Origin of the sequence: Streptomyces sp. NPDC048278, from assembly GCF_040652195.1 — a bacterium.
Taxonomy (GTDB): domain Bacteria; phylum Actinomycetota; class Actinomycetes; order Streptomycetales; family Streptomycetaceae; genus Streptomyces.
Genome location: NZ_JBEZLP010000036.1, coordinates 56,979 through 98,458 on the forward strand (window position 1 = coordinate 56,979; position 41,480 = coordinate 98,458).

The following is a 41,480-nucleotide window of genomic DNA, read 5'->3' on the forward strand; positions in this document are numbered from 1 at the left end:
GCACGAGGAACAGCCGGACCACGGCCCGGGACGGGCGGCGGAGGAGCGCCGCCCGGAACAGGCCCGCTCGATGCTCGCGGCGCTCCGGGACGGCACCCGGCGAGCCCGCGCCCAGGACGAGGTGCCCGCACCGGACTGGCCCCTGCCCCCGTCCCACCAGCGCCCGTTGCCCACCCGCACCAGTCCGACAAGGAACACCACCCCATGACACGAACGAACACCGCGCGCGAAGGTCTGTCCTGGCTTCTGGACAACCTGATCGACCGCATCCCGGAGACCCGGCACGCGATCGTGCTCTCGGAGGACGGTCTGCTGGTCGGTTCCTCGGCCGGACTCGCCAGGGCCGACGCCGAGCAGCTCGCGGCCATCGCCTCGGGCGTCCACTCCCTGGCCCAGGGCACCAGCCGCCACTTCGGCGGCGGACGGGTCCAGCAGACGGTGATCGAGATGGACGACCTGTTCCTGTTCGTCACCACGGCCGGGGGCGGCGCCCGGCTCGCGGTGCTCGCCACCTCGGAGGTGGACGTCGGCAACGTCGGCTACGAGATGACGATGCTGGTACGGCAGGTCGGCCAGTACCTCAGCGCCGCTCCCCGTTTTCCCCAGTACACCGGCGGCCCACATACGGGGGAGCATGAATGAGGCACTGGTCCGAGGAAGACCCGTGGGCCGAGGACGACCCCGGCCGCCTCATCCGCCCCTACACCGTGACCGGCGGCCGTACCCGTTCCGCCCGCGCCGACGTCGACCTGATCGCGCTGATCAGCACCGTCCGGCCGCCCACCCGTGCCCAGCGGCTCCAGCCCGAACAGCACCGGCTGCTCGCGCTGTGCCGCAGGCCGACGGCGCTGGTGGAGGCCGCGGCCTGCCTCGACCTGCCCGTCTCGGTCGTACGCATCCTGCTGGGCGACCTGCTCGACACCGCACTCGTCTCCGTTTCCGCACCCCCGGCGGCCGGTACCCCCGACGCCCGCTTCCTTCAGGCAGTGATCGATGGCATACGAAGACTCTGACCTCACCGCGGTCTCGCCCGACGCGGCGACGGCCAAGATCCTCATCGCCGGCGGCTTCGGCGTCGGGAAGACCACGCTCGTCGGCACCATCAGCGAGACGGAGCCCCTGCGCACCGAGGAACTGATCACCGAGGCGAGCGTGGGCGTGGACGACCTGGCCGGCGTGGAGCGCAAGACCACCACGACCGTCGCCATGGACTTCGGCCGCATCACCCTGAGCACGGCCCTCGTCGTCTACCTCTTCGGGGCACCCGGACAGGACCGGTTCTGGTTCATGTGGGACGACCTGTCCCGCGGCGCCCTCGGAGCCGTCGTCCTGGCCGACACCCGGCGACTGGACAGCTGCTTCCCCTCCGTCGACTTCTTCGAGCACCGCGGCATCCCCTTCGCCGTCGGCGTCAACTGCTTCGACGGCATGTGCGACGAGGACCCCGAGGACATCCGCGCGGCGCTCGACCTCCCGCGCGAGGTACCGCTCGTGCTCTGCGACGCCAGGGACCGTGAGTCGGTCAAGCGCGTGCTCCTGGCGCTCCTCGAACACGTGATGCGAGGCCTGGCGGCCGAGGCCTCGGCGGGCTAGCCGCAGCAGCCGCCGCCGCAACAGCCCCCGCCGGAGCCGGAGACGGCGGCCGAGCCGCCGGCGGACGCGGACGCCGTACCCCCGACCGCCACGGTCGACAGGAGCTTTACCGTGTCCTGATGTCCCTCCGGGCATGCTGCCGGTGCCGATGACTCGGCCATGGGGCGGGACAGTTCGAATGTGTCGCCGCAGGTGCGGCAGCGGTACTCGTAGCGGGGCATGAGGGACAGGCTAGCGGCAGCGATGCGGGAGTGATGGGCATCACTGCACCTCAGAATTTCATGAGTGTTCCTTTCTGTCCGATACTTGTGCGGAGATATTGAAAAGATCGCTGATAATTTGAGCTGGCCGCGAGGAGCCGAAAGACCGGGGGAAGAGGGGGGCTCGTAGCGCCGCGCCCACCGCGGCGCTGCCACCCGTCGTGTCTACCCGCGCGCGCAAGACCGAGTGCGAGGGGAGACGCAGTCGTGACGGACGCTACGGAGCGGACGGGCGACCCGGAGGAGGGCCATGACCAGGCCGGATCCCGGGATCGAAAGCCGTTCGAGCCGGACGCGACGCTGCACCTGAAGGTCGACGGCCTACGCGCGGAGCATGCTCTGTGGCAGAAGGGCGACGACGCTCAGCGTGCACAGGAGGTCGCACGGCAGAAGGCGGAGGCTCTGTGGAACGAGCTGCACGCCCTGCGGGCCGCGGACGCCGACGCCGCGAAGGCGGGCGAGAGCAAGGGGGGCATCCCGGAGCCCCGGGAGGGCGCCCGGCGGAACAAGCCGGACCTTCCGGTGCACGACGAGACCCTGCTGCTGAAGGTGGACGCCCTGCGGGCGGACGTCACGATGCAGATCCGGGTGCCCGAACAGCGGCAGCCCGAGCCGGAGCCGACGGCCTCCGGTGGCCGTGCCGAGCGGCGCCGCAGCGCCCGCCCGACGCCGCGTGAACGCGTGCTGGAGGCGGTGGCGGGGTTCCGGGCTCTCGTGGGGCCCCGACTCGCGCCACTGGCGCCGTACGCGCGCAAGCTGCGTCCGCGGTACCCGCGGCCCGGCCGGACCGGCTGGCGGCGCTGGATGCCGTCCTGGCGGCAGTGGCTGGGTGCCTGGCTGGGCGGTATCGGGCTGACCGGGATGTTCCTCGTGGTCGCCTACGCGGCGACGGACATACCGTCGAACCTGAACACGTACGCCACCCAGCAGGACAACGTCTACTTCTGGTCCGACGGGACGCCGATGGCCCGGACCGGCTGGGTGCAGCGGCAGGACATGCCGCTCAAGGACATACCCGTGGACGTGCGCTGGGCGGTGCTCGCGGCGGAGAACGAGAGCTTCTACACCGACCCCGGCATCTCGATGAAAGGCATCGCCCGGGCCCTCTACCGCACGGTCGGCGAGGGGGACACCGAGGGCGGCTCCACCATCACCCAGCAGTACGTGAAGAACGTCTACCTGACGCAGAACCAGACCATCAGCCGCAAGTTCACCGAGGCGATGATCTCCCTCAAGCTCGACAACAAGATGAGCAAGGACCAGATCCTCGAGGGCTACCTCAACACCAGCTGGTTCGGCCGGGGCACCTACGGCATCCAGCGCGCCTCCCAGGCCTACTACGGCAAGGACGTCAGCCGCCTCAACGTCAGTCAGGCCGCCGTGCTCGCCTCGCTGCTCAAGGGCGCCGGACTCTACGACCCGACGCTCAGCAAGGCCAACCACAAGCGGGCGGTGGAGCGCTGGTCCTGGATCCTGGACCGCATGGTCAAGATCGGCAAGCTGTCGCCGGCCGAGCGCGCCAAGTACACGAAGTTCCCCGAGCCGATCGCGACCAACAAGGTGTACGACACCGGTAGCCAGAGCGACTACCTGGTGGAACTGGCCCAGCAGTACGCCAAGAAGTCCGCCCACATCTCGGACAAGGACTTCGACCTCGGCGGATACCAGATCTACACGACCTTCGACCGGAAGAAGGAAAGCACCCTCACCACGGCCGTGACCAAGGCCCGCAAGGAGGCCAAGGCGAGCGACCCCAAGAACGCCGCCGCCGCCCACTACGGCGCCGCCTCGGTCGCGACCGACGGACGGATCGTCGCCGTCTACGGCGGACCCGACCACCGGACCCAGGGCTACAACGAGTCCAACGCCACCACCGTCCCGGCCGGCACCGCCTTCCTGCCCTTCGTCTACGCGGCCGGACTGCAGAACGGCGTCCACAAGGAACGCGGCGCAGCCGCCACCGACGTCCTGCCCGAGACCCTCTACGACGGCGACGACAAGGTCCCGGTCACCACACTCGACGGACCGTACTGGGACCGCGGCGGCCATAAGGTCTACGCCAAGAACGACGACGACAGATCGTACGGGCAGATCAGCCTCGCCAACGCCCTCGCCCAGTCGGTGAACACCCCGTTCATGCAACTCGGCATGGACACCGGACTCGACAAGGTGCGCGCCACCGCGGTGGCCTCCGGGCTGCTCTCCGACAGCATGGGCCCCCAGGTGCCCGCCCTGTCCATCGGCAGCTCCACACCGAGCGCGATCCGGATGGCGAGCGGGTACGCCACGTTCGCGGCCGGCGGCGACCACACCGAGCCGTACTCGGTCTCCAAGATCACCCGCAACGGCCGCCGGGTCCACCTGGACACCCCCCAGCCGGCCCGCGCGGTCCGCGACGACGTGGCCGAGGACGTCGAGCAGGCGCTCACCGAGTCGTTCCGGCTGACCCATCCGACCGCCGCGGCCACCGCCACGGCGGCCGGCAAGGCCGGCAGCACCTACGCGGGCGGCAAGGACACCGCCGCCTGGTACACCGGCACGCTCTCCAAGGTGACGACGTCGGTCGTCGTGTACCGCATCGATCTGAACAAGTCCCTGGAGCCGCTGCCGCTCGAGGGAATCGCCGGATCCGGCACCGACAACGTCCCGTACACGGTCTGGGCACAGGCCATGGGCCTCGACTGACCCCCGAGGCCACGACGCTCCCCACGCCACCCACCCGCAGAATGAGCCGAGCATGAAGCCCCGCACGAAGCCGACAACCGGCGGCCACCGCCGCAAGGCGCCCGCCCGTGACCGCCGTCCAGCCCGCCCGGAGGTCATGACCCTGGCCGCCTTCCTGGTCGTGGCATCCCTCGTCGCGGGCTACCTGGTGCTCACCAGACAGGACGACACCGCGCCCACCGCCGCCGGGACCACGAAGGCCTCCCCGTCGCCGTCGGCCTCGCCGAAGTGGGACGGCAAGACCCACGTCCTGGGCGACGGCTCGACGTCGTACACCGGGCCGCAGAAGGGCCAGTTGAAGCCCGAGAAGCTCAAGCCGGGGGAGAAGCCACCCCAGTTCGTCGTCTTCTCCTGGGACGGCGCCCTGGAGGGCTCCGACCATCTCTTCTCGCACTACCGGGAGATGGCCAAGGAGTACAACGCCCACATGACCTTCTTCCTCACCGGCATCTACCTGCTGCCCAAGAGCAAGAAGACCCTCTACACCGGCCCGATGCACCAGCCCGGCGACGCGGCCATCGACTACGCCACCGACGAACACATCCGCACCACCCTGGAACAGCTCCGCGAGGCCTACAACGACGGCAACGAGATCGGCACCCACTTCAACGGCCACTTCTGCGAGGCCAAGGGCGGCCGTGACTGGAGCGTCGAGCAGTGGAAGAGCGAGATCGACCAGTTCTACAAGTTCGTCGAGAACTGGAAGACCAACACCGGCTTCAAGGACATCCCCGCCCTGCCCTTCGACTTCAAGCAGGAGGTCGTCGGCGGCCGGGCCCCCTGCCTTGAGGGCCAGCCCAACCTGCTGAAGGCCCTGCAGAAGTACGGCTACAACTGGAAGTACGACGCCAGCTCCCCCGGCGACTTCCAGATCTGGCCCTCCAAGAAGGACGGCCTCTGGAACTTCCCGCTGGAGATGCTCCCCTACCCCGGCGGTGACTACCAGGGCCTCTCCATGGACTTCAACTTCCTCTACAACCAGTCCAACGGCGAGACCGACGGCGACCCCGCCAAGTACGCCGAATGGGAGCAGCAGACCGTCGAGTCCTACATGGACGGCTTCAACCGCGTCTACTACGGCAGCCGCGCCCCGCTGTTCATCGGAAACCACTTCGAGGACTGGAACGGCGGCATCTACATGAAGGCCATCGACCAGGTCATCCCGAAGATATGCACCAAGAAGGGCGTCAAGTGCGTCTCCTTCAAGGAGCTCTCCGACTGGATGGACGCCCAGGACCCGGCCACCCTCGCCCGGCTGCGCACCCTGGACCCCGCCCAGGCCCCGTCGGACTGGTCGAGCATCGTGAAGTAGGCCTTGTACCGACTTGTGACAGGCGGTTCAAGTCGACACGGCAGCAAGCGGATTCCAATCCTGCAACCCCCTTCACAGGAGTCACACACGCCGTGCGAAGATGCCGTCGCCCGGTAGAGGTGTACCGGCGTAGAGGGGAACATCATTGAAATCCAGAAAACTGAGCCGTAAGCGCAGCCGTGCGGCCATAGTCACGGCGGCAGCCGCCTCGGTCGTCGCCGGCGTCGCCCTCGTGCCCAACTGGAGCGCGGGCGCGGCCGTCGTCGACGACCCGACCGTGAACGCCGCGACCAAGGCGACCTTCCAGAAGCTGGCCGACGCGGTCTTCACCGACCGCACCCAGGCCCTCGTGCAGGGTGCCTCGCAGAAGAAGCAGACGTCCCGCTTCTCCGGCGGCGTCCGGCTCTCCAGCACCCAGTCACGCGACGAGAACGCGGCGCTGACCCAGCTGCGCGGTCGTCAGAGCAGCATCGCCAAGGCCGGTGAGACGTACAGCGCCGGCAGCACCCAGGTCACGCTCGACGCGACCCGCGTGACCGGCCGCACCGCCAAGGCCGACGTCACCGAGACGACGACGCTGACCTACGCGAAGGCCGCCTCCGGCGCGCCGAAGACCACCGGCTTCCAGGCCCACCACGAACTGACCTTCAAGGCGGACCGGCAGGGCACCTGGCAGCTCACCACCATCAAGGACACCGACGACGGCGGTCTCGCCGTCAACACGCTGTCCAAGCCCTCGGTCAAGGCGCCCGCCACCGGCGACGACGGCAACACCACGCCGGACGCGCCCCGCGCGGCCACCACGCGTAACCCCACGGCCGTGCCGAAGACCCTCACCGGTGGCACGTACGACTACAAGGCGATGGCCACGTACGCCGAGAAGTACTGGAACAACTACAACCCGGACTACCCGGACTACAACGGCCACGGCGACGGCGGCGACTGCACCAACTTCGTCAGCCAGTCGCTCAAGGCCGGCGGCTGGAAGCACGTCCCGGGCTACGTCTACGACTACACCAAGTGGTTCGGCAACGCGGACATCCAGTCGGACTCGTTCGTCGGCGTCAACGAGTGGTCCTGGTTCGCCCAGAACTCCAAGCGGACCACGCCGCTCGCCAACGTCTTCCAGGCGCAGGTCGGTGACGTCATCCAGATGGACTTCGACCGGGACGGCTCGAAGGACCACACGATGATCGTCACGTACGTGGCCAACGGCATCCCGTACGTGACCTACCACTCCAACAACACCTACCGCAGGTCGCTGGCGAGCCTCGTCGCGTCGTACCCGAACGCGTACTACTACGCCTACCGCACCTGATCATCGGCAGCCGTGACGGCCCGCTGCTCCGACTCGGGGTGGCGGGCCCGCCAGTACGGGTTGTCGTGCGGCAGGTTCGTACTGACCCTGCCGTACATCCCGAACACCATCAGCACCAGACCCACCACGAAACTGAACAGCACGTTCTGGATCTTGAAGGCCAGGAAGTCCGAATCCGTGTCCAGCAGGCCCAGGAACAGGAAGCCGTTCAGGATGAACAGCACGCCGAGCACCATGTTCAGCGTGGACGCGAAGTTCCCGCCGATCACCATCCCGACGAACAGCAGCAGCCCGACACAGATCGACAGCACGCTCAGCGCGCCGTTGGTGTTCAGGCCGATCGCGGTGTTCCCGCCCGTGTCGAAGAAGCCGATGTTGTTGGTCAGCCCGAGGATCCCGAAGGCCAGCAGGAACAGGCCCATCAGCCCGGCCCCGATCCGGTAGACCTGGTTCAGGCGGTGGTCGACGGGCAGCGCCTCGTCGAAAATGATCTGCGGCCGCGACATCCCCGAATGCGCCGTGTGTGAGGCCATCTCCGCCTCCCCATCTGGATTGCGGGTCGCCTCCCAATATCCGCCTGCGCCGACAGGACGGCAAACGGCTCGCACGGCAGACGGCTCGCACGGCAGCGGCTCACGGATGGCCCGTGCCCCGGTCCTCCCGGATCTGCGCCACCGTACGCGCCACCGACTGCCGCACCGCCTCCGTCTCCGTCAGGAAGTGCCAGTAGTCGGGATGCCGCCCCTCCAGCGTGCCCACCGCCCGGCCCAGCCGCGCCACCGCGTCGTCCAGCGGCCGGGCGTGCCGCGGATCCGGACTGGACCGCCCCGCCATCGCCAGCCGCTGCGCGTCCCGGATCGCGAACCGCGTCCGGTCGATCTCCGCCTGCGGATCCTTCTGCACCGCGTTCAGCCGGCCCAGCCGGTCACCGGCCGCGGACACCGCCTCGTCCGTACCGTTCAGCAGCGCCCGCACCGTCGACAGCAGCGACGTCGCGTCCGCCCACCGCTGCGCGTCCCGCGCCGCCTGCGCCTCGCGCAGCTTCACCTCGGCCTGCCGCACGTTCTCCACGGCCTGCTGAGGCACCTGTTGCAGATCCTGCCAGCAGGCCGCCGAGAACCGCCGCCGCAGCTCGCTCAGGACCGGATCCACCTGCCCCGCCCTGGTGGTCAGCGCCTGCGCCCGCGTCCGCAGGCTCACCAGCCGGTGATCGATCTCCGCCGCCTGCTCCGGCAGCCGCTCGGCCTCGACCCGGATCGCCTCGGCCTCCCGCTGCACCCGCCCGGCCCGCTCCAGCGTCGCCTGCACGCCGTGCTGCCCCGCGCCCTGGTTCAGCCTGGTCAGCTCCGGCGACAACGCGGCCAGCCGGGCCGCCAGCTCGTCGGCCCGGACGGGGGTCCGCCGCACCGCGTCGAGCGCGTTGCTGGCCGCAAGCAGCGCCTGCCGGGCCCGCTCCACGGCGGGCGCCAGCCGCGCCAGCTGCGTCTCGGCCTTCCCGAGCAGCGGCCCGAGCGACTCCCCGAACCGGTCCAGCTCCCCCTTCACCCGCACCAGCTCGTCCTTGGCCCCGGAGATCTCCCCGCGCGCCCGCGACGCCGTGGCGGCCTCCAGGTCGTCCCGGTCCAGGTCGTAGGCGTCGATGGCCTGGATGTACCGGTTGCTGACCTCGTCGATCCGCCGCCCCAGCGCCTCGAAGTCGGAGACGGCGCGACGGGCCGCGGGCGAGTCGTCGACGGCGGAGATGGTCTCTATCGAGATCCGCAGGTCCCGCTGGGCGGTGTCCAGCTCGTAGAACGCGCTCGCCGCGGCGTCCTTCGCCGCCTGCGCCTCCGCCCGCTGACTCTCCGCCCGCCCCCCGAACCACCGCCGCGTCCCACCACCGGCGAACGCCCCGGGTACCACCAGCACCGCAAGCAACGGCAGACTCACCAGAGCGAGAACATCCCGAAGCGGCGTACGCCGGGCCCGCACGGGAGGCGGGTACGACTGCTCGGATACCGCCGAATTCGCCGATGTCCCCGTCACTTCTCCCTCTCCCGTACCACGCTGCGCCCCGTGTCCTGGCGGTCGCTCCAATTCTCCCACCCGTGAAAGACGAACACACGGGCCGGTCAGTTCGCGGTCGAGGCGATCAGCCGGGGACGACTCGGAGGGCTCGGAGGGCTTGGACGGCTCGGATACGGGTTTGCGGGACAGCGCCCCTGGCAATGTAGGCTGTCGACTCGTCTCGGGTGCGTAGCTCAGGGGTAGAGCGCCTGCCTTACAAGCAGGATGTCGGCGGTTCGAAACCGTCCGCGCCCACGTGAAGAGAGGACCCCGGCCGATCCGGCCGGGGTCCTCTGCTGTGCTCAGCCCTTGTCGTGCGCGTGCTTGAGCCGGCTTCGGGCGTCCATGCGGTCCGGTGCCGTGACCTCCGCCCAGAAGCGGTGGCCGCTGACGAACACCGCGAGTTCGTGCTCGCGGCGGCGCAGTTTCTCCACCTCGGCCTGTTCGTCCTCGGTCCAGCCCGGGGAGGCGGGGCGCTCCACCTTGCGCCAGCCGCCCTCGTCACTGAATCCGTCCAGAGGCACGACCGACCAGGGAAGCCGCTTCAGCAGGACCGAGAGCTCGGCCCGGACCTGATGCAGCTCCTCCTGACCGGCGAGGAGGTCACTCGGAAAGTCATAGGTCGCAGCCACGCGGCAATGGTACGCCTGTTCGATTTTAGGTGGCGAGTTTGTTCGTGGGGTTCATGTGTTCGGATGCCCTGTGGCGTCGAACCGCGAGCCTGTGCTGTCGACGTTCGAACGGCTGGCCACCGGCCGACCTCGGCCGCAGCGGCCCGCCGGCAGCCCGGCTCGCTAAGGAGCAGCCTCGAAGTACTCAGCGGCAGCCACCGGAGAGCCGTCGGCGACGGCACGCGCGTACCGTTCGTCGGCAATCTCGACAAACCGGCGTCGCATGGGGTCGGCGGAGAGCCCGGCCGAGCCGCGCCATCCGGGACCGCCGGTCACCCAGTGCTCGCGTGCGATCTCACCTTGGAAGTGGCCGTCGAACATGTCCCGGAGTGCGGCCTCGCCCAGGTTCCCGAGCCTGAAGTCGGACTCCCAGTTGGTGACGATGAGGTTGGTGAACAGGATCTGCTTCCTTCGGGTGGCTGTCATCGGCGTCTGCGGCGGCTCCCAGCACGCAAGCAGCGAAGGGTCGCCGAGCGCCAGGATGATCAACTCTCGATGGGCATCGCGTCGCGCGGCTTCCTGCGCTATCTGTGTCTGCCGGGCCTGGTACCACAGCGACGCAGCCACTCCGGCCAGCGCAGCCGCGGAGATGAGCACGGACAGCGCACCGTAGGTCTGGCTGACGTTGCTCAGCTGCCCCCAGTTCAGGTCGTCCGGGGCAAGCACGTTCAGGATGAACGGTGTCCCGACGATGAGCCCGAGGGTGGCCAGGGCGCAGACGGCGGCGACGAGTGTGCGGTTCTGCTGAGACGGCGTTCCCCGGAGACTGAGCACGTTTCCCCCACCGTGATTCGCTGGTCGATCCGAACATGGTGGCAACTGGTGGGCAGCCCATCAATGGGGCGGCGGCTGGGGCGGCCTCGCCGGGGCGCCTTCGGTCCGCGTCCTCACGCGCCGCCCCAGAAGCCGGTCACCGCCACCAGGCAACCCCCGGTGACCAGCCCCTGTACCGCCGCCGTGACCCACAGCCGTGTGCTCCACGCCGCCGCCGCGATGATTCCCGCGCACAGGGCGAGACCGCCCAGGCACGCCGGCGGGACCCAGGCCGCCCCCATCGTGCCGAGCGTCAGAACGGCCAGGGCTCCGAAGAGCGCGACCGCCTCGAACACCGCCATGGCCACCGCCGCGACCACGTCCGCGGTCCACTTCGCGTACCGTCCGACTTCGCCGCCCACCGCCGCAGCGTCTCCCGGAGCCGGGGAGTCCGCCGGTTCCGCGGCCGTACCGATACCGGACCGGGATCCGGCCGGGGGGGTGGAGGCTCTCCATCGGCCCGTGGGTGGTGGTGATCGGCCGGGGGCCGGAGGAGTCTTGAGGCATGGGATCACTGCACTCGGGACTTGTCGCACTCACCGGTGCCTGCGTTCTGGTCTTCGTCGTGGCCTGGATCGCGGGTGCCGTCTACTTCGGGGTGAAGAGGCAGGCCGGTGTGGGCGGTTGGGCGCGGGGGCTGCGTCGTACGCTGCCCCGCCGGGTGCTGCTGGTCGCCGGTGCCTGGGCGTTCTCCTGGGGCGTCGGGCGCACCGCCGGGTTCTGGCACCGCCTGCAGTACTGGCAGCCCGAACTCGCGCTTCTCGGTGGCCTGCTCGCCGTCACCGCCACCGCTCTGCTGCTGTGGGCCCGCTGGGTCCTGGGCACGATGTGGGCCAGTGTCCCGACGGTCCAGGACCACCACGAACTGCGCACCGACGGGCCCTACCGGCTCGTGCGCCACCCCATATACACCGGCCTGCTCGGACTGGTCGTCGGCGCCATGCTGGCCTGCGGCTTCGGCGCCTGGACAGCCGCCCTGGCGGTCGCCGTCCCCTGGCTGCTGACCCGGGTACGGACCGAGGACGCGCTCATGGCCGGCCGGTTCGGCGCCTCGTACCAGGCCTACCGCGCCCGCGTCCCGGCCCTCATACCGTGGCCCCGGCCGACCCGGATCCGCCCGCACCACGGGGAGGCGAGCTAGGGGCGGGGGAAGTTGCCGCTACGGCCGGCGTTGCGGGACGCGGCGCTCGTGCTGCCGGTGCTCTTCGGGGCCGTCCGGCGGGAAGCGGAGGGACTCCGGGACGGGACCCCGGTGTTCGGTCGTGGCGCCGCAGGCCGAGAAGGCTGAGAAGCTGGAAGCAGGACAGTGTTCCCGCCGGGCGGGAGAACGGAGTGGGGACGGGATGAGCGGGCAGCGGCAGTCGGCGTTCGTGAAGGTGTGCGGGCTCACCCAGGAGCGGCAGATCGACTGGGCGGTGGAGCTGGGGTACGACGCCGTCGGGATCGTCGTGACGCCGAAGAGCAAGCGGTACTGCCCGCCGGAGCGGGCCGTGGAGCTGGCCGCGTACGCCCGGGGGCGGATCCCCGTCTTCGCCGTGGCCCTGACCCTCGCCGAGACGGCCGCCGTCGCCGAGCACGTCGACGTCGTCCAGATCTACGAGCAGGCCGACATCCCGAACCTCGCCCTCGCCTCCGGCACCCCGCCCGAGAAGCCGGAGGCGCTCCGGTACTTCTTCTACGACGCCAGCGCGGGCAGCGGCGTGTTCGCGGACATCCCCGCCTGGGTCGGTGAGGTGCCGGGGAAGGTGGTGATCGCCGGCGGCCTGGACGAGCACAACGTGGCCGGTGTCATCGAGGAGTTCGGGCCCTACGGCGTGGACGTCTCCAGCAGCGTCGAGACCGCGCCGGGGGTGAAGAGCCGCGAGAAGATGGCCGCCTTCGTCGCCGCCGCCCGCACCCCCGGACGTGCCTCCGGACGTGTCTCCGGACGGAACAGCCGCTAGCGTCCGGCCTCGCGCAGCTCCCTGACGATGCGGGCCGTCACCGGCACCGGTACGCCGTGCCGGTCCGCCGCCCGCAGCAACGCGCCTCCGATCGCGTCGAGTTCGAGGGGGCGGCCGGCCTCCGCGTCGCGCTGCATCGAGGACTTGGCGGCGGGCGGGAAGGCGTCGTACCGGGCCAGGGCCTGGGCCGGGTCGACGGGGGCGCCGCAGGCGCGGCTGACGGCGGCGGTCTCCGCCACCAGGGACGCCAGTTCCTCGCGGTGCCGGGTGCGGGCCTCGCCGAGGGGGAGGGCGTAGCGGGTGGTGAGGAGGGCGAACGGGGCGAGGAACGCCATCTTCGCCCAGAGAGCGGTGGTTTCGTCGTCCAGGACGGCCGTGGCCGGGCCCGCCGCGGTGAGGGCTTCGGCGAGGGCCTCCAGACGGGGGCGGGGGACCTTGGCGCCGGTCAGGTCGATCTCCGCGAAGGGGCTGGTGTGTTCGACGAGGCCGGGGGCGGTGCGGGTCGACTCGACGCGGATCACGGACGGGGCCACGCGGTCGGGGGCGTAGCGGGCGCGCAGCAGCGCGGGGTGTTCCACGCCGTTCAGGAACGGGACGAGGAGGGCGTCGCCGAGGGCCGCGGGCGGGATCCGGGTGAGGGCCGCGTCCAGGGCGGTGGCCTTGACGGTGACCAGGCACGCGTCGACGGGTTCGCGCAGGGCCGTGTCGGCCTCGACGGGGGCCGTGAAGTCGCCGAACCGGGTGCTGCGGACCTGGATTCCGGTGGTACGGAGCGTACGGGCCGTCTCTTCGCCCGCGAGGCAGAGGACGCGGTGACCGGAGCGGGAGAGCAGGGCGGCGAGCAGGCCGCCGACGCCGCCGGGGCCGAGGACGGCGACGGTCAGGCGGGGGACGGGTGCGTTCGGGGTGTCCGGCATGGAGCTGTCCTCTCGTCGGTCGGCCCCGGGAGCGGTGGCCGCCTACGAAAGATCCTCGCAGGAAGAAAGGGGCTGCGGGAGACTGGGGACATGTGCCGGAGTATCAAGACCCTGCGTCCGCCCCAGTTGGCCGAGGAGGCCACGGAGGAGGAGATCCGTGCTGCCGCGTTGCAGTACGTGCGGAAGGTGTCCGGGTTCCGGGCGCCGGCCGCGCACAACCGGGAGGTGTTCGAGCGGGCGGTGGACGCGGTCGCGGAGGCGACCGCCGCGTTGCTCGGCGGACTGGAGGTGCGCGGGCAGGGGGCCGTGAGCGGGGGCTGAGGCCGAGGTGGGGGTCAGTGGAGGCGGTGCGGACTACGCCGGGCGGCGTCTTCGCATCAGGTATCCCGCGCCGGCCCCCGCGCCGAACAGTGCCGCCACCGACACCGCCGTCGCCATCCAGGTCGCGCCCAGCCACTGGGCGCCCAGCCAGCCGAGGGCGACGCTGTAGACCGCCCAGGTCAGGCCCGCCAGGGCGGACCAGGGGAGGAAGTCGCGGACGCTGCGGTGGGTCGCGCCGGCGCCCAGGGAGACGATCGAGCGGCCGGCCGGGGCGAACCGGGCCAGGACGACCAGCGCGCCGCCGCCCCGGGACAGGGCCTCCCCGAGACGTTCCTGCGCGCGGCTCAGCCGGCGGGAGCGGGCGATGGCGCGGTCCAGGCGGGCCCCGCCGCGCCGGGCCAGCCGGAAGGCGAACAGGTCGCCGAGGACCGATGCGGTGGCCGCGCAGAGGGTCAGCGCCAGGATGTCCGGCAGGGCGTGCGGCGGTACCCGCCCGGCCGACGCGCCGGTACCCGCCGCCGCTGCCGTCGCCGCGGTGATGACCAGCACCCCGCTCGGCAGGACCGGCAGGAACACATCAAGCAGCACGGAGAGGGCCACCATGGCGTATATCCACGGCCCGGCCTCCAGCGACCCCATGCTTTCCCACACGACGGTTCCCCCGTGATTGTCCTGATGCGCCCCCCGACGACAGCCATACAGCGTACGCGGGGGGTGTGACAGGAGTGTCACGGGGGGCTCGTATGTTCGGCAAAGGGTTATCGGGGAACGCCCATACATGTGCCATGCGCGTGCCATGCGCGGACCATGCTGTGCCCGGTGTCACACGCCGACCGGCGCGTGCCGTTCGGCCGTCGTCGGCCGCGCCTGCCCCTCGGCTGCCGCTGTCCGCAGCACCGCCCGTGCTATCGCGTCCGCGTCCGAGAGGGTCACCGAGTCCACGCCCGGGCGGGCGCCCGCCGCGGTCACCCAGTGCACGCCCTCGGTGGGCACCCCGAAGGCGAACCGGCGTGCGTGCGGGCGGCCGTGGCGGTCGATGACGCGGTAGGGGCGCGGTGTGACGTCGACGCCGCCGGTCTCGTGGCCGTCCACCGTGTGCGGGCGGCACGCCCCTTCGCGGACCAGGCCGGCCAGCAGTTCGTCGGCGGTGCGGCGCAGGTCCGGCTCGGGGAGGCGGGCCTCCACGACGGTGGTCACGCGGACCTCCGAGCCGGGGACCGCGGGGGAGCGGGCCACCCACGCGCCCGCCTCGTCGTCCACCTCCACCCCCGGGCCGAGCACCTCCACCACTCCCGCAGAGAGCAGCGCGGCCAGCTCCTCGATGCGGCGGCGGGGCGGGCCGATGGACAGGAACGCGTTGAGCGGGGTGTACCAGCCGTCCAGGTGGGCCCGCCGGGAGGCGCCGGCCAGGCCGCCGTGGTCGACGATCAGCCGTATCTCGTTGCGCAGGTCGCGCAGCACGTCCAGGGCGGCCTTGAGCGGGCCGCGCACGTTGCCGAGGGCGGCCTGGGCCGCGTCCGCGCGCAGGTATCCGAGCAGCCAGGCCCGCCACTGCGCGGGATCGGCGAACTTCAGTTCCCCGTAGGGGCGTTGGAGGCGTTCCCAGGACCAGCGGTCCTGCTCCGGCACGCCGTGGGCGTCGAGTACGGCCGTCTCCGCGGGCCGGCCGCCGGCCGTGAGGAAGCGTTCGGTGAGCTCCGGGTCGCCGGTCAGGGCGGAGTAGTAGACCGTCTCCACCTCCTTCGCGACCAGCGGCCAGACCTCCGTGCGGAAGTCGGGCGCCGCGCCGGAGTCCGCCTGCTTGCGGAAGGCCGCGATCACCTCGGGGGTGAGCAGCAGCGGGGTGTGACGGCCGTACGGGCCCTTCGCGTTGTCGCCGCGCGCCTGGTACGGGACGCCGCGCCGGGAGCCCGCGTACAGGCGGGGCTCGCGGCCGGAGGGGGTGTAGCGCAGGGAGCCGTCGGGGGTGCGGGTGAAACGGCCGCCGCGGCCGGTGGTCAGCAGGGCCAGGTGGTCGAAGAAGTTGAGGCCGAGGCCGCGCAGCAGCACCGGTTCGCCGGGCGCGAGCGGGGTGAGGTCGACGTCGGCCGGGTTGGCGGGCGGGATGTGCCGGAGGCCGTGCCGGGCGGCGTGGGCGGACAGGAGGCGTTCGCCGGGGGACGCGGTCGCCGGGAGGTGGCCCTGGGCCAGCACGACCGCCGCCAGGCCGGGCAGGGTGCGGCCGTCGTCGAGGGTGAGCGTCTGGCGGCCGTCGGGGTCGTCGCGGAGGTGTACGGCCCGGCCGCGATGCGTCAGCACCCGGACCGTCCGCGGTGCCCGCGCCGCCGTCCTGGTGAAGACCCACTCCAGGTAGCGGCCGTAGTGGGCGCGGGTCGGGTAGTCGTCGGGGCCCAGGTCACCGGCCGCCCACGTGTGCAGGCTGGGTCCTGGCCGGACGGGGCCCGCGCACTCCACGCTGTCGTCGGTGAACAGGGTGACCTGGCTCGCCACGGTGTTCATCAGCAGCTCCGCCGGCTGCGTCGTACGCCAGACCCGGCCGGGGCCCGGCGGGGCCGGGTCGATCACGTGGACCGTGAGGCGCCGTCCCGGGGGCAGCAGTTCGGGGGCGGAGGCGCAGAGGCGTTCCAGGACGCTGGTGCCGCGCGGGCCGGCGCCGACCAGGGCGACGGAGACCGGCACGGATTCCTGGGGCGAGGAGGACAAGGACGTGACTCCCGGGCTGTGGGGGCGCAGGGCAGGAAGACCGTCCGCGGGACCGCTGCGGGGCATCGGAAGCGGACGGTCCGCCTCATCATGCCGTTGCGGTTAACAGAAGCCAACGTGCGCCCCACACAACCCAGTTGTCACGCAGCTGTCCCGTGGTTGTCCCGTGGTCGTCCCTCATGGGGTGGTCAGGACGGACTCCGTCACGGTCTCCAGGGTTCCGTCCCGCCGGGCCCGCTCCAGCCGCAGCCGGGCCGAACGGCCGTGCAGCGTCAGCGTCATGAGCTGGTTGCCGAACCACGGCCCGCCCCGCTTCCGCCACGTCACCGGCGGCGGCGCGCACCGCCCGTGCCGGGCCAGACGCCGCCCGAGAAGCCGGGCCGGGGCGCTCCAGCCGAACCGGAAGCCGGCCCGGATCGTCGGCGGCACGGAGTTGTGGACGGGGGAACAGGTGAGTTGCAGCACACGGGACGCGGGCGCGGTCCCGGCGGGCCACGCGGGCTCGGCGACGTAGGCGTGGTGGACGTCCCCGGAGAGCACGCAGACGGAGGCGGGCGCCTCGGGCCCGGAGCCGGTCCGGGCGAACAGGCCGGCCAGTTCGGCGAAGGAGGCGGGGAAGGCCGCCCAGTGCTCCAGGTCGGCCGCGCGGCGCAGCCGTTCCCCGAACCGGGCCCAGCGGGTGCCCCGTTCGCCCCGGCACAGGGCCGCGTCCCAGGTCTCCAGGTCGTGTATCAGGTGCGGCAGCAGCCAGGGCAGCGAGGTGCCGACGAGGAGGTGGTCGTACGACTCCCGGTCGTCCAGGGCCTGTTCGCGCAGCCACTCGGCCTCGCCGGGGTCGAGCATGGCGCGGCTCCGCTCGTCCAGGACGCGGGCCGCCCGGGTGTCCACCATCAGCAGCCGTACCCGCCCGAAGTCACGCCGGTAACTCCACCGTACGGCGGCCGGATCCGCGTCGGCCCCGGCGGCGAAGGCGCGCAACTCGTCCGTGCCGTCCGGTGCCTCGCACACGGCGGCGTACAGCGGGTCGGCGGCCAGCTCGGCCGGGGAGAGGTTGCCCAGGTGCTGGTGGACCCAGTACGACATCAGCCCGCTCAGCAGCCGCTCCTGCCACCAGGGGGTGGCGCGCAGGTCGGCCAGCCAGGCCGCGGAGGTGTTCCAGTCGTCGATCACGTCGTGGTCGTCGAAGATCATGCAACTGGGCACGGTGGAGAGCAGCCAGCGCACCTCCGGGTCGAGCCAGGACTCGTAGTAGAGGCGGGTGTACTCCTCGTAGTCCGCGACCTCGGCGCCGGGTGCCTCCGTGAGGTCGCGGCGGGCGGTCAGCCAGCGCCGGGTGGCCGCCGAGGTTTCGTCGGCGTACACCTGGTCGCCCAACAGCAGGAGCACGTCGGGCCGTTCGCCGCCGGCGGCGATGCGCGCGGCGAGGCTGTCGAGGGCGTCGGGGCCGACCGGGTCGTGGCCGTCGGCGGGCGGCGCGGCCCAGCGGCAGGAGCCGAAGACGACGTGCAGGGGGTCGTCCGCGGCCGGGACGCGGATCACCGGCGGCGGGAAGGGGGAGCCGGGCGGCGGCCACACGTGCGTGCCGTCCAGGAGGACGTCGTACGACGGTGAGGTGCCCGGGGCCAGCCCGGTGACCGGGACGAGGGCGTAGTGGTGGCCGGCCACCTGGAAGGTGCGCGCGGTGCCGCCGGCGCCGTCCGAGCAGCGCACCTCGGCGGTACACGGACGGCTCGCCTCGACCCAGACGGTCGCCGACGAGCCGTCGGTGTACCTCAGCAGCGGTCCCAGCCGCAGTCCGGCCACAGTCCCCGCCCCTTTTCCTCGGTCGGCTCGCCTAGGGGGCGCTGTGCGCCCCTTCGGCTCGCCTCGGTCGTCGCCCCGTACGGTACGGAACGACGGAGGCCCGCGGGGAGGTTCCGGTGCTCAGCAGGCGGAGAGGTAGCTGGTGAGCGCGCTCTTCTCGGCGGAGTCCACGGAGAGGTTGTAGTAGTACTTCACCTGGACCCAGGCGCGGACGTAGGTGCAGCGGTACGAGGTGAGGGACGGCATCCAGGTCGCCGGGTCCTGGTCGCCCTTGGACTGGTTCACGTTGTCCGTGACGGCGAGGAGCTGCGGGCGGGTGACGTCGTTGGCGAAGGCCTCGCGCTGGGCGGTGGTCCAGTTGCGGGCGCCGGAGTCCCAGGCCTCGGCGAGCGGGACGAGGTGGTCGATGTCGACGTCGGAGGCGGCGGTCCAGGTGGCGCCGTCGTAGGGGGAGTACCAGGAGCCGCTGGTGGCGGTGCAGGCGGAGTTGGTGACGACGTTCGTACCGTCGCGCTTGAGGATCCACTCGCGGGTGTTGCAGGTGCCGCTGATGGTGTCCCAGGTCGGGAACAGGTCACGCTCGTAGCCGGTGCGGACCTCGGTCGCCACGGTGAGGGAGGCGAGGTAGGTGCGGGCGGTGGACGCGCTGACCGGGGTGGGGAGGGCGGCGGAGGCGCTGGGGGAGTTGAACAGTGCGGCGGAGGCTATGAGTCCGGTGAAGGCCGCGAGTATGCTGAGTCGTCGACGCGCGTAGAGTTTCGGCATGCGAACTCCCTTGTGGGGTGGGGGTGTTGGAGCGCGAGCGAGGGAATGCTCGCGCCTCCGTGTTGCCGACGGGTGAGCGTTGGGTAAGAAGCTAGTGACGTGCTCATGACACGACAAGACATGCGACGTGACTCACAGGTGGGGCTGGTGGCCTTGGGATCGATGGTGGGGTCACGTAGTCTTGACGGCGTTGAAGGGGAGTAGCTCTTCGCCGGACCGTCGACATACTGCTCAGCCCGTCTGAGCCGGCGCCCGGAGGCGGACCTCGACCATCTCGGTCACGGGGCCGCCAGCGAGACCTTCGGCAAGCAGTGCACGCCCGTGCCCAACGGCACGGGTGACCGTGTGCGCTGCCGTGCCGAGGTGATCGTCTGCGAAGTGCGGTGCTCTCGGTGGGGTGGCCCCGACCGATTGAGGACCCTTGATCAGCATCACCGTGACGGCGCTCGTCTTCGGCGTCATCTTCCTCGCCGAACTGCCCGACAAGACCGCGCTCGCCGGTCTCGTCCTGGGCACGCGCTACCGGGCGTCGTACGTCTTCGCCGGTGTCGCCGCGGCCTTCCTCCTGCATGTCGTGCTCGCCGTCGCGGCCGGCAGCGTGCTGACCCTGCTCCCGCAGCAGATCGTGCACGCGCTGACCGGCGTGCTCTTCCTCGGCGGCGCGGCCGTGCTGCTGCTGAAGAAGGACGAGGAGGACGAGGAGATCCGCAAGCCGGCCGACCAGTCCTTCTGGAAGGTCGCCGGCACCGGGTTCATGCTCATCCTGGTCGCCGAGTTCGGGGACCTCACGCAGATCATGACGGCGAACCTCGCGGCGCGTTACGACGACCCGCTCTCCGTCGGCCTCGGCGCCGTGCTCGGCCTGTGGGCGGTGGCCGGACTCGGCATCGTCGGCGGCAAGGCGCTCATGAAGAAGGTGCCGCTGCGGCTGATCACGCAGATCGCCGCCGTGCTGATGCTGGCGCTGGGCGTGTGGAGCCTGTGGGAGGCGATCGCGGGCTGAGCGGGGGCTCGCCGCGGCCCCTACCGGGTTGAAGAGTGGGTGAACGGTCGGCGAAGGCGGTGGCGGGAACGGCCCTCTGTTTTGTACCGTGGAGAAACAAAGTGGCTCCCGCCCGTTTTCCCTGACCGGCGGGCGGGGCCGCCTTGTTTTTCCCGGCCTGCGTTCGGCCTGCGTACGACTTGCTTGCGGCCTGCTCGCGGCCTGCGTTCGGCCTGTGTAATAGGAGCTGCCCGATGACGGCCACCGTCCTCACCGCCCGCGCCCTCCTGCTCGACATGGACGGCACCCTCGTCAACTCCGACGCCGTCGTCGAGCGCATCTGGCGGCGCTGGTCCGAGCGGCACGGGCTGGACGGCGACGAGGTCATGAAGGTGGTGCACGGCCGCCAGGGGCACGCGTCCATGGCGGTGCTGCTGCCGGACCGGCCGATGAAGCAGAACCTCGCGGACAACGCGCGCATGCTGGCGGAGGAGACGGCCGACGTGGAGGGCGTGGTGGAGGTCCCCGGCGCCGCGGCCTTCCTCGCCTCCCTCCAGGGGCTGCCGCACGCCCTGGTGACCTCGGCGGACGTGGCGCTGTCCACGGTACGGATGGCCGCCGCCCGGCTGCCGCTGCCGGCGGTGCGGGTGACCGCGGAGTCGGTGGGCGCCAGCAAGCCGGACCCCGAGGGCTTCCTGAAGGGCGCCGCGGAGCTGGGCGTCGCCCCGGCCGACTGCGTGGTCTTCGAGGACTCCGGCGCGGGGATCGCGGCGGGCCGCGCGGCCGGCATGCGGGTCGTCGGCGTCGGCCCGCGGGCCGGGATGCACGGGCCGGACGTGGTCGTGCGAGACCTGACGCAGGTGCGGGTCGAGCCGCTGGAGGGCGGATCGATCCGGCTGACCGTGAACGAGGGCTGAGGCCGGGCACCGCCCGGGAACGCCTGCCGCAGGAACCCGGTTCCGGCTCGGGCGTGACCTGCCGATGCCCGTCCGGGGAAAGTGGTGGCCCGGCTGAGACGCGGCTACTGTCTATAGCGCGGGAAATCGGTGGGTTTGAATAGTTCCGGCCGCTGAGGTCCGGCCTCGCTCGTCGGCTGGGCTCGGCTGGCGTACTGTCCGTGACCGCGGGAGTCACCATGGCCGCACTCGGTTACATCGTCCATGTCGCTCCGCCCAAGCCGGCGGTGTCGGACGACCTCCCGCCGGGCGAGGACCGACGGATGTGGTCCCCGACGACGTCGACGCTGATCTACGGCGAGCGGGACGCCGTCCTGGTGGATCCGCTGCTGACCGTGGACGAGTCGCGCCGCCTGGCCGACTGGGTCGTCGCCCAGGGCAAGAACGTGACCACGATCTTCGTCACCCACGCGCACGGCGACCACTTCTTCGGGGCACCCGCGGTGCTCGACCGCTTCCCGCGGGCCCGGCTGGTCGCCGCGGCGGACGTGTCGGCCCACGCGGCGGGGCAGTGGGGCTCCGCCTGGTTCGACGGGGTCTGGCAGCCGCGCTTCCCGGACCAGATCTCCGACCGGCACCTGGTCCCCGAGCCACTGCCCGACGGCCGGATCGCACTGGAGGGCGAGGAGCTGCACGCGATCGAGCTCGGCCACACGGACACCGACGGCACCAGCCTCCTGCACGTGCCCTCCATCGGCCTGGTGGTGGCCGGTGACGCGGTCTACGGCGACGTCCATCTGTACCTCGGCGAAGCGAAGGGAGGCGGTGCGCGGCAGTGGCTGCGCGCGCTCGACGTCCTCGCGGACCTGCGTCCGGCCTCCGTGGTCTCGGGCCACAAGCGCGACGGCGACGAGGACAGCCCGGACGACATCGGCCGGACCCGCCGCTACATCGAGGACTTCACCGCCGCTGCGGGGACGGCGAACAGCTACACCGAGCTCTACGAGGCGATGGTCCGCCTGTATCCCGACCGCGTGAACCGCGGCGTGCTGTGGAACTCGGCGAAGACCGCACTGTCCTGAGGCCCGTTTCCACAGGTCACGGCTGAACAGCGCCCCGTAGGGGGCGCGGGGAACCGCGCGGCCGGCCCCCACGGGCCTCCAGCCACACCCGTACCGGAACCACCCCCCCGTCGGCCCGCCCCCCTACGGCTCCGTCGTCTCCGACTCCAGCGCCGCCCGCGTAGCCGCCCCGTACACCCCCGACTCGTCCGACAGGATCCCCCGCGCCAGCTGGTACGTGCGGACCGCGCTCTCGGTCTTGCTGTCGTAGTGGCCGTCGGCCTTCCCGGTGAAGAGGTTCAGCTGGGCCAGTCGCTGCTGCAACTCGGTCACCTCCGCCCCCGTGTCGCCGGGGCGGAGGACCGGGGCCGAGGTGGGCTGCGCCGAGGCCGCCGCGCCCGTCGTCGACGCCGACCCGGTCGGTGTCGCCGAGCGGGAGGGCGTCGGGGAGGGCGTCGCGCTGGACGGCGCGGGGGAGGACGGGGAACGCGACGCGCTCGGGCTCGCGGAGCCGGACGGCGTGGCCGGGGGCGAGGTCCCCGGCGAGGTGGCCGGCGCCGCGGCCGAGGCCGACGCCGTGCTCGGGGTCACGTCCGGGACGCTCTCCCGTACGTCCGCCGGTCCCGCGGTGTCCCGCTCCGGCGTCACGTGGGCGAACAGCCCGCCCGCGAACCCCGCCACCGCGAAGATCCCGACCACCGCCCCGGCGACCGCCGCCAGCAGGGCCCACCGGGGCAGTCGGCGCGAGGGCCGCGCGGGAGCCGCCTCGACCAGGTCGGCGGCCACCGCGCGCAACGGCACCGTCGCCTCGGCCGCGACCGGCACGGCCGACGGCTCCGTCACCACCGGCAGCGGGGCAGTCTCCCCGGCGTCGGCGTCGGCGTCGGCAGCGCGGTCGCCGTCACCGTCGCCGTCAGCAGCACGGTCGCCCGCGTCAGCGTCCGCGTCCGCCTCGATGGCCACGTACGGCCGTATCCGCAGCGGGTCGAAGTCCTCCGCCGCCGCCTGTTCGGCCGTACGCGCGTCGCGCAATGCGTCGGCGGTGCGCCGGTTGCAGTCGCAGGAGGGGGAACCGTCCGGTCCCTTGGGCGTCCCGCACTCCGGGCACTGGTGCCCCCCGCTCCCCGTCGCGTCCGTCACGGAGTCCGTCCCTCCCCTCACGATCCTCCCCCTCACGAGCTCCACAGCTTATGCAGAGCACCCACACGTACGTTCGCCCGAACCCCTTGTCTCATGGGCACCCAAAAGGACTCGACGGGCCATACCGGGTGACACCGTCCACGATGGAAGATGGCCGAAAGCCCCGGGAGGTCTCCATGGCCCTGGAAACGACGCGCACCCCGGCGAAGGACGCGGAGCGGGTACCCGGCAACGTGCTGGTCCCGATCGGCGCGCTGCTGCTCGGGCTGCTGCTGGCCGCGCTGGACCAGACGATCGTGTCGACGGCGCTGCCGACGATCGTCAGCGACCTCGGGGGGCTCGAGCACCTGTCGTGGGTGGTCACCGCCTACCTGCTGGCCTCCACCGCCGCCACCCCGCTGTGGGGCAAGCTCGGCGACCAGTACGGGCGCAAGCGGCTCTTCCAGCTCGCGATCGTGATCTTCCTCGTCGGGTCCGCGCTGTGCGGGATGGCCCGGAACATGGGGGAGCTGATCGGCTTCCGTGCCCTCCAGGGGCTGGGCGGCGGCGGGCTGATGGTGCTGTCGATGGCGATCGTGGGCGACCTCGTGCCGCCACGCGAACGGGGGCGCTACCAGGGGCTGTTCGGTGCCGTCTTCGGTGCGACCAGTGTGCTCGGGCCGCTGCTCGGCGGGGTGCTCACCGAGCAGCTGAGCTGGCGCTGGGTGTTCTACGTCAACCTGCCCGTCGGCGTCGTCGCGCTCGCGGTGATCGCCGCCGCGCTGCACATCCCGCGCCGGACCGCCCACCACGTCATCGACTACCTCGGCACCTTCCTGATCGCCGCCGTCGCCACCTGCCTGGTGCTGGTGGCCTCGCTGGGCGGGACGACGTGGGCGTGGGGGTCGGCGCGGATCATCGGGCTCGTGGTCGTCGGGGCGGTCCTCGCCGTCGTCTTCGTCGCCGTCGAGCGGCGGGCCGCCGAACCCGTGCTCCCGCTGCAGCTCTTCGGTGTCCGCACCTTCACCCTCGCGGCCGTGATCAGCTTCATCGTCGGGTTCGCGATGTTCGGCGCGATGACCTATCTGCCGACGTTCCTCCAGGTCGTGCAGGGCATCTCGCCGACCCTGTCGGGCGTGCACATGCTGCCGATGGTGATCGGCCTGCTGCTGTCGTCCACGCTCTCCGGGCAGATCGTCAGCCGCACCGGGCGCTGGAAGGTGTTCCCGGTCGCCGGCACCGGCGTGACCACCATCGGGCTGCTGCTCCTGCACCGGCTCGACGAGCACAGCCCGACCGCCGAGATGAGCGCCTACTTCTTCGTCTTCGGCCTGGGCCTCGGGCTGGTCATGCAGGTGCTGGTGCTCATAGTCCAGAACTCCGTCTCGTACGAGGACCTCGGCGTCGCCACCTCCGGCGCGACGTTCTTCCGCTCCATCGGGGCCTCCTTCGGCGTGGCGATTTTCGGTTCCGTCTTCGCGGGCCGGCTCGCCGACAAGCTCGCCGACGCCTTCCGGGGCGTCCACCTCCCGCCCGGCGTCTCCCCGTCCGCCCTCAAGGCCGACCCGCGCGGGATCGCCGCCCTGCCGCCCGCGCTGCGCCCGGCGGCCCTGCACGCGTACGCGTCCTCGATCACCGACGTCTTCCTGTACGCCGCCCCGGTGGCGCTCCTCGGCTTCGTCCTCGCCTGGTTCCTCAAGGAGGACCGGCTGCGCGGCTCGGTCACCGCGCCGGACGCCTCCGAGACCATCCCGCCCAACCCGGTCCAGCGGTCGTCGTACGACGAGTGCTCCCGGGCGCTCTCCCTGCTCGGCACCCGGGAGGGGCGCCGGCAGGTCTACCGGAAGATCAACACGCGGGCCGGGTACGACGGCCTGCTCCCCGCCTCCGGCTGGCTGCTGCTGCGGATCCGCAAGTACGGCTCGGTGGAGCCGGGACGGCTCGCCGAGCGCGGCCCCGTCCCGATGAACGTCGTCCTGGCCGGCGCCCGCCAGCTGGAGGAGCAGCACCTCGCCGACCGCCTGGGCCTCGACCTGACCCTCACCGAACAGGGCCGCGAGGTCGCCGACCGCCTCGCCAGGGCCCGCGAGGACTCCCTCGCCGACCTCCTCGGCGACTGGTGGACCCCGGACCGGCCCACCGACCTCGACCGCCTCGTGAAGGAACTGACCGACGAACTGTGCGGCACGGAACGCGAACAGCCGCAGAACCCGACGGCAGGGACGGTCGGTTGAGAAGTTCCCGGGAACCAGGGCAAGCAGGGCACCCGCGACCTCGTGGTTGCTACGCCGGGGACTCCGGCTCCGGCTCCGGTGCCGTCGTGTCCGTCGGCTCCCGGCGCTTGCGCCATTGCCGTACGACCTCCTCGACGTCGTACGGCTTCCTGCCCAGCGGGGGGCCGGGCGGGGGTTTGAACATCATGTCGCGGATCTTGACGTTGACGTCGGTGATGATCTTGCGGACGATCCGTTCCGAGGGGGCCGCGTAGGCCGCCGTCAGGGCGTCCTCGGCCTCCTTGCGGAGGGCGAGTGTCGGTGGCAGGACCGACAGGCCCTCGCGGGCCATCTTCCGCTTGATCCACCACAGTTCGTCGTACGGCGCCTCCAGGGCGGCCGGCAACGGCTCGCCCGCGCCCGGCAGTCCGTCGAACTCGCCGCGCCGCTGGGCGTCTTGGATCTGCCTGTCGACCCAGGACTCGAACGGCACCCCGGGTGGCTTTCGCTCGGTCATGACTTCATTGTGCCGGACGTGGCGCGGCCGGGCGTTTTATCATGCGCCGGAGATCCACGACGGATCACGAAGGATTCAGGAACGCGCAGGGGGAACGCACGTGCTCGAACTCACCATGGCCGCCGTGTCCGGAGAAGCGGGCGAGACGGCCGGCATGCTCATGGCCGACGCGCCCAGCGAGCCGGGTGCCGCGCTGCGGGTGGGCCGCGACGCCGCCGCCTGCCGGCTCGCGACGCCCGACGACTGGCTGTTCGTCTCCCGGGTACACCTGGAGTTCCTGTGCGGGCCCGAGGGCGGCTGGCACGTCAGCTGGCTGCGCGGCTCCCAGGCCGAACCGTCCTCCGAGGTGCTGCTGACCGTCGGCGAGTACGCCCAGGCCATCGCCTACGGCGGCACGGTCGCACTGCCCCGGGGCGGCTCCGGCGAGATCGTCATCCGGGACCGCACCGCCCCGCGCAGCGTCAACGTGGGCTTCTACCTGGAGGGTTGAGCAACAGCAGGGTCAGTCGAGGACGCGCGCCAGCGCGAAGCCGTCGTAGCCCTTGCTGCCGACCGTCTGGATCGCCGTGCCGGTCAGCCTCGGGTGCGCCGCGATCAGCTCGATCGCGGCGCGGGTGCCGACCACGTCCGGCTCGGCGCTCTCGGCGTCGACCACCCGGCCGCCCCGCACCACGTTGTCGACGATGATCAGGCTGCCGGTGCGGGTGAGCCGCAGCGCCCACTCCACGTAGTGCGGGTTGTTGGCCTTGTCGGCATCGATGAAGACCAGGTCGAAGGGGGCCGGGTTCTCGTCGGCGAGCTTGGGCAGCGACTCCAGGGCGGGCCCGACCCGCACCTCGACGACCTTCTCCAGGCCCGCGCGGGCGATGTTGCGGACCGCGACCTCGGCGTGCCGGGCGCTGTACTCCAGCGAGATCAGCCTGCCGTCGGCGGGCAGGGCGCGGGCCAGCCAGATGGTGCTGTAGCCGCCGAGGGTGCCGATCTCCAGGATGTTCCGGGCGTCCTGGATCTGGGCGAGGAGCTGGAGCAGTTTGCCCTGGTTGGCGGTGACGTTGACGTGCGGGAGCTCGTTCGCCTCACTCTCCCGCAGGGTCGCCTGGAGCGACTCGTCGTCCGGTGACAGGTGGCTGGTGAAGTAGAAGTCGACGTCGTCCCAGAGCTGAGAGCCGCTCATGCGTACGCTGCCTTTCGCATATTCGGGTAGCTGCCCACTGGCAGCTACCTGGATAGCACTAGTCAACGGTCCTGGACCGAAGGCCCGGACCTTGCACAACGGGCGCCACTGGCTGTGGTGCTGCATTTGCGTCCTGTCCCACGCCCGGCTTCGGTAGGTGGGTCTGGGGCGGTTGACTGCGCCCCGCGTCGCCACAACTCCCACGCTCGCACGCGGATGATGCGGGAGCCGTTCCGGTCTGCGTGATCAACGAACCCGCAGGACCGGCACGCGAACCAGGCTTGCGAAACCCGGTTCGCCTTGTCGATGTGCCCGCACGCGGCGCAGGTGCGGGAGGTGTACGCCGGATCGACGTGCACCACCGGCACCCCGGCCTTGCGAGCTTTGTACGCGATGAACTGCCCCAGCTGGGCGAAGGCCCAGCTGGAGTGGGTGGCCCGTTGGGGCTTTGCAAGCCGTACCCGTTCGTGGATGCCCGTAAGGTCTTCCAGGGCAATCCCGCGATCGGTGCGTTCCGCCTCAGCCACCACATGCTTCGCGATCTTGTGGTTGATGTCTTTCGCCCACCGCGCCTCCTTGCGCCGTCGCTTCTTCAGACGGCGCTTGGCGGACGGGGTGTTCTTCTTCTGTAGCTTCCCGCGCAGCCCGCGCTCCCGGCTGCGGATGCGGTTGAGGCGGCGTCCGGCCATGATCTCGCCGTCGGATGTGGTGGCGATGTTGACGATGCCCAGGTCGATGCCGAGGAAATCCACCGGATCCGTGTTCAGCGGTGCTTCGGGGACCTCGCAGGTAGCGTTCAGGAACCACATGCCGTCTCGCGACAGCAGGTCGGACTCGCCCTTGCGGTACAGGGCCAGCGTGGCCGTCTGCTCCGGTGAGGCGGTGAACACCACGTCCTGTATCCGCCCGGCGGTCGTCCAGATCGAAATCCGGCGCCGCTCGATCTGCCAGGACAGCATCCGGTCGTCATAGGGCTGTGCACCCTGCGGACGGAAGGCTACCGGCTTCTCCACCGCTTGGCGGTGGCGCCTGGACCCAGGCCTGCCCAGGTTTCCGGCCCTCAAGTTCGCTTTCAGCGCGGCATACGCGTCGCAGGTCTTCTTGATGACGTGTTGGGCGGCCTGGGCCCCCAGCCCCCACCGTGCCTTGATCTGACGGTAGGTGTGCCCGCGCAGCGAAAAATTGGACTTCACATCTTTCTCGAACGCCACACTGCTGACCCAGTTGGCCGCCTCGTTGCAGGCCAGCAAAGTCGCCTGCAGCGCCGCCGCTTGCACCGACGTAGGTACCAACCTGACCTGCACCACCAGCTTCACGAGCATCAGACTTGCACACGCAGACGATTACCCGTCATGTGTTCGTTGTGCTGCACCCGACCGAGTGAACCTGTCGTTGTGCTGCCGAAGCAGCTGCCCGCCGGCTGACTCAGCCGATCGGCGCAGGGGGTGTCGGCGGTCCGGGCGGGGGCTGCAGCGGAGGTGTCGGCGGTGTGGGGGGCTGGGTCGGAGGGGGTGGCGGGGCCGGGCGGCGGGAGCGTCGTACGGCTGTCAGCGAGGCGGTGGTGACGACCAGGAGCAGTGCGGCGCCGATCGTCAGCAGCCACGCCGGGATCCCGGCCACCTTGCGCAGCCGGTCCTCGTAGACGACCTGCTGGAACGGGGTGTCCGAGGCCGCCCGCCGCAGCACGTGGTCGGCGGAGATCCGGGACGGGTACGGGAACTCCTGGCCGATCGCCGTCAGGTACGGGGTGCCGGCGGCCAGCTCGCCCAGTTCGCCCGCCGGGCGGCTGAGCCGGCCGGCGTAGACGACCCGCGGGCGTTCGCCGCCGATCGCGGAGCGCGGCTCCATGCGGTGCGCGGCCAGCACGTACAGGCCGAGCGACTGCGGGGTGGCCGCGAGCCCGGAAAGCCGCATCGGGTAGACCGGGCGGTCGCTGGCGAAGGCGAGGTGGAGCGGGTCGAGGGCGCCGTGCAGCGCGGTGCCCGCGGTCTCGGGGGCGAGTCTGACCGCGACGTACTCCCAGTGGTCCGCGACGTAGGGCTGGAGCGCGGTGTTCAGGCGGGGCGGGAAGGGGAAGCCGTTGCTGCGCAGCCAGCCGTCCAGGGCGCCGGAGTCGGTGGCGGTCAGCTGGGCCACGTCGAACGGGCCGAGCCGCTGGCGGCCGACCACGCCGACGCGGGGGGCGCCGGTGGCAGCGCCGGGCGGGGCGGGGGAGGTGGCGTTGCCGGTGGTGAGGGGCCAGTCGCCGTCCTCGGGCCAGAAGTGGTGGCGGGTGCGGTGCGCCGGGGCGGTGAGCTTGTGCAGCTGGTCGAAGAGGGCCGGGTCGGCGAGGGCGACGGTGGCGCGGTGCGGGACGGGCATGATCCAGGCGACGCGGTCGGCGTCGCCGTCGACCGTCAGGCGCATCACGATCTGTTCGCGGGTGCCGTCCCAGCGCAGTACGGACTCCTCGCGGCCGACGGTGACCTGCTGGGCGGCGTCGGGGACGAGGGCGCCGCAGGCGCAGGCGAAGGCGGGGGCGGCGAGCCAGCCGAGCTGGATGCCGGTGAGGATGAGGAGGACCGCGAGGAGTCGCGTGCGTCGGCGGGGTAGCCGCTGGCCGATCATGAACCGATGCCCTCCGCGCTGCCGTCGATCAGGACTACAGACGGTATAGCGGAGGGCGTGGGTCCTGGGCCGTTCCGGACAGCCACCGTCTGTCTACCGACGGTACGGGGCGACGGGGCCGATCGTTCGAACGTGCAGGTGAGTGGGGGATTTGCGCAGTTCCCCGCGCCCCTGGGGGGAGAGGCCGGGGAAGTTCCTTCGGGTGCGGGCCGGTGGGGGGTGGTCGCGCAGTTCCCCGCGCCCCTGAGGGGGCGCCCCTGACGGGCGCTCCTATCAGGGAGCTTCTATGGAAGGGGCCGAGCCCGGGAGGGGCTTGCCTGCTGTTTCTGTCATGCGCCAGGCGGCGAAGCCGCCCACGACTGCGGCGGCCATCATGTAGTAGGCGGGCATCATCATGTTGCCGGTGGCCCCGATGAGGGCGGTGACGACGAGGGGGGTCGTGCCGCCGAACAGGGAGACCGAGATGTTGAAGCCGATGGAGAGGGAGCCGTAGCGGACGCGGGTGGGGAAGAGAGCCGGGAGGGCTGCCGGCATCGCTGCCGTGAAGCAGACCAGCAGGAGGCCCAGGGCGCCCATGCCGAGGGCGACCGCGAGCAGGCTGCCCTGGCGGATCAGGAGGAGCGCCGGGACGGAGAGGAACAGGAAGCCCGCACAGCCCGCCGCGATCACCGGGCGGCGCCCGACGCGGTCGGTGAGGGCCCCGGCGAACGGCTGGACGATCATCATCAGCGTCATCACGCCGAGGACGACCAGCAGGCCGTGCGTCTCGTCGTACTTCAGCTCACTGGTGAGGTAGCTGGGCATGTACGACAGCAGCATGTAGTCGGTGACGTTGAAGACCAGCACCAGGGCCATGCACAGGAGCAGGGCCGGCCACTGGCTGGTGATCATCTCGCGGAGGGGGACCTTCGGCCGGGCCGACTCCGCCTTCTCGACCTCCGCCGCGAACGCCGGGGTCTCCTCCAGGCGCATCCGCAGGTAGAGGCCGATGATGCCCATCGGGCCCGCGATCAGGAACGGGACGCGCCAGCCCCAGGAGGTGAGGTCGTCGGAGGAGAGCAGTGCCGTCATCAGGGTGACCAGGCCCGCGCCGCCGATGTACCCCGCCAGCGTGCCGAACTCCAGCCAGCTGCCGAAGAAGCCCCGCTTCTTGTCCGGCGCGTACTCGGCGATGAAGGTGGACGCGCCCGCGTACTCGCCGCCGGTGGAGAAGCCCTGGACCAGGCGGGCGGCGAGGAGCAGGAGCGGGGCGCCGACGCCGATGCTCGCGTAGGAGGGGATCAGGCCGATCGCGAAGGTGCCCGCCGCCATCATGATCACGGTGAGGGCGAGGACCTTCTGGCGGCCCACGCGGTCGCCGAGCGGGCCGAAGACCATGCCGCCGAGCGGGCGGACCAGGAAGGCCGCGGCGAAGGCGCCGAACGTGGACAGCAGCTGGGCGGTCGGGTTGCCGGACGGGAAGAAGACCTTGCCCAGCGTCACCGCGATGTAGCTGTAGACGCCGAAGTCGAACCACTCCATGGCGTTGCCGAGCGCCGCCGCCTTCACGGCACGCTTCACCAGCGCGGGGTCGGTGACGGTCGGGGCGGGTGCGGCTGCCGTACGGGGGCCGGGGCGCTGGACGGACGGGGTGACTGCTGCGGCGGTGGCCAAAACGGGGCTCGCCTACCTTTCGTCGGGGACAGGGGCGCGGCCCGTACGGCAGCGGACGGGACGAAAAGCGACGATAGGAGCACTTGGGGCTGTTACGTCGCGTACGCGCTTACATGCACAGTGCAGCTAAATGCGCTGTACGCAGGGACGTCTGCCCGCTCCCGCAGGGATATGCGCGTTGCGCACTGTGATCCTTGTCGCGCCCAGTGATGTCTACCGCACCCCTCGGACACGGTCGTCTTCCGGACAAAACGTGGACGGACGTCAGGTGAAGTGGGGGTTGCCTGCGTCTCTGTCCAGAGGTGATGGGAGCCTCGTAGGGTTCTCGGAGCGATCGAGCGGACCAGCGGGTGTGCGTAACGGGGCGGGAGGCCGGCGAGGCGTGGCGAACGTGGAACACAGCGGGCGGGCAGGGGAGGCTTTCGGCGGGGCGGCGGCGGGGGTGCGGTTCAGAATGGCCCGGCTCGGCCTGTGGGCGGTGGCCGCGGTCCTCGTCGTACGGCAGCTGGCCGTCGTCCTCTCCACCCCGAGCGGGGAACGGCTGACGGACCTGGAGACCTGGGTCGGCCCCGACGGCGTGCTGCACGTCAAGGGCTCCCTGTACGACTCGACGCAGTTCACCGGCACCCCCTTCGGCGGGCTGGTGCTCAAGCCGCTCACCAGAGCCGCCGAGCAGGCCCTCGGCTGGGGCTGGACCTTCGGCACGCTGCTGCTGGTGGTCGCCCTCGGCCTGGTCGCCGCCCGTGCGCTGCCCCAGCCGGTGAGCCGCCGCACCTCGCTGCTGGCCGCGCCGGTCGCGATCAGCCTGCTGCTGCTCTCGCTGCCGGTCCGCAACACCCTCTGGCTCGGCCAGACCAGCATCATCCCGGTCCTGCTCGTCCTGCTCGGCTGCTTCGCCGCCCGCGGGCAGCGCGACAGCGGGGTGTGCGTCGGCCTCGCCGCCGCCCTCCAGCCGGCCCTGCTGCTCTTCGTCCCGCTGCTGTGGTTCACCGGCCGCCGCCGGGCCGCCGTCGCCTCCGGCGCGACCTTCGCCGTCTGCACGGTGCTGGCCTGGGCGGCGCTGCCGCACGACTCGTACACCTACTGGATCCACCACATCGCCGGCACCGGTCTCGGCGGCGAGGCGGACGCGCTCGCCAACCAGTCGCTGCACGGTGCTCTGCTGCGGCTCGGGCTGAGCGGCCCGCTGGAGATCGTCCTGTTCCTGGCGCTCGGCGCCGCGGTGGCCGTCGTAGCGCTGCGCCGCGCGGTGCGCTACGCCCGGGACGGGCAGCTACTGCTCGCGGTCGCGATCACCGGCTGCGCGGTGATCGCGGTGTCGCCGACGGCCTGGCAGCACCAGCTGCTGTGGGTACTGCTCGCGGTGGTCGGCCGGGCCGGGCGGCGCGCCGCCGACCGGACCGTGTGGCCGGTCGTCGTCGTCCTCGTGATGACGCTGCCCGCCAAGGCGATGCTGCCGAACCAGTCGCTCTTCGTACCCGTGCGCGACAACACGATCCTGCTCGCCGCCCTGGCCGCGGCCACGCTCGTGCCCTTCCTCTCCCGGACCGCCCCGGAGTTCGCCCGCCCGGTCCCGACGGACTACGCCGAGCCGGTCCCGGCCCGCTTCCGGCAGGTCCCGCTGGCGCCCTCGCTGCGCCGGGTGCTGACCCGCCCCAACCTCTTCCTCGAACTGGTCGCGATGCGGCTGGTCTACTTCGCCTACCAGCAGATACGGCTCGCCGCCGCCGGGGACGGCAACGGCACCTCGGGGCGGGCCCGCGCCGAGCACCACGGGCGCCAGATCTACGACATCGAGCGGTTCCTGCACCTCGACATCGAGCACTGGGCCAACCACACCGTGTACGGCATCGGCTGGCTGCGCAGCTTCCTCGACTTCTACTACGAGTCCTTCCACTTCGTGGTCCCGCTGACCGTCCTCGCCGTCCTCTACGTCCGGCGCCCGGTCGACTACCGCTGGGCCCGCACCGCCCTCGGCTTCGCCACCGGGTTCGCCCTGATCGGCTTCTGGCTCTACCCGCTGGCCCCGCCCCGCCTGATGCCGGGCCTCGGCATCATCGACACCGTGCACGGGCCGCAGGACTTCGCCAAGCCGGACTACGGCACCCTCACCCAGCTGACCAACCAGTACGCGGCGATGCCCTCGCTGCACTTCGGCTGGGCGCTGTGGTGCGGGATCGTCATCGCCGTCGTCGCCCCGAGGTGGTGGCTCAAGGCCCTCGGCCTGATCCACCCCCTCTTCACGGTCTCCGCCATCATCGGCACCGGCAACCACTGGGTCCTGGACGCGGTGGGCGGTGCGGCGGTGGTCGGCGCGGGCTTCGGGGTGGGGTACCTGTTGCAGGGGCCGCGGGCGGCAGCGCCCCGCGGGGGCTCGGGGGCCGACAAGGAGGACCGGGAGTCGGTGATGGCGTCGGCTTCCGGGTGACGCCTGTCGACGGGGCCGCGGTGTGTCGTCGTTCGGCCGCGGCGCCGTCGTGGCTGGTCGCGCCCACGCGGCGGTAGCCGCACATTCAATACGGCCCCGCGCCCCTCCAGAGGCGCTTCTCAGAGCCGCTGGATGATCGTCCCAGTCGCAAGCCCGCCGCCCGCGCACATCGTGACCAGGGCGAACTCCTTGTCCGTGCGCTCCAGTTCGTGCAGGGCGGTGGTGATGAGGCGGGCGCCGGTGGCGCCCACCGGGTGGCCGAGGGCGATCGCGCCGCCGTTGACGTTGACCTTGTCGAGGTTCTGCTCGAAGACCTGGGCCCAGCTCAGCACCACCGACGCGAACGCCTCGTTGATCTCGACCAGGTCGATGTCCTTGAGGGTCATGCCGGCCTTGCCGAGCACCGCGCGGGTCGCGTCGATCGGGCCGTCGAGGTGGAAGTGCGGGTCGGCGCCGACCAGGGCCTGGGCGACGATCCGGGCCCGGGGGCGGAGTTTCAGGGCGCGTGCCATCCGCTTCGACGCCCACATGATGGCGGCGGCGCCGTCCGAGATCTGGGAGGAGTTGCCCGCCGTGTGGACGGCGGTGGGCATGACCGGCTTGAGGCCCGCCAGCGCCTCCGCCGACGTGTCCCGCAGCCCCTCGTCCCGGTCGACGAGGCGCCACATGCCCTGCCCGGCGTGCTGCTCCTCCTCCGTCGTCGGCACCTGGACGGCGAAGGTCTCGCGCTTGAAGCGTTCCTCGGCCCAGGCGTGCCCCGCCCGCTCCTGCGAGAGCAGCCCGAGCGCGTCGACGTCCTCCCTGGTCAGGCCCCGGTTGCGGGCGATGCGTTCGGCGGCCTCGAACTGGTTGGGCAGGTCGACGTTCCACTCGTCGGGGAACGGCTTGCCCGGCCCGTGCTTGGAGCCGGAGCCCAGCGGTACGCGGGACATCGCCTCGACCCCGCAGCTGATCCCGACGTCGATGACCCCGGCGGCGATCATGTTGGCGGTCATGTGCGAGGCCTGCTGCGAGGAGCCGCACTGGCAGTCGACGGTGGTGGCCGCGGTCTCGTAGGGCAGCCCCATGGTCAGCCAGGCCGTACGCGCGGGGTTCATGGACTGCTCGCCGGCGTGGGTCACCGTGCCGCCGACGATCTGCTCGACCGCGTCGGCGGGGATGCCGGTGCGGCCGAGGAGTTCACGGTAGGTCTCGCCCAGGAGGTAGGCGGGATGCAGGTTGGCGAGCGCGCCGCCGCGCCTGCCGATGGGGGTGCGTACGGCTTCGACGATCACGGGTTCCGCGGCCATGGGGGCTCGGTCCTCTCCTCGGTCACCCGCGCGGCGCAGGGGCGTCCCGGCCCGGCCCGCCACGCAGAACTAGAACGCGTACTAGTTCTGGGTGCAGTCTGCTGACAGGCCGTCCACAACCGCAAGAGGGGTGCATGCAATTGGGGTGACCGTGCCCCTTGCGAGTTGTAGAACCCGTTATTACCTTCACGGCAACCGGCATTTCTGATGGTCCGTCAGAACGGCTGTCGGAACGGCCGTCGGAACGCCGACACGTCCAGATCCGTACACGGTGGGAGTGAGTCGCCATGCCCTGTCCCGCGCTGCCCGACGGGTTCGACCTCACCGACCCCGATCTGCTCCATCACCGGGTGCCGCTCCCGGAGTTCGCCGCACTGCGCCAGGCCGAACCGGTCCGCTGGTTCGAACAGCCGCACGGCCTCGCCGGGTTCGCGGACGACGGCTACTGGGCCGTCACCCGGCACGCGGACGTCAAGTACGTCTCCACGCACCCCGAGCTCTTCTCCTCCTGGCTCAACACGGCGATCATCCGCTTCGGCGAGCACATGCAGCGCGACGCCATCGACGCCCAGCGGCTGATCCTGCTGAACATGGACCCGCCCGAGCACACCCGGGTCCGCCAGATCATCCAGCGCGGCTTCACCCCGCGCTCGATCCGCGCCCTGGAGGAGCGGCTGCGCTCCCGCGCCGGGGCGATCGTCGAGGCGGCCCGCGCCCACTCGGGACCCTTCGACTTCGTCACCGAGGTCGCCTGCGAGCTCCCCCTCCAGGCGATCGCGGAACTGATCGGCATCCCGCAGGACGACCGGGCCAAGATCTTCGACTGGTCCAACAAGATGATCTCGTACGACGACCCGGAGTACGCGATCACCGAGGCGGTGGGCGCCGAGTCCGCCACCGAGCTGATCGCCTACGCGATGAACATGGCGGCCGACCGCAAGCAGTGCCCGGCCAAGGACATCGTCTCCACGCTGGTCGCCGCCGAGGACGAGGGCAACCTCAACTCCGACGAGTTCGGCTTCTTCGTGCTGATGCTCGCGGTGGCCGGCAACGAGACCACCCGCAACGCCATCACCCACGGCATGCACGCGTTCCTGACCCACCCCGAGGCCTGGGACCTCTACAAGCGCGAGCGCCCGGCGACCACGGCCGAGGAGATCGTCCGCTGGGCGACCCCGGTCAACTCCTTCCAGCGGACCGCCACCCAGGACACCGAACTGGGCGGCAAGCTGATCCGCAAGGGCGACCGGGTCGGCGTCTTCTACGCCTCCGCCAACCACGACCCCGAGGTCTTCACCGACCCCGACGACTTCGACATCACCCGCGACCCCAACCCCCACCTCGGCTTCGGCGGCGGTGGCCCGCACTACTGCCTCGGCAAGTCCCTGGCCGTCCTGGAGATCGACCTGATCTTCAACGCGATCGCCGACGCCATGCCGGACCTGCGCCTGACCGGCGAGCCGGACCGGCTCCGCTCGGCGTGGATCAACGGCGTGAAACACCTCCGGGTCACCACGGCCTAGACCGCCTTCGTCGCCCCCTTCACCACCCCCCTCCGGACCCGGGCCGACGGCTCCCGGCGCCGCCGGCCCGTCCCGAGGGAGGCAGGAGCACCCCCTCCCTACGCCCCGTTCCTGCCTCCCCCGAGACACCGGTCACCGCCCCCTTCGGCGGTGTCCGGACATACGTCGGCACCCTCGCCCCAGGAGGGGGGGCGAGGGTGCCGGGGTTCAGGGGCGCGCGGCGCCGGGGATCAGCGGCGGGTGCGCGGCTCGGCCGCGATCGACCGCGGGTGCGCGCGGGTCGGCTGGGCTCAGTACCAGCCGTTGGCCTGCCAGAAGCTCCAGGCGGCGGTCGGGCTGCCGTAGCGGGAGTTCATGTAGTCCAGACCCCACTTGATCTGGGTGGCGGGGTTGGTCTTCCAGTCGGAGCCGGCAGACGCCATCTTCGCGCCGGGCAGGGCCTGGACCAGGCCGTAGGCGCCGGAGGAGGAGTTGGTGGCGGAGGGGTTCCAGCCGCTCTCGTGCGAGACGATCTTGCTGAAGGCGTTGAACTGCGCGGCGTCCGGAATCATCTTGTGCGCGATCGCCTGGGCGGAGGAGGCCGACGTGGTGGCGGCCTGGGCGGGCGCCGCGGTCAGGGCCATGCCGGCGGCGGCAGCGGCCACGGCGGCGGTGGTGAGGGCCTTCTTCGGGGAAGCGATGCGGCGGATGAAGGACACGGACACGGAGAACCTCGTTCGTCGGGGACAGGGAGTCGCCGTGTGCTCCGGAACCACCCCCTGGGGGCTGTCCGTGTGCGTCGGCGCCGCGGCCCGCTGGGGGCTCGTGGTGCCTGGCGACGTCGTCCAGACAAGCAGGCCGGAAAGCCGTCCGCAATCACCCCTTTTACTAGTGGTGGTCGCATAGGAGGGTTTGGTCCGTTGTGTGGCGTGGCTCTCAAACCGCAGGTCAGCCGAGGTGGCAAAACGGGCATAACGGAAAAGTCTGACTACTGTTCCGGATCGTAGGTGACGTGCGTCATGTGGGGTGCTTCACCGGTCGCGTCACCGGGCGCGTACGACGGCTCACGTCCCGGGAGCGTCGAATGTGACCGCGGTCTCGAAGGCGGCCCGCCGGGTGGCCCGGCGCAGCGCCCGCAGCAGCGCCGGACCGAGGAGGAGGGTGAGGACGACCGTGCACAGGGCCCGGCCCAGGTTCCAGCCCATGGCGGTGGCCAGGCTGTAGGCGAGGAAGCGGGCCAGGTTGGCGGCGGGCCCGGCGTGCGGGTCGAAGGCGAGGTTCGAGGCGTTGCCGGCCAGCAGCGGCCACCCGGCCAGGTCGACGACCAGGCCGTAGCCGAACGCGGCCAGGAAGCCGTACCCCGCCAGCAGGGCCAGCTCACCCCGGCCGCGCAGCCGCCCGGCGCCCGGCAGCAGCCCGGCCCCCATCGTGAACCAGCCCATCGCCAGCATCTGGAACGGCAGCCACGGCCCGACCCCGCCGGTGAGCAGCGCCGACGCGAACATGGTGAGCGAGCCCAGGGTGAACCCGAAGCCCGGCCCGAGCACCCGCCCGCTCAGCACCATCAGGAAGAACATCGGCTCGATCCCGGCGGTCCCGGCACCGACCGGCCGCAGCGCGGCCCCGGTCGCGGCCAGCACGCCCAGCATGGCCACCGCCTTCGGACCCAGCCCCGACTCCGAGATCGTCGCCGCGAGCACGGCGACCAGCAGCACCAGCAGGCCCGCGAAGAGCCACGGCGCGTCCTCGGCGTGCGAGGCGATCCGCGAGGACGGCGGGGCGAGGAACGGCCAGCCGACGGCCACCACCCCGACCGCGCTGACCAGGAGGAGCGCGGCGAGGGAGCGGGGGCCGAGCCGCACCGGGCCGGTCATGCCAGGGCCTCGCGGACCTGGGACACGGTGAGCCACCGCTGCGGGGCGAGGATCTTCGTCACCTGCGGCGCGAAGGACGGCGAGGAGACGACGATGTCGTCGGTCGGCCCGTCCGCGATGACCTCGCCCTCCGCGAGCAGCACCACCCGGTGCGCGAGCTCCGCGGCCAGCTCCACGTCGTGCGTGGCCAGCACCACCGCGTGCCCGTCGGCGGCGAGCCCGCGCACCACGTCCACCAGCCGGGCCTTCGCCGCGTAGTCCAGGCCCCGGGTCGGCTCGTCGAGCAGGAGCAGCGGCGGCCGGGCGGTGAGCACGACGGCGAGCGCCAGAACGAGCCGCTGCCCCTCGGAGAGATCACGCGGGTGCGTGTCGTCGGCGACCCCGGGCAACAGGTCCGACACCAGCCGTCGGCAGGTCCCCGCCGCGGCCCCCGCGTCCCGGTCGGCTGCCGCGCACTCGGCACCGACCGTGTCGGCGTACAGCAGGTCACGGGGTTCCTGCGGGACCAGCCCGACCAGGCGTACGAGGTCGCGCGGGCGGGTACGGTGCGGCACCGCGCCGCCGACCCGCACCGCGCCGGAGCCCGGCTCCACGAGCCCGACCAGGGCGCCCAGCAGCGTGGACTTCCCGGCCCCGTTGCGCCCCATGAGCGCGACGGTCTCCCCGGCGGCCACGGTCAGATCGACGCCCCGCAGCGCGTCGACCCGGCCCCGACGGACACCGAGGGAGCGGACCTCGGCGAGGGGGGCTCCGACGACTGCCCCGGAGCCGGTCGCAGGCTCGCACGGAGGGTCGGCCGCGGAACCGCCGGCGAGGCGTCCGGCGAGGCGTTCCCGCAGGCCGTCCGCCGCCACCCGCCGCCGGGCGTCCCGCACGGTCATCGGCAGCGGCGACCACCCGGCCAGCCGCCCCAGCTCCACCACCGGCGGGCACACCGGCGACACGGCCATCACCTCGGCGGGCGTCCCGCACACCGGCGCGGCCCCGTCCCCCGGCAGCAGCACGACCCGGTCGGCGTACTGCACGACCCGCTCCAGCCGGTGTTCGGCCAGCAGCACCGTCGTCCCCAGGTCGTGCACCAGCCGCTGGAGCACGGCCAGCACCTCCTCGGCGGCGGCCGGGTCGAGGGCGGAGGTCGGCTCGTCGAGCACCAGGACCGCGGGATGCGGGGTGAGCACCGACCCGATCGCGACCCGCTGCCGTTGCCCGCCCGAGAGCGTGGCGATGGCCCGGTCCCGCAGCCCGTCGAGCCCCAGCAGATCGAGGGTCTCCTCCACCCGCCGCCGCATCACGGCCGGGGCGATCCCCAACGACTCCATCCCGTAGGCGAGTTCGTCCTCCACGGTGTCGGTCACGAAGTGGGCGAGCGGATCCTGCCCCACCGTGCCCACCACGTCGGCGAGTTCCCGCGGCCGATGGGTACGGGTGTCCCGGCCGGCGACCGTCACCCGCCCGCGCAGGGTGCCGCCGGTGAAGTGCGGCACCAGCCCGCTCACGGAGTTCAGCACCGTCGACTTCCCGGTCCCGGACGGGCCCACCAGCAGGACCAGTTCACCCTCCGGCACCTCGAAGTCGACGCCCTGGACGGCGGACCGGGCCGCGCCCTCGTACGTCACGGAGACGTTCTCGAAGCGGATCACGACGGCTCCTTCGGCACGACGAGCGCGGGCAGCAGACCGAGCAGCACGGCGGCCCCGGGCCACAGCGGAAGCGTGGGGGCGACCAGCGGTACGACCCCTGGTTGCAGGGCCGCCGGGTCGCGGACGGACGCCAGGGTGAGCAGCGCGGCGACGGCGGCCCCCGCCCCGGACACCAGCCAGGCGCGCGCGTCCCACGGGTCCGGCCGGTACCGGGTGCGCGGGGAACGCCGGCCACCGAGCCGCAGCCCCGCCAGCGCGGCGGCCACCCCGGCCAGCAGAAGAGGCAGCCCGTAGCCGCCCCCCTCGGCGCTGAGCAGCCCGTACAGCCCCGCGCAGACGCCGAGCAGACCGCCGAGGGTGAGCCCGGCCGTCGTACGGCGCACCCGGTCCGGGACGTCGGCGCTGCGGCCGTACCCGCGCGCGTCCATCGCGGCGGCGAGAGCGACCGAACGCTCCAGCGCGCTCTCCAGGACCGGGAGCCCCACCTGCATCAGACCGCGGACACCGGAATCGGGCCGGCCGCGCAACCGCCGGGCGGCCCGCAGCCGCTGCACGTCGGCGACCAGGTGCGGAGCGAAGGTGAGCGCGACGACGACGGCCACGCCGAGCTCGTACAGGGCGCCGGGGAGGGACTTGAGCAGCCGGGCCGGGCTCGCGAGCGTGTTCGCGGCACCGACGCAGATGAGGAGGGCGGCGATCCTGAGGCCGTCGTAGAGCGCGAAGACGAGTGCCTCGGCGGTGACCCGGCCACCGAGGCGGATGCCCTGGGCCCAGTGCGGCAACGGGACTTCGGGGAGGGTGACGAGGGTGTGCGCACCGGGGACGGGGGACCCGAGGACGACGGTGAACGCGAGGCGCACGAGGAGCACGGCGAGGCCGAGCCTGACGAACGCGGCGTACGAGCGCGACCAGGGCGCGGTCCGGCTGCGGCACACGGCCACGACGTACCCGGTGACCGCGACGAGCAGCCCCAGCAGAAGCGGATTGGTCGTCCTCGACGCCGCCACCCCCAACGACAGCGACCAGAGCCACCAGGCACCGGGGTGCACGGGGGAGCGGCGCTGGTGCCGCAGGACGGGGAGTCTCACCCGCCCACGCTCACGAGGCACCGCCGCGCCCACCCGCGCCGCCCCAGCGACACGCCTGCCCGCAGCTACGTCTTTGTTTTTCAGGGGCGCGGGGAACTGCGCGAGCAGCCCCTGCCGGTCCGGGGTGGTGTGACTGTCCGCGGCTGGGTTTTTGTTTTTCAGGGGCGCGGGGAACTGCGCGAGCAGCCCCTGCCGGTCCGGGGTGGTGTGACTGTCCGCGGCTGGGTTTTTGTTTTTCAGGGGCGCGG

39 protein-coding genes and 1 tRNA gene (1 of these 40 only partly in view) are annotated in these 41,480 nt (G+C 71.8%); 18 read left to right on the forward strand and 22 right to left on the reverse strand.

What is annotated here, in order from left to right:
* The 4 genes in view from AB0D74_RS40830 to AB0D74_RS40845 are tightly spaced (each overlapping or abutting the next) and all read left to right on the forward strand, a layout consistent with a single transcriptional unit that may run on beyond the window.
* Positions 1-208: the final stretch of a nitrate- and nitrite sensing domain-containing protein gene (locus tag AB0D74_RS40830; protein WP_362598794.1), read on the forward strand. 2,306 nt of this gene lie to the left of the window's left edge; only the last 208 of its 2,514 coding nucleotides appear in the window; its start codon lies beyond the left edge, outside the window; the stop codon is at positions 206-208.
* Positions 205-642, forward strand: coding sequence for a roadblock/LC7 domain-containing protein (locus tag AB0D74_RS40835; protein WP_362598797.1), 438 nt, complete (start codon positions 205-207; stop codon positions 640-642). The genes AB0D74_RS40830 and AB0D74_RS40835 overlap by 4 nt, the downstream gene beginning before the upstream one ends.
* Positions 639-1,013 (forward strand): DUF742 domain-containing protein, encoded by a 375-nt coding sequence (locus AB0D74_RS40840; protein WP_362598800.1) that lies wholly within the window; start codon positions 639-641, stop codon positions 1,011-1,013. Before AB0D74_RS40835 ends, AB0D74_RS40840 begins: the two co-directional genes overlap by 4 nt.
* Positions 994-1,593 carry an ATP/GTP-binding protein gene (locus AB0D74_RS40845; protein WP_362598803.1) on the forward strand — a complete coding sequence of 200 codons (600 nt, stop codon included), beginning with the start codon at positions 994-996 and terminating at the stop codon, positions 1,591-1,593. The genes AB0D74_RS40840 and AB0D74_RS40845 overlap by 20 nt, the downstream gene beginning before the upstream one ends.
* Here the strand turns inward: AB0D74_RS40845 and AB0D74_RS40850 are convergent.
* Complete coding sequence (locus AB0D74_RS40850) at positions 1,590-1,814, reverse strand: zinc ribbon domain-containing protein (RefSeq protein WP_362598806.1); 225 nt, start codon at positions 1,812-1,814, stop codon at positions 1,590-1,592. The genes AB0D74_RS40845 and AB0D74_RS40850 overlap by 4 nt on opposite strands.
* Before the next feature lie 615 nt (positions 1,815-2,429).
* On the opposite strand from AB0D74_RS40850, the gene AB0D74_RS40855 reads away from it, so the two are divergent.
* From AB0D74_RS40855 to AB0D74_RS40865, 3 genes are all read left to right on the forward strand, one after another.
* On the forward strand, positions 2,430-4,538 hold the full coding sequence (locus tag AB0D74_RS40855; RefSeq protein ID WP_362598923.1) for a transglycosylase domain-containing protein: 2,109 nt from the start codon (positions 2,430-2,432) through the stop codon (positions 4,536-4,538).
* A gap of 52 nt (positions 4,539-4,590) precedes the next feature.
* Entirely contained in the window at positions 4,591-5,889 is a 1,299-nt protein-coding gene (locus tag AB0D74_RS40860) for a hypothetical protein (protein WP_362598809.1), read from the forward strand.
* A 145-nt stretch (positions 5,890-6,034) separates the two neighbouring features.
* Positions 6,035-7,207: an amidase domain-containing protein gene (locus tag AB0D74_RS40865; RefSeq protein WP_362598812.1), complete on the forward strand. Its 1,173-nt coding sequence runs from the start codon at positions 6,035-6,037 to the stop codon at positions 7,205-7,207.
* On the opposite strand, the gene AB0D74_RS40870 is transcribed toward AB0D74_RS40865, so the two are convergent.
* Entirely contained in the window at positions 7,195-7,740 is a 546-nt protein-coding gene (locus AB0D74_RS40870; protein WP_362598815.1) for a DUF4383 domain-containing protein, read from the reverse strand. The genes AB0D74_RS40865 and AB0D74_RS40870 overlap by 13 nt on opposite strands.
* 100 nt (positions 7,741-7,840) lie before the next feature.
* Positions 7,841-9,178, reverse strand: a complete 1,338-nt coding sequence (locus AB0D74_RS40875; RefSeq protein WP_362598818.1) for a hypothetical protein — start codon at positions 9,176-9,178, stop codon at positions 7,841-7,843.
* A 258-nt stretch (positions 9,179-9,436) separates the two neighbouring features.
* Here AB0D74_RS40875 and AB0D74_RS40880 point away from each other — a divergent pair.
* A tRNA-Val gene (locus tag AB0D74_RS40880) sits at positions 9,437-9,508 on the forward strand.
* A gap of 47 nt (positions 9,509-9,555) precedes the next feature.
* On the opposite strand, the gene AB0D74_RS40885 is transcribed toward AB0D74_RS40880, so the two are convergent.
* The 3 genes from AB0D74_RS40885 to AB0D74_RS40895 form a co-directional block, all read right to left on the reverse strand.
* Entirely contained in the window at positions 9,556-9,885 is a 330-nt protein-coding gene (locus AB0D74_RS40885; protein ID WP_362598821.1) for a hypothetical protein, read from the reverse strand.
* Positions 9,886-10,047: 162 nt separating this feature from the next.
* On the reverse strand, positions 10,048-10,698 hold the full coding sequence (locus AB0D74_RS40890) for a DUF6082 family protein (RefSeq protein ID WP_362598824.1): 651 nt from the start codon (positions 10,696-10,698) through the stop codon (positions 10,048-10,050).
* A gap of 113 nt (positions 10,699-10,811) precedes the next feature.
* Complete coding sequence (locus AB0D74_RS40895) at positions 10,812-11,099, reverse strand: hypothetical protein (RefSeq protein ID WP_362598826.1); 288 nt, start codon at positions 11,097-11,099, stop codon at positions 10,812-10,814.
* A 143-nt stretch (positions 11,100-11,242) separates the two neighbouring features.
* On the opposite strand from AB0D74_RS40895, the gene AB0D74_RS40900 reads away from it, so the two are divergent.
* Together AB0D74_RS40900 and AB0D74_RS40905 are read left to right on the forward strand one after the other, a co-directional pair.
* Positions 11,243-11,878, forward strand: a complete 636-nt coding sequence (locus AB0D74_RS40900; protein ID WP_362598829.1) for an isoprenylcysteine carboxylmethyltransferase family protein — start codon at positions 11,243-11,245, stop codon at positions 11,876-11,878.
* Between the two features lie 202 nt (positions 11,879-12,080).
* On the forward strand, positions 12,081-12,680 hold the full coding sequence (locus tag AB0D74_RS40905; RefSeq protein ID WP_362598832.1) for a hypothetical protein: 600 nt from the start codon (positions 12,081-12,083) through the stop codon (positions 12,678-12,680).
* On the opposite strand, the gene AB0D74_RS40910 is transcribed toward AB0D74_RS40905, so the two are convergent.
* On the reverse strand, positions 12,677-13,597 hold the full coding sequence (locus tag AB0D74_RS40910) for a 2-dehydropantoate 2-reductase (RefSeq protein ID WP_362598835.1): 921 nt from the start codon (positions 13,595-13,597) through the stop codon (positions 12,677-12,679). The two genes, AB0D74_RS40905 and AB0D74_RS40910, sit on opposite strands and share 4 nt — an antisense overlap.
* Positions 13,598-13,687: 90 nt before the next feature.
* Between AB0D74_RS40910 and AB0D74_RS40915 the strand changes: the two genes are divergently transcribed.
* The gene (locus AB0D74_RS40915; protein WP_351494278.1) at positions 13,688-13,918 is read left to right on the forward strand and encodes a DUF2277 domain-containing protein; all 231 of its coding nucleotides are present in this window, start codon (positions 13,688-13,690) and stop codon (positions 13,916-13,918) included.
* A 33-nt stretch (positions 13,919-13,951) separates the two neighbouring features.
* On the opposite strand, the gene AB0D74_RS40920 is transcribed toward AB0D74_RS40915, so the two are convergent.
* The 4 genes from AB0D74_RS40920 to AB0D74_RS40935 form a co-directional block, all read right to left on the reverse strand.
* Positions 13,952-14,557 carry a VTT domain-containing protein gene (locus tag AB0D74_RS40920; RefSeq protein WP_362598838.1) on the reverse strand — a complete coding sequence of 202 codons (606 nt, stop codon included), beginning with the start codon at positions 14,555-14,557 and terminating at the stop codon, positions 13,952-13,954.
* Between the two features lie 183 nt (positions 14,558-14,740).
* Positions 14,741-16,687, reverse strand: coding sequence for an FAD/NAD(P)-binding protein (locus AB0D74_RS40925; RefSeq protein WP_362598841.1), 1,947 nt, complete (start codon positions 16,685-16,687; stop codon positions 14,741-14,743).
* 111 nt (positions 16,688-16,798) lie between these two features.
* Complete coding sequence (locus tag AB0D74_RS40930; RefSeq protein ID WP_362598844.1) at positions 16,799-18,424, reverse strand: alkaline phosphatase D family protein; 1,626 nt, start codon at positions 18,422-18,424, stop codon at positions 16,799-16,801.
* Positions 18,425-18,544: 120 nt separating this feature from the next.
* Positions 18,545-19,189 carry an HNH endonuclease family protein gene (locus AB0D74_RS40935; protein WP_362598847.1) on the reverse strand — a complete coding sequence of 215 codons (645 nt, stop codon included), beginning with the start codon at positions 19,187-19,189 and terminating at the stop codon, positions 18,545-18,547.
* 421 nt (positions 19,190-19,610) lie between these two features.
* Between AB0D74_RS40935 and AB0D74_RS40940 the strand changes: the two genes are divergently transcribed.
* The 3 genes from AB0D74_RS40940 to AB0D74_RS40950 all read left to right on the forward strand — a co-directional run bounded on the left by AB0D74_RS40940 (position 19,611) and on the right by AB0D74_RS40950 (position 22,149).
* A complete protein-coding gene (locus AB0D74_RS40940; RefSeq protein WP_362598850.1) occupies positions 19,611-20,192 on the forward strand; it encodes a TMEM165/GDT1 family protein in 582 nt (193 codons plus the stop codon).
* Positions 20,193-20,425: 233 nt separating this feature from the next.
* On the forward strand, positions 20,426-21,088 hold the full coding sequence (locus AB0D74_RS40945; RefSeq protein WP_362598853.1) for an HAD-IA family hydrolase: 663 nt from the start codon (positions 20,426-20,428) through the stop codon (positions 21,086-21,088).
* A gap of 218 nt (positions 21,089-21,306) precedes the next feature.
* Positions 21,307-22,149 (forward strand): MBL fold metallo-hydrolase, encoded by an 843-nt coding sequence (locus AB0D74_RS40950; RefSeq protein ID WP_362598856.1) that lies wholly within the window; start codon positions 21,307-21,309, stop codon positions 22,147-22,149.
* Between the two features lie 123 nt (positions 22,150-22,272).
* Here AB0D74_RS40950 and AB0D74_RS40955 read toward each other — a convergent pair whose 3' ends face one another.
* Positions 22,273-23,268: a peptidoglycan-binding domain-containing protein gene (locus tag AB0D74_RS40955; RefSeq protein ID WP_362598858.1), complete on the reverse strand. Its 996-nt coding sequence runs from the start codon at positions 23,266-23,268 to the stop codon at positions 22,273-22,275.
* A gap of 176 nt (positions 23,269-23,444) precedes the next feature.
* On the opposite strand from AB0D74_RS40955, the gene AB0D74_RS40960 reads away from it, so the two are divergent.
* Positions 23,445-25,481 carry an MFS transporter gene (locus tag AB0D74_RS40960; RefSeq protein WP_362598860.1) on the forward strand — a complete coding sequence of 679 codons (2,037 nt, stop codon included), beginning with the start codon at positions 23,445-23,447 and terminating at the stop codon, positions 25,479-25,481.
* 49 nt (positions 25,482-25,530) lie between these two features.
* Here AB0D74_RS40960 and AB0D74_RS40965 read toward each other — a convergent pair whose 3' ends face one another.
* The gene (locus AB0D74_RS40965; protein ID WP_362598862.1) at positions 25,531-25,977 is read right to left on the reverse strand and encodes a DUF1992 domain-containing protein; all 447 of its coding nucleotides are present in this window, start codon (positions 25,975-25,977) and stop codon (positions 25,531-25,533) included.
* Positions 25,978-26,077: 100 nt separating this feature from the next.
* On the opposite strand from AB0D74_RS40965, the gene AB0D74_RS40970 reads away from it, so the two are divergent.
* Positions 26,078-26,467, forward strand: coding sequence for a hypothetical protein (locus AB0D74_RS40970; RefSeq protein WP_362598864.1), 390 nt, complete (start codon positions 26,078-26,080; stop codon positions 26,465-26,467).
* 12 nt (positions 26,468-26,479) lie between these two features.
* Here the strand turns inward: AB0D74_RS40970 and AB0D74_RS40975 are convergent, their stop codons facing one another.
* The 4 genes from AB0D74_RS40975 to AB0D74_RS40990 all read right to left on the reverse strand — a co-directional run bounded on the left by AB0D74_RS40975 (position 26,480) and on the right by AB0D74_RS40990 (position 31,411).
* Complete coding sequence (locus AB0D74_RS40975) at positions 26,480-27,151, reverse strand: O-methyltransferase (RefSeq protein WP_362598866.1); 672 nt, start codon at positions 27,149-27,151, stop codon at positions 26,480-26,482.
* Between the two features lie 62 nt (positions 27,152-27,213).
* A complete protein-coding gene (locus tag AB0D74_RS40980; RefSeq protein WP_362598868.1) occupies positions 27,214-28,467 on the reverse strand; it encodes a transposase in 1,254 nt (417 codons plus the stop codon).
* A 109-nt stretch (positions 28,468-28,576) separates the two neighbouring features.
* Positions 28,577-29,758 (reverse strand): DUF2330 domain-containing protein, encoded by a 1,182-nt coding sequence (locus tag AB0D74_RS40985; RefSeq protein ID WP_362598870.1) that lies wholly within the window; start codon positions 29,756-29,758, stop codon positions 28,577-28,579.
* A 273-nt stretch (positions 29,759-30,031) separates the two neighbouring features.
* Positions 30,032-31,411 (reverse strand): MFS transporter, encoded by a 1,380-nt coding sequence (locus AB0D74_RS40990; RefSeq protein ID WP_362598872.1) that lies wholly within the window; start codon positions 31,409-31,411, stop codon positions 30,032-30,034.
* A 382-nt stretch (positions 31,412-31,793) separates the two neighbouring features.
* Here AB0D74_RS40990 and AB0D74_RS40995 point away from each other — a divergent pair, with 382 nt between their 5' ends.
* Complete coding sequence (locus AB0D74_RS40995; protein ID WP_362598874.1) at positions 31,794-33,839, forward strand: bifunctional glycosyltransferase 87/phosphatase PAP2 family protein; 2,046 nt, start codon at positions 31,794-31,796, stop codon at positions 33,837-33,839.
* Between the two features lie 119 nt (positions 33,840-33,958).
* Here the strand turns inward: AB0D74_RS40995 and AB0D74_RS41000 are convergent, their stop codons facing one another.
* Positions 33,959-35,128, reverse strand: coding sequence for a steroid 3-ketoacyl-CoA thiolase (locus AB0D74_RS41000; RefSeq protein WP_362598876.1), 1,170 nt, complete (start codon positions 35,126-35,128; stop codon positions 33,959-33,961).
* Between the two features lie 287 nt (positions 35,129-35,415).
* Between AB0D74_RS41000 and AB0D74_RS41005 the strand changes: the two genes are divergently transcribed.
* Entirely contained in the window at positions 35,416-36,651 is a 1,236-nt protein-coding gene (locus tag AB0D74_RS41005; RefSeq protein ID WP_362598878.1) for a cytochrome P450, read from the forward strand.
* Between the two features lie 290 nt (positions 36,652-36,941).
* Here AB0D74_RS41005 and AB0D74_RS41010 read toward each other — a convergent pair whose 3' ends face one another.
* From AB0D74_RS41010 to AB0D74_RS41025, 4 genes are all read right to left on the reverse strand, one after another.
* Entirely contained in the window at positions 36,942-37,355 is a 414-nt protein-coding gene (locus tag AB0D74_RS41010; protein ID WP_362598880.1) for a transglycosylase SLT domain-containing protein, read from the reverse strand.
* Between the two features lie 339 nt (positions 37,356-37,694).
* Positions 37,695-38,504: an ECF transporter S component gene (locus tag AB0D74_RS41015; protein WP_362598882.1), complete on the reverse strand. Its 810-nt coding sequence runs from the start codon at positions 38,502-38,504 to the stop codon at positions 37,695-37,697.
* Positions 38,501-40,144: an ATP-binding cassette domain-containing protein gene (locus AB0D74_RS41020; RefSeq protein ID WP_362598884.1), complete on the reverse strand. Its 1,644-nt coding sequence runs from the start codon at positions 40,142-40,144 to the stop codon at positions 38,501-38,503. The genes AB0D74_RS41015 and AB0D74_RS41020 overlap by 4 nt, the downstream gene beginning before the upstream one ends.
* The gene (locus AB0D74_RS41025; protein WP_362598886.1) at positions 40,141-41,232 is read right to left on the reverse strand and encodes an energy-coupling factor transporter transmembrane protein EcfT; all 1,092 of its coding nucleotides are present in this window, start codon (positions 41,230-41,232) and stop codon (positions 40,141-40,143) included. The genes AB0D74_RS41020 and AB0D74_RS41025 overlap by 4 nt, the downstream gene beginning before the upstream one ends.
* Positions 41,233-41,480 lie beyond the last annotated feature (248 nt).

What these genes read in the sequence shown, in the direction of transcription:
- AB0D74_RS40835 (WP_362598797.1), top strand. Translation starts at nt 205, where the DNA reads ATGACACGAACGAACACCGCGCGCGAAGGTCTGTCCTGGCTTCTGGAC.
- AB0D74_RS40840 (WP_362598800.1), top strand. Translation starts at nt 639, where the DNA reads ATGAGGCACTGGTCCGAGGAAGACCCGTGGGCCGAGGACGACCCCGGC.
- AB0D74_RS40845 (WP_362598803.1), top strand. Translation starts at nt 994, where the DNA reads ATGGCATACGAAGACTCTGACCTCACCGCGGTCTCGCCCGACGCGGCG.
- AB0D74_RS40850 (WP_362598806.1), bottom strand. Translation starts at nt 1,814, where the DNA reads ATGCCCCGCTACGAGTACCGCTGCCGCACCTGCGGCGACACATTCGAA.
- AB0D74_RS40855 (WP_362598923.1), top strand. Translation starts at nt 2,430, where the DNA reads ATGCAGATCCGGGTGCCCGAACAGCGGCAGCCCGAGCCGGAGCCGACG.
- AB0D74_RS40860 (WP_362598809.1), top strand. Translation starts at nt 4,591, where the DNA reads ATGAAGCCCCGCACGAAGCCGACAACCGGCGGCCACCGCCGCAAGGCG.
- AB0D74_RS40870 (WP_362598815.1), bottom strand. Translation starts at nt 7,740, where the DNA reads ATGGCCTCACACACGGCGCATTCGGGGATGTCGCGGCCGCAGATCATT.
- AB0D74_RS40900 (WP_362598829.1), top strand. Translation starts at nt 11,243, where the DNA reads ATGGGATCACTGCACTCGGGACTTGTCGCACTCACCGGTGCCTGCGTT.
- AB0D74_RS40905 (WP_362598832.1), top strand. Translation starts at nt 12,081, where the DNA reads ATGAGCGGGCAGCGGCAGTCGGCGTTCGTGAAGGTGTGCGGGCTCACC.
- AB0D74_RS40910 (WP_362598835.1), bottom strand. Translation starts at nt 13,597, where the DNA reads ATGCCGGACACCCCGAACGCACCCGTCCCCCGCCTGACCGTCGCCGTC.
- AB0D74_RS40915 (WP_351494278.1), top strand. Translation starts at nt 13,688, where the DNA reads ATGTGCCGGAGTATCAAGACCCTGCGTCCGCCCCAGTTGGCCGAGGAG.
- AB0D74_RS40920 (WP_362598838.1), bottom strand. Translation starts at nt 14,557, where the DNA reads ATGGGGTCGCTGGAGGCCGGGCCGTGGATATACGCCATGGTGGCCCTC.
- AB0D74_RS40925 (WP_362598841.1), bottom strand. Translation starts at nt 16,687, where the DNA reads ATGCCCCGCAGCGGTCCCGCGGACGGTCTTCCTGCCCTGCGCCCCCAC.
- AB0D74_RS40935 (WP_362598847.1), bottom strand. Translation starts at nt 19,189, where the DNA reads ATGCCGAAACTCTACGCGCGTCGACGACTCAGCATACTCGCGGCCTTC.
- AB0D74_RS40945 (WP_362598853.1), top strand. Translation starts at nt 20,426, where the DNA reads ATGACGGCCACCGTCCTCACCGCCCGCGCCCTCCTGCTCGACATGGAC.
- AB0D74_RS40950 (WP_362598856.1), top strand. Translation starts at nt 21,307, where the DNA reads ATGGCCGCACTCGGTTACATCGTCCATGTCGCTCCGCCCAAGCCGGCG.
- AB0D74_RS40960 (WP_362598860.1), top strand. Translation starts at nt 23,445, where the DNA reads ATGGCCCTGGAAACGACGCGCACCCCGGCGAAGGACGCGGAGCGGGTA.
- AB0D74_RS40965 (WP_362598862.1), bottom strand. Translation starts at nt 25,977, where the DNA reads ATGACCGAGCGAAAGCCACCCGGGGTGCCGTTCGAGTCCTGGGTCGAC.
- AB0D74_RS40975 (WP_362598866.1), bottom strand. Translation starts at nt 27,151, where the DNA reads ATGAGCGGCTCTCAGCTCTGGGACGACGTCGACTTCTACTTCACCAGC.
- AB0D74_RS40985 (WP_362598870.1), bottom strand. Translation starts at nt 29,758, where the DNA reads ATGATCGGCCAGCGGCTACCCCGCCGACGCACGCGACTCCTCGCGGTC.
- AB0D74_RS41000 (WP_362598876.1), bottom strand. Translation starts at nt 35,128, where the DNA reads ATGGCCGCGGAACCCGTGATCGTCGAAGCCGTACGCACCCCCATCGGC.
- AB0D74_RS41005 (WP_362598878.1), top strand. Translation starts at nt 35,416, where the DNA reads ATGCCCTGTCCCGCGCTGCCCGACGGGTTCGACCTCACCGACCCCGAT.
- AB0D74_RS41015 (WP_362598882.1), bottom strand. Translation starts at nt 38,504, where the DNA reads ATGACCGGCCCGGTGCGGCTCGGCCCCCGCTCCCTCGCCGCGCTCCTC.